Raw genomic sequence first — 57671 nt, 5'->3', positions numbered from 1 at the left:
CCGATCCGAGCCGGACCGAGCTGCGCCTCGCGCTGACCCGGTGGCTCGGCACCCCGGCGGAGGACCGAGCGCTTTGAGGAGAACCGAACGGCAGCCTTAACGCTGACCTAAACCGGTCCCGACTGCCCGCCATCCCTTCGGGGACGGTGGGCAGTTCGCGTTCGTCGCAGTCGCCGGAACGGCCTCCAACAGGCGTGGCCGGAGCGTACCCGGAGGAGGGTCGCCACCCCTCCTCCACCCGCCGCGAGGTGGTCCAGACCGATGCCATAAACTGTATGGTCGGGGCCTCTTGAGTTCAGACCCAACTCCTTAACAGTTTACTGTTATTGGGGAATCGATTACCTTTTCTTGGGTCAACTTCCAGCAAGTTTCTGGGATGTTCATCGGAGCGTTTTCGACCGGAACGCTTAGCCCCTTGCCGGCCATGCACGCCGGCCAGAGGAGGAGCCAGTGCGTCCCCGCCCCCTCGCGCTCGCAGCGGCCATCGCCCTGCTGCCGCTGTCCGCCGCCTCGCTGGGAGTCACCACCGCGCAGGCCGCCACCCCCAACGTGGCGGCACCGCGGATATCCCTGCCCGACACCGTGACCCCCGCGGTGGCCAACGCGCAGAAGCAGGGTGATGTTCCCGCCGCCCAGCAGATCTCGGTCGCGGTCAGCCTCAAGCTGCGCAACACCGCCGACCTCGACACGTTCCTGGCCAACGTCGCCAACCCCCACTCGGCGGGCTACGGCCACTACCTGACCCCGGCGCAGTTCACCGCGCGCTACGCGCCGGCCCAGGCCGACGTCGACCACGTGGTCAACTACCTCAAGTCGCAGGGCCTGACCGCGACCGTCAGCGCCAACCGCCAGGTGGTCGACGCGCACGGCACCGACGCGCAGATCGCCAAGGCCTTCGGCACGCACGAGAGCGCGTACTACGACTCGGGCGAGCACAAGCAGTTCTTCGCCAACGACGGCGCGGCCACCCTGCCGGCCGACGTGGCGGCGGTCGTCCAGGGCGTCTCCGGCCTGAACAACCACACCGTGCGCACCCCGCAGCTGGCCAAGCCCAACAACGCCAGCCCGCAGGCCACCCCGGGCGGCTACGGCCCGTCCCAGTACGACGGCGCCTACAACCTGAACAAGGTCGGCGCGGACGGCACCGGCGAGAAGGTCGCGCTCTGGGAGTTCGACGGCTACAGCGCCTCCAACCTGAGCACCTACAACAGCCAGTTCGGTCTGACCGGCCCGGCCGTCAGCACCGTCTCGGTCGACGGCGCCAACTACGACAGCAACCCGGGCCAGGGCCAGGGCGAGGTCGAGCTGGACAGCGAGATCGTCCGCGGGGTCGCCCCCAAGGCCACCCAGCTGATCTACGAGGCCCCCAACACCGACCAGGGCGAGATCGACATGGCCGCGAAGATCGTCGCGGACGACCAGGTCTCGGTCATCTCCATCTCCTGGGGCGGTTGCGAGCCCGACACCACGCAGTCCTCGATGACCGCGGTGGACAACTCGCTCAAGCAGGCCGCCGCCGAGGGCATCTCGGTCTTCTCCGCCTCCGGTGACGACGGCTCGCGCGACTGCACCCGCTCCACCAGCGGCTCCTCGGTCAAGTCGGTGGACTTCCCGGCCTCGGACCCGTACGTGACCGGCGTCGGTGGCACCAACCTCCAGCTGAGCGGCAGCAGCTACTCCTCGGAGAGCGCCTGGAGCACCGCGGGCGGCGGTGTCTCCACCGTCTTCGCCAAGCCCAGCTGGCAGACCGGCACCAACATCAGCGGCAACATGCGCACCGTCCCGGACGTGGCCTCCAACGCCGACCCGAACAGCGGCTTCGCCATCTACACCCAGGGCACCAACGGCCCGGCCTGGCAGGTCTACGGCGGCACCAGCGCGGCGGCCCCGCTCTGGTCCGGCTTCACCGCGCTGTTCAACCAGAAGGCCGCCGCGGCCACCAAGCCCAACCTGGGCCAGGCCAACCCGGCGCTCTACTCGGTCGCCAACAGCGCCGCGTACAAGAGCACCTTCCACGACGTGACCACCGGCTCCAACCAGGACTTCAACGCCGGCCCGGGCTACGACCAGGTCACCGGCTGGGGCTCCCCGGTCGCCGACGCGCTGACCAACGCCCTGCTCGGCAGCGGCTCGTCCGCGGGCGGCAACACCGTCACGGTGACCAACCCGGGCACCCAGACCAGCACCACCGCCAGCGCGGTCAACCTGCAGCTCGCCGGCTCGGACAGCACCTCCGGTCAGACCCTGAGCTACTCGGCCACCGGCCTGCCGGCCGGCCTGTCGATCAGCGGCAGCGGCCTGATCACCGGCACCCCGACCACCGCGGGCAGCTCCACCGTCACGGTCACTGCCAAGGACGCCACCGGCGCCACCGGCACCACCAGCTTCACCTGGACCGTCACCGCCTCCAGCTGCACCCCGGCCCAGTTGCTCGGCAACCCCGGCTTCGAGTCCGGCAGCGCCGCGCCGTGGACCTCGACCCCGGGCGTGATCAACAACGACATGTCCTCCGAGCCGGCCCACTCCGGCAACTGGGATGCCTGGCTGGACGGCTACGGCTCCGCGCACACCGACACGCTGAGCCAGACCGTCACCATCCCGGCCGGCTGCACCGCCACCTTCAGCTTCTGGCTGCACGTCGACACCACCGAGACCGGCAACACCGCGTACGACACGCTCACGGTGCAGGCCAACGGCACCACGCTGCACACCTTCTCGAACGTGGACGCCAACACCGGCTACGTCCAGAAGTCCTTCGACCTCTCGTCCTACGCGGGCCAGACGGTCACCCTGAAGTTCACCGGAACCGAGGGCGACTCGCTGTCGACCAGCTTCGTCATCGACGACACCGCGCTGAATGTCTCCTGAGTCCCGGGATCTCGCATTCTGAGAAATCCGACGACTCCGCGTGATTATCCGGTGCCCTAACGCCACCGGAGCGCGGGAAATACCAGCCGCTCACACATCCCGCCGGTACCGGGCCGTCCGCCCGATGCCGGCGGGATTGTTGCATTCCTGTTTCGCGGGTTTGCAGATCCCCGGCGGAAACGTGAAAGTAATTTGTCGTGACCACTGTCATACTTGCCGGTAGATGACGTAGCCTCGGCTCCGTGCGTAAGGTTCCTCAAGCTCGGTGACGCAACGCCCGACAACTCCGCGACCGGGCCGGGCCCGCCGAACTCGGTTGGTGGGGAAGGTATCCGCATGGGCTCGCATTACCCGCAGAACGCCGGACGCCTCCGGCTGGTCGAACAGCGACCGATCCTGCCGGGACCCGTCCTGCCGGCGTCCTGTCCGAACGCCGCCGCGCCACTGACCGCCCTCACCGGCCGTGCCGCCGCGTTCCCCGCCGCCGGCCCCGCGGCGGCCGCCGTCGCCGCGGCCGGCAACTTCGCCGAGGCCCTGCACGGCGCGATCGAGGCCAGCGGCCTCAGCCTGGACCGGATCAGGACCGCGCTGGCCGGACAGGGCGTCAGGATCAGTGTCACGACCCTCAGTTACTGGCGGCGCGGCCGCAGCCAGCCCGAACGCGCCTCGTCCGTCCGCGCGGTGGCCCTGCTGGAGGAGCTGCTCGGGTTGCCCACCGCCGCGCTCTCCGGCCTGCTCGGTCCGCCGCGCCCACGCGGCCGCTGGGCCGCCGGCGCGATGCCGGGCAGCCTGCCGGTCGCGGAGGTCTGGCCCGAGGAGCAGCGGGTCGCCCAGGTCTTCGAGGAGCTGGACGCCCCGCCGATCAGCGAGCTGGAGCGGCTCAGCATCCACGACGCGTACTACGTGGACGCCGGACGGCTCGGCCATCTGCTGCGGATGCGCCAGGTGGTCCGGGCCACCGTGCCCGGGGTCAGCCGCTGCCTGGTGGTGCACAAGGCGGACGAGGGGGCGACCGGCTGCCCGGAGATCAGCTCGGTGCGGCACGCCCGGCTCGGCCGGGTCCGGCGCTGCCCGGAGATCGGCCTGCTGGTCGCCGAACTGCTGCTGGACCGGCCGCTGGCGCTGGGCGACAGCACGGTCTTCGAGTACGAGGTGGAGATCCCGCGTGGCGAGCCGACCACCGGCTACGGACGGCGGTTCGCGGTGCCGGTCCGCGAGTACGTGCTGCAGGTGCACTTCGACCCGGCCGCGGTGCCGGCGCACTGCGAGCGCTACGAACGGAACCCGGGCGCCGAGTCGGACCGGCTGCGGCAGCGGCTCTGGATCGGGGCCTCGGCCAGCGCCCACGTGCTGGCCACCGAGCAGCCACCGGGCCAGACCGGCATCCGCTGGGAGTGGGAGTGACGGACCCCGGGCGGCGCGGCACGATCGACGTCGGAACACCACCAACACATCCCCGGGGGGACCGATGAGCACCGACCGCACCCTGGACGGCAACGCCGTGGAACTGCGGCCGGTCGGCCGGGTCACCGGCGGCCGCACCGAGCTGGTCGACGACGACTGGGGCGGCGTCCCCGCCGTGATCAGCCTGGACCCGGCGCAGTACGGCGCCGAGGCGCTGCGCGGCCTGGACGCCTTCTCGCACCTGGAGGTGGTCTTCCACTTCCACCGGGTGCCGGCCGAGAAGATCGAGACCACCGCCCGCCGGCCGCGCGGCAACCCGGACTGGCCGGAGGTCGGCATCTTCGCCCAGCGCGGCAAGAACCGTCCCAACCGGATCGGCGTCTCGCGCTGCCGGCTGGTGAAGGTCGACGGGCTCGACGTCCACGTCCTCGACCTGGACGCGGTGGACGGCACGCCCGTGCTCGACATCAAGCCGTGGATGGCCGAGTTCGCCCCGATCGGTCGGACCGGCCAACCCCGCTGGGCCACCGAGCTGATGCACCAGTACTACTGACCTCCCCGCCCCTCCTCCCACTCCCGCCCACCACGGTGCGAGAGTGGGGGCATGACAGCCCAGGAGCCCGCCGGCCAGCGCTGGCGCGACACCGCCGCCCGCCCGGACACCGTGCTGATCGACGGCTTCCACGCCCTCAAGCACACCCTGCGCTTCGGCGGCCAGGTCCACCAGGTGCTCACCACCGACCGCTCCGCCTTGGCCGCCCTCGCCGAGGGGCTGGCCGCCGACGTCGCCGCCCCCGTCCTGGCCGCCGCGGTCGAGGTGCCGGCCGCGGTGCTGCGTGAGCTGGTCCCGCGGCCACACCCGACCGGGGTCGCCGCGCTCGCCGTCCGGCCCGACCCGGCGCGGACCCTGGCCCGGCTCCGGGAGACCCCGCGCCGCGCCCCCGTCGTGCTCCTCGACAACCCGCGCAACCTCGGCAACATCGGCGCGGTGGTCCGGCTGGCGGCCGGTTTCGGGGCCACCGGCGTGGTCACCACGGGGGACGTCGACCCCTGGCACCCCAACGTGGTCCGGGCCGGCGCCGGCCTGCACTACGCCACCGCGGTGGCCCGGCTCGACCTGCCCGACCTTCCCCCCGGCCCGCTCTACGCGCTGGACCCGGAGGGCGCGGACATCCGCTCGGTGGTCTTCCCGGACGACGCCCTGCTGGTCTTCGGCTCCGAACGGCACGGCGTCTCGGCGGCGCTGCGCGAGCGGGCCACCCGACTGGTCGCGATCCCGATGCAACCGCAGGTCTCCAGCTTCAACCTGGCCACCTCGGTGGGCATGGGCCTGTTCCACTGGATGGCGCACACCACCTCCCCGGTCGTCCCCGCGATCACTCCGCCGCGCTAGCGGTCCGGGTCGCCCGTTCCAGCTCCTCCAGCGCCCGCAGCAGCAGCCACGCCCCGGAGCGCGCCACGTCCGCCTCCCCCGCCGGGGCCGGATCGGCCGCCAGCCGCGCCTCCCAGGCGGCGTGCGCGGCCCGGGCGTCCCGGAAGTCGACGGGCCGTCCGGTGAGCACGGCCGCCCCGGCCGCCGCCGTGGCGTCGGTCAGCACCGCGCCGAACTCCGCCGCGCCCGGCACCGGCGGTGCGTCCGGCCCCGGTAGGTGAGCCTCCATCAGCAGCCCGGCCCGCGAGAGCGCGCCGACCGCCTCGCGGACCAGGTCCAACTGCTCGCGGGAGAGCCCGGGCGACCACGCGGTGTGCCGCACCGGCTCGGCCTCGGCCCGCTGCCGCGCCGTCAGGAACGCCGACCGGCGCTCCCGCGAGTCCAGCAGCGCGGTCCGCACCTCGCGCGGATCCCGCCCGGCCGGGTCGCCGTGCGCCGCCAGCACCGCACCCGCGTACCGGCCGGCGGCGGCGATCCACTCGGCGGTCCGCTCCGGCAGTCGGGCGGTCTCCCAGGTCGGGAAGAGCGCGTAGGTCAGCAGCGCCAGCGCCCCGCCGAGCAGCGTCATCAGGATCCGCTCGTAGGCGGTCCGCAGCACGTCGCCCGGCACCATGTTGAGCAGGAGGACCACGTACGCCGAGACGCAGGCGGTGGTCGGCGCGTAGCCGGTGCGCAGCGTCAGGTAGGCGCAGCCGATGCAGCCCACCGCCAGCGCCGCCGAGGCCCACTGACCGGGGTCCAGCAGCTCGACCAGCCCGGTCGCCAGCAGCACGCCCGCCAGGGTCCCGACCACCCGGGCCACCCCGCGGCTGTAGGTCTGCGCGAAGTCCGGCCGGATCACCATCGCGGCGGTCAGCGCGGCCCAGTAGCCGTGCTGGAGGCCGGTCGCCCGGCTCAGCAGGTAGGCCGCGGTCACCACCGCGGAGAGCCGGACCGCGTGGTGCAGCACCGGCGAGTCCGCGGTCAGTTGACGCCGGACGGTACCCAGCGCGATCGGCAGCATCCGGGCCACCCCCGGCCGCAGCAGCGCGCCGGCCGGGCCGGCCACCGGGGTGTCGATGGTGTCCTCGCCGGCACGCTCGAGCGCCCCGGTGGCCTGGCCGAGCAGCGTGACCAGCCGCCGGGAGGCGCGCAGCGCGGCGCCGTGCAGCACCGGGCCGGCCGGCGCCACCAGCGCGGCCGGCGCCGACCTCGGGTAGCACAGCGGCTCGCCGGTCCGGATCGCCCGGGCCAGCGCGTCCAGCAACTCGGCGGTGCCGGCCAGCAGTTCACGGACCCGGTCGCGCTCCGGCCCCTGGGCGGCGGCGCCCAGTCGGGGATCGGCGACGGCCGCCAGGGTGGGCCGGATCCGCTCGGCGATGCCGCGCAGGCCGTGCAGTTCGGGCGGCCGGTGGCGCTCCTGCCAGGGCGTCAGTTCGGCGGCGTGCCGGGCGGTCATCAGCGGCTCGGGATCGACCGCGGCGTACGGATCGTGCCGCAGCCGCCGGGCGTGGTCGGCCAGCGAGGCGTACGCGTCGGCCAGCGCGTCCCGCTGGGCACCCCAGGGCCGGATCGGCCAGAGCGTGATCGCCAGCGCCTGCGCCCCGCCACCCAGCGCGCAGAGCAGCCCGTGCCCCAGCGCGGCCGGCACGCCCACCGGTAACCGGACGATCACCAGCAGCACGGTGACGGTGTTGGTGGCCACCACCCCGGCGGTCGGCCCGAGCGCCCAGGCCAGCCCGGCGCCGAACGACCAGACCGCCAGCAGCACCGGGAAGAGCCCCGGCACCGGGACCGCCAGGTAGCCGAGGAAGGTGCTGATCCCCAGCCCGGCCCCCGCCGCCACCGCCAGTGAGGGCCGCGGCCGGAAGCTCCGCTGGAAGGTGGCCGTCCCGGCGATGAAGGCGCCCAGCGCGCCGGCGGTGGCCGCCGCCGGCCCCGCCACCGCGAGTCCGGCGAAGAGCACCACCGCCACCGCCAGTGCCCCGCGCAGCGCGCGCCGGGGATCCGTCAGCTCCCGCTCCAGACGCAGCCCCGCCCGACCAGCAGCACGAATCGCGACACTCCAGGGCATACCGGACACTTTACCGCCGGCCGCCCGGCTGACGTCCGCTCATCGGAGCAACAGCGCACGCACCCGACGCACGTCCGTGCGCACCCGTTCCGCCAGCCACAGCAGGGCACCCGTCGGCAGGAAGACCGCGTCCGCCGCGATCATCGCGAGGGAGAAGACCGGCAGGCCGAGCAGGACCGCGATGCCCAGGTGCTCCAGCATCATCAGGGCCAGCAGGACGTTCTTCAGCCGCCGGTTGAGCAGGGTGAACGGGAACGCCACCTGGACCAGCACGGTGCCGTAGGTGATCGCGAAGACCAGCAGCGCGCTCGACCCCAGCCACCCGGCGAGTCCGGGCCAGGGGGTGAAGTAGTCCAGGTGCAGGGGGTAGTAGAGGGCGGTGCCGTCCTGCCAGCGGGCACCCTGCACCTTGTACCAGCCGGCCGTGGCGTACACCAGCACCACCTGCGCCCCGATCACCAGCAGCGCGCAGTTGTGCAGCATGTTCGCCAACGCGTCCAGCACGGCCCGGGGTTCGCCGTGCGGCCGGCGGCGGTTGACCACGTACCAGAGGCCGGCGACCCCCCAGAGGGTCCAGAAGAACACCTCCCAGCCGGGATCCGGCCCGCCGCCCGGCCCGTCCCAGCCGATCCGCCCGGCCAGTTGCGCGGCCGCCAGCAGCCCGCCCAGCACCGTCCAGACCAACACCCCGGGCCAGTCGTGCCCGGTGGCACGGACGTGACGACGGGCCCGGCGGGCGTCCAGCGACCAGACCTCGGCGCTGCGGGTGAAGACCAGGTAGACCGCCATCAGGTGGACGATGTTGTCCCCACCGTCACCGATCAGCACGCTGCGGTTCTGCAGGGAGAGCACGGTCACCAGGAAGAGCACCGAACTCGCCCGGGTCCGCCACCCGAGCACCATCAACACCCCCGCCAGGATGCCGAGGTGGTAGACCGCCTCGAACCACCACCGGTCGCCGGTCCACGCCAGCACGGTGAACGCGTGGTCCTCGCGCAGCAGTTGGCGGGCCAGGTCGAGGCTCCAGGCGGCGCGGTCGCCGTACAGCTCGCGGCGGTGCGGCCACTCCAGCAGCAGTTGCAGGGTGAAGACCAGCCCGAACCCGATCCGGACCACCGCCGCCTGGTACCGGCCGAGCGCGCGCCCGGTGAACGCGGTGAAGCCGTCCGCCAGCCCGTCACCCGACCGCGCCGCCAGGGAGGGCCGGGGTGCCGGGCGCGGCTCCGCGCCGGCCGCCGCGCCGCGCAGCTGCCGGGGGATCCCGGTCACCAGGTCCTCGGCCTCGGGCCGGCTCATCGCAACCCCCGGTAGTCCGCGTCGCCCACCGGCCACCAGGGCAGCTGCCGGTACACCGGCTGGGCGGACCAGCCCGTGCCGCCCGCACTCCACGGCGGCGGCACGATCTGCGTGCTGCCGGCCCGGAACTGGATCGCGGTGACCGGCGCGCCGCCCGCCGCCCGCCCGATCCGTTGCAGGGCGATCCGCTTCAGGTACTCCTCGGCGAGCGGTCCGCGCGGGCCGGTGGAGCTCTCGTCGGCGCTGCTGTGCGTGCTGTCGTAGAAGTCCCAGGCGCGCCGGAGCAGGTTCTGGTCGACGTGGCTCGGCGCCGGGTTGCCGCGGATCGCGGCGATGTCCTGGGCGGTCAGGCCGATCCACGGGCCGGTGCCCGTGGCGGTGCGGACCCGGGCGTCGACGCTGATGTTCTGCTGCAACGGGTCGGGGGCGAAGAGCTTCCAGTTCTGCTCGAACTCCGGGTAGACCAGACCGTCCAGCTGCCCCTGGTACCGCTGCGAGACCGTGTTGGCCGGCGCGTTCTGCAGGAACAGCGCCCCGAGGAACGCCACGGTGGCGGTCAGCAGCACCACCCCCGCGCCCGCCAGCACCAGCAGCGCGGGCAGCGACCAGACCCGTTCACCCGGACCGGACCCGCCGGTGCCGTCCTCCGTCATCGCGCGTGCTCCCCCACCCACTCGGCCCCGCCCACCCGGCGCGCGCGGCGCGTCAGAGCACGTACGCGGCGTCGCCCGAGCTGCTCACCATCGGTCGGCCGGCCGCCTCCCAGGCGTACATCCCGCCGTCCACGTTGAACGCCTCACGGCCCTGCTGGACCAGGTACTGGACGACCTGCGCCGAGCGCCCGCCGACCCGGCAGAGCACGTACAGCGGCGCGTCCGGCACCTCGGCGATCCGCGCCACGAACTCGCCGATCGGGATGTGCAGCGCACCGTCGACGTGCCCGGCGTCCCACTCGTCCTGCTCACGGACGTCGAGCAGCACGGCGTCCGCGGGGACGGCGGCGGCCTGGGCGGTGGGGATCTGCGCGAACATGCTCGGGCTCTCCTGGGTCGCGGTGTCGGGGGCCGGCTCGGGCCGGCACCCGCCCATTGTCCCCCGTCCCGGTACTGCCGGGGCAACCCCGGACACCCCCGAGCCGCCCCCGAACCGCTACGCCCCCAGCAGCCGGGTCAGCTCGTCCTGCCGGGCCGCGGCCCGGCCCAGCAGCTCCTCGGCCAGCTCCTCCAGCAGCCGGTCCGGGTCCTGCGGGCTCATCCGCAGCAGCGACCCCATCGCGGTGGCCTCCAGCCGCACCTGCTCGGCCGCCAGCTCGCCGATCCGCGCGGTCAGCCAGGCCAACCGCTGCCGCAGCCAGTCCCCGCGGTCGGCGGCCTCCGGGGCGGGTGCGGTCTCCGGCGCGGTGGACCACTCCTCGGCCAGCGCCTCCAGCGCCGGCGCGTCGCCGCGCGCGTAGGCCTCGTTGACCCGGGCAATGAAGGCCGAGCGGCGCTGCTGCTCGGCCGCGTCGGTGGACAGGTCGGGGTGGGCCCGCCGGGCCAGCTCGCGGTAGAGCCGCTGGGCGTCCCTGCCGGGCCGCACCCGCCGCGGCGGCTCGGCCGACTCGGCCCCCCCGGTGGGTTCGGCCCCCTCGGTCGCCCCCGCCTCGGCCGCCCGCACACTGTCGAAGAGGGCGTCCAGGTCGGGCAGTTCGTCGACCACCCGGCGCGCGTCCACGGCCCGCCGGACGTCCTCCGGATCGCCGGTCCGCGCCGCCCGGGCCTCCGCCACCAGCGCGTCCAGCTCGTCCAGCCGCGCGTACAGCGGCCCGAGCCGCTCGTGGTGGATCAGCGCGAAGTTGTCGATCTCCACCCGCAGCGTCTCGACGTCGACCTCCAGGGTCAGCCAGGCGATCTCGGTGGCGGCGACCTGCTCCTCCAGCCGCTGCCGCTCGGGGTCGGTCCAACGGACGGGGCTCTCCGCGGTCACCTGCTCGCCTCGCTCATCACTCGTCTCTCCGGGCTCCGCCACCCTACCCGGGCGCCCGGCCCCACCCACCCGCCGTCACGGCGCCGGGGGGTGGCGGCCGACAAGGACGAAAACCGGCCAACCAACTGATGGACACGGCGTGCCGGACGGCGCACGCTGGGTGACACGCAACTGATACTGACGAATCTCGTGGTTTCGGTACCGGTCAGCGGCCGAGCCGTGCTTCGCTAGGTGGCGGTACAGCACTGATACCTGACAGCCGCACAGGTGAGGCCGGCCAGCCGGGCGGCCAGGCGGGAGCAGAACGGATCCCATGGCGGACGACCCGAACTCCACAGCGGACATGCCCTTCGACCTGCCCCGGGCGCTGGGGCCGGTCCTCCCGGCCGCCGAGGCCGGCCCCGCCGACCAGCCGACGGGCGTGGTGGCCATGGTGCGGCTGGCCGCCGTGCTGGTCGACCCGGACGGCCGGATCGCCGGCTGGACCCGCGGTGCCGAGGAGCTTTTCGGCCACCGCAGCGAGACCGTCCGGGGCCGCCCGGCCACCGGACTGCTGCCCGCCATCGAGCCGCACGGGCCGGGCGCCCGGCCCGACCGGCCCGCCGTGCCCGACCTCCCCGGCGCCGCCCGTCCCGGTACCGCCCGCCGGGCGGTACCGCCGGTCCGCCGCGGCGGCGCGCTCGGCGACGCGCTGGAGGCGCTGGCCAACCTCACCGCCACCGGCACCGCCTGGGCCGGCCTGATGCCGGCCACCGACCGCGAGGAGCGGCTGCGCCCGGTGCTCTGGTGGGCCTACCCGCTGCTGGAGCCCGCCGGCCGCGGCCTGCTCGCGCTGGCCGCCGACGCCCGGGTGCTGCGCACCCACGGCCCGCGGATCGCGATCGGCCGCCGGCTGCTGCCGTACGCCGCCGCGGGCGAACCGCCGGGCGGCGCCCACCTGGTCGCCGCCGCGCTGGCGCCGGCCGGGCCGAGCGGCGCCGCGGCCTTCGCCCCGCTGCTGCCGGTCGGCCCGGCCCGGCAGCGGACGCTGCTGCGGCAGCTGACGGCGGCCGGGGTGCCGGCGCTGTGGATGGACGCCGCGACCAGGCTGCCGGTGGTCCCGTACGAGCCGGCCGCCGCCGGCATGGCCCAGCTGGCCGCGGGGATCGGTCGCCGCTACCCGACCGCGCAGCAGCGCTCCGCCGCGGCCGCCGGCGTCCGCGGGCTGCGGGTGGTCCCGGTCCCCAAGGCCGGCGGCCCCAAGCCCGGCCCGGACGGAACCGGCCCGGACGGCGGCACCGCCCCCGACGCCCCCGAGGCCCGCACCGACCCGCCGTCCGGTCCCGGCGCCGGCTCCGGTCCCACCGCCCTGCCGGGCCCGCGCGCCGCGGTCCCGGTCTCCCCGCCGACCCAGGGAGCAGCCCTGACGACCCATCACCCCGTCGCCGAGGCCCCGGGCGAGGGCCGCGCCGGCATCCCGCTGGACGACCAGCTGGTCCCGCTGCTGACCAACGGCCAGGCCGGCGACCAGCTGGCACTGCTGAACGAGGTCGGCGGCAAGGTCGGCACCACGCTCGACCTCGACACCACCGCCCGCGAGCTGTGCCAGGTGCTGGTCCCCCGAGTCGCCGACTTCGCCTGTGTGGACCTGCTCGACCGGCTGATCTCGGACGCCGAGCTGCCCGAGGAGCAGCCGGACGACGACACCATGCTGCGCCGGGTGGCCCGGACCTTCCACGACTCCTCCGGCAGCTGGGCCCACGTGCTGGACGAGGGCGCGCTGCTGGCGATGCCGCGCAGCACCCCACCGGGCATGGCCCTGCAGCGCAACCAGGCGGTGCTGGTGCCGACCGTGACCGAGGACCTGGCCACCGACTACGCGACCGCGCTGGGCGGGCCGGGCCTGGTCCCGGTGGTCTCCGGCCGGTCGATGCTGGTGCTGCCGCTCTCGGCGCGCGGCACCGTGCTCGGCATCCTCAAGCTGCTGCGGCTGTCCGACCGGGCGCCGTTCGACGAGGGCGACGCGGCCACCCTGCTGGAGCTGTCCGCCCGGGCCGCGCTCTCGCTGGACAACGCCCGGCTGCACCGGGCCGAGTCCAAGGTCGCCACCACCCTGCAGCGCTCGATGATCCCGACCCGCCCGCCGAAGATCCCCGGTGTGCAGATCGCGCACCGCTACATGCCGGGCGACCGCCGGGCCGAGGTGGGCGGCGACTGGTTCGACGCGATCCAGCTGCCGGGCAGCCGGGTGGCGCTGGTGGTCGGCGACGTGATGGGCCACGGCCTGCACTCGGCCGCCGCGATGGGCCGCTTCCGCACCGCGATGCAGACGCTGGCGGCGCTCGACCTGCCGGCCGGCCAGCTGCTGCGGCACCTGGACAACCTGGCCCAGAAGCTCGGCGACGACCACCTGGCCACCTGCCTGTACGCGGTCTACGACCCGATCAACCGGACCTGCGAGCTGGCCAGCGCCGGCCACGTGCCGCCGGTGCTGGTGCACCCGGACGGCTCCGGCGAGCTGCTGGAGATCCCGGCCGGCGCCCCGATCGGGGTCGGCGGGGTGCCGTTCGTCGCCAAGACGATCGACGTCAGCGACGGCTCGATGCTGGTGATGTGCACCGACGGCCTGGTCGAGGTGCGCGGTGGCGACATAGGAGCCGGCCTGGCGGCACTCTGCGGGAACCTGATCGACCCGCGGCGCACCCCCGACGAGGCCTGCGACACGGTGTTGGACCGGCTGCACACGGAGGACCGCAAGGACGACGTGGCGCTGCTGGTGGCCCGCTTCGACGGGGTGGCCGAGACCGAGGTGGCCACCTGGACGCTGGCGGTGGACCGGGCGGAGGTCCGCCGGGCCCGCACCCTGGTCCGCGAGCAGCTGGCCGCCTGGCAGCTGGCCGCGCTCAGCGACACCACCGAGCTGCTGGTCAGCGAGCTGGTCACGAACGCGGTCCGGGTGGCCCGGGACTACGTCCAGTTGCAGCTGATCCGGGTGGACAAACTGCTGGTCGAGGTCAGCGACGACAACCACATGCTGCCCTCGCTGGAGCCGGCCGAGTCGATGGACGAGAACGGCCGCGGGCTCAACCTGGTGAGCAAGCTCGCCGAGCGCTGGGGGACGGCCCGCAAGGCGGTCGGCAAGGTGGTCTGGTTCGAGCAGCCGCTGCCGCGACGTTGAACCGGGCGCCGGCCGAGCCGGCGCCCGGTTCAGAGCACGGCGTGTTGCCGGGCCTCGGCGGCGAGCAGCCGGGCGGCGCCCACGTCGCCCAGCACCCGCGGCCAGTAGCTGCCGAAGACCTCCAGCGAGGCGGCGATCAGCACCGCGGTGACGATCGCGACCACGTGCTCCAGACCGGCCAGGTTGGGCAGCACCGCGACCTCGCCCACCATGACGGCGATCACCGCGCCGCCGGTGACCCAGGCCCGGCACTTCCAGGCGACGCAGACCGAGAGCGCGACCACCGCGGCGGACGGCCCGGTGTCGCGGACGTGGGCGACCCAGGCCGGGAAGCCGAACAGGTGGTCCGGGCCGACCTCCACGCCGAACCGGGCGTAGAGCGTGCCGGCCAGCGTGCAGGCGTAGGCGACCACCAGGGTCATCTTCCGGCCGAGCACGATCTCGGCGATCCCGAAGACCACCAGCACCTGGGCCAGCGCCCCCCAGACCGGCAGGTCCAGCGCGGGCACGTAGAGCGACAACGGGGTGCGCAGCAGCGAGACGTCGAGCGGGAGCGCGGCCTTGACCACACCGAGCCGGGTGACCAGGACCTCCCCGCCGGGCATGTGCTGAACGATGCTGAACAGGAGGATCAGGAACGTCGCGGTGATCGCCAGTGGAATGGCGGCGAACCGCTTGAGCGCCAGCTGGTCACGGACGGTACCGAACAATGTTCCCCACTCTGCGACGGCCCCGCGCTTGATCAGCGCGACAACCCTCCGTCGCTCGCCCCCCGGGTGGGTCCTCTGCACCACGACTTCCTCTCCCATGCTGTTCCCCGAAGTATTTCCAGTTCCCCGTCGACGACTCGTCGCCGCCTTGGATGCCGGATCCAGCCTAGGTAGTGGCAAAAGGATTCGACTCACCCTTGGTGCCCATTCTCGGCTCATCCTTGAGGTTGATAAACCGATTTTCAGCCAAGGGTCGCATTGTCTTGACGAAGCGCCCTGACAACCCGCCGCAACAACGTCCCCCCGACGGGAATTCCACGGCTCCCCCTCCGCCCCCCGGCGGAGGGCTAGCCCTTCCCATCCCGTTCCGCCACCGGCAAGCCCGAGGTGGCCGCCAGGGCGGCCGACCGGGCGTGCCGGCGACGGAAGAGGGCGGGGAGACTCGGTGCGGTGATGAAGCCCTCGGCCCGCGCGCTGGCCAGGCCGATCCGCGGGATCTCGCTGCTCTTCTCGAACAGCAGGTAACGCGGCTCCCAGATCGGCCGGTACTTGGCGTTCGCCCGGTACAGCGACTCGATCTGCCACCAGCGGGAGAAGAACGCCAGCACCGCGCGCCAGAGCCGGAGCACCGGGCCGGCCCCGAGCCGCGAGCCGCGCTCGAAGACCGAGCGGAACATCGCGAAGTTCAGCGAGACCCGCTCCAGCTGGACCTCCTTGGCCCGCTCCAGCAGCTCGATGACCATGAACTCCATCAGGCCGTTCTCGGTCTCCCGGTCCCGGCGCATCAGGTCCAGCGAGAGGCCCTTCGGGCCCCAGGGCACGAAGCTGAGCAGGGCCCGCAGCTCGCCCTGGGCGTCGTGGCACTCCAGCATCACGCAGCGCCCGTCGTCCGGGTCGCCGAGCCGACCGAGCGCCATCGAGAAGCCGCGCTCGGTCTGGCCGTCCCGCCAACGGTCGGCCTTGCTCAGCAGCTCGGCCATCTCCGCCTCGGGAATGTCCTCGTGCCGGCGGATCCGGACCGTGTAGCCGGCCCGCTTGACCCGGTTGTAGGCCTGCCGGACCACCCGCATGGCCCGGCCCTCCAGGGAGAACTCGTCCAGCTCGACGATCGCCTCGTCGCCCAGCTCCAGCGCGTCCAGCCCGTGCCGGGCGTAGATCACCCCGGCCTCCTCGGAGGCGCCCATCACGGCCGGCGCCCAGGCGTGCTCGCGGGCCTCGGCCAGCCAGCGGTCGATCGCGCCCGGCCAGGCCTCCGGGTCGCCGATCGGGTCGCCGGAGGCCAGCGAGACCCCGCCGACCACCCGGTAGGCGATCGCCGCCTTGCCGGTCGGCGAGAAGATCACCGCCTTGTCCCGGCGCAGCGCGAAGTAGCCCAGCGAGTCCCGCTCGCCCTGCCGGTCCAGCAGCTCGCGCAGCTTCAGCTCGTCCTGCGGCGTGAGCAGCTCCTTGCCGCGCGGGCTGCGGAACGCGACGTACAGCACCAGCAGGAAGAGCACCGCGCCCATCGCGTTGATGAAGGCGTTGAGCCAGTTCGGGACGTTGATCACGTCCAGCACGTGCTCGGACGGCTCGACCGTGACCATCCGGGCGATCGCGTAGCCGAACCGGTCGCCGAGGTTCGCCCCGGGCAGCGTGTTGTAGAAACCGACCAGGATCGCCCCGACCGCGCCACCGACGATCAGCCCGCCGAAGAAGGTGGCGACCGCCGTCTTCGGGTTGGACCGGTCGCCCTTGGAGGTGAACTCCCGCCGGCTGACCAGCAGGGCCAGCACGAACAGGCCGGTCAGCACGGTGGAGAAGTAGTTGAAGCCGTGCCGGTTGTAGTGGTCCTCACCCGGGAAGCCGAGCGCCAGCAGGTAGAGGAGGAAGGTCAGCCCGCCGAGCCCCGTGTTGAAGATCCAGGCGGCCCGCTTGCGACGGCGCATCGAGACCGCGAGGAAGAGCGAGAGCACCATGGCGGCCAGGCCCGCGGTCATCAGGTACGGGGTGAAGAACTGCCCCTCGGAGTGGTGCCGCACGGTGGTCCGGAACGGCGTCAGCAGCACCGCCACCAGGTTGAGCAGCGCGATCAGCCGCAGGTACCAGACCGTCGCCCCGGCGGCCCACGGGCGCAGACGGGTGAGGAAACCGGACCGGGGCAGGGTCGGTGCCGCCGACGCCGGCTGCTTGGTGGTGGAGGACACAGCTCAATTCCAAACGATCAGGTATCTGGGCGCATCCGCATGTGCCAGGTGGAACGTCATCAATCGTGGCTCACACCGGATGAGAAACGCGTGAACCGGTCAGCGGATTCGGACCCCGCCGATCGGCGGGGGTTCGACCCTGAGGAACCCCTAGGCTCGTCCCCGAGAGAGTGAGGAGAGACCGTGACCGCAATCCGTGTGCTGATCGTGGATGACGAGCTGCTGGTCCGCTCGGGCCTCGGCCTGATCGTGGGGTCCGCCCCCGACCTGGAGCTGGTCGGCGGGTGTTCCGGGGGCGAGGCCGAGGAGGCCGCGATCCGGCTGAGGCCGCACGTCGTGCTCCTGGACATCCGGATGCCCGACCTGGACGGGATCTCGGTGCTGCGCCGGCTGCGCGCGCTGCCCGAGCCACCGGCCGTCTCCATGCTCACCACCTTCGACACCGACGAGTACATCGGCACCGCGCTGCGGGCCGGTGCGGCCGGCTTCCTGCTCAAGGACACCGCGCCGGACCAGCTGGTGCACGCGGTGCGGATCCTGGCCGCCGGCGGCAGCATGCTCTCCCCGGCGGTCACCCGCACGGTGATCGGCGGCTACGTGGACGGCGGCGGCCCGGACGCGGCGGCGCTGGCCCAGGTCCGCACCCTGACCGGCCGCGAGCTGGACGTGCTGGCGCTGCTCGGGCAGGGCCTGGCCAACGCCGAGATCGCCGAACGGCTCTTCCTCGGCACCGGCACGGTCAAGGACCACATCAGCGCGATCCTGGGCAAGCTCGGCGCCACCAACCGGGTCCAGGCCGCGGTGATCGCGCACCGGGCCGGTCTGGTCCAGGCCCCGAAGCAGTGAGAGCCACCGAGCCGCCGGGCGGCTCACACGCCGCGGCCCCCCGACCACGCCGTGCCCCCGCGCCGCACACCGCCGCCGCGCTGCGCGAACGGCTGACCCGGCCGTGGCTGATGCTGCTGCTGCCGGTGCTGCTGGCACTCCTGGAGTCGTTCCTGCTGGACCGGAACACCGCCTGGTGGAAGACCGGCCTCAACTGCGCGGCCGCGCTGGGCCTGCTGCTGCGCACCCGGTGGCCGCTCGGCTCGCTGCTGCTGGCGCTGCCCGGGACCTTCTTCACCGAGAGCTGGCTGGCCTCGATGACCGCGCTCTACACGGTCGCCTCCCGGCGCACCCGGCTGCCGCTGACCGTGGCGTGCGCGGTCGCCTTCGCGCTGTCCGACTACTTCACCTGGTCGGTCACCGAGAGCAACTCGCCGATAGACCCGCTGGCGGTCAACCAGGTCAACGGGCTGGCCATGATCCAGTCGTTGCTGCTCGGGGTCGCCCCGGTGGCGCTCGGCATGCTGACCCGGACCCGGCGCGAGCTGACCGTCCGGCTGGACCAGCTCACCCGCGGCCAGGAGCGCGAGGCCCGGCTGCTCGCCGAGCGGGTGCTGGCCACCGAGCGGGCCCGGTTGGCCCGCGAGATGCACGACGTGGTCTCCCACCAGGTCAGCCTGATCAGCGTGCAGGCGGGCGGCCTGCAGGTCTCCACCGCCGACCCGTTCACCGCGCAGACCGCGGGGACGATCCGCGAGCTCTCCGTGCGCACCCTGCAGGAGCTGCGGCAGATGGTCGGCGTGCTGCGGGCGGCCGGCGGTGCGGACCTGGCCGGTGACACCGACGCCGCCCTGGCGGCCGGGGGCCCGCTCGCCCCGCAGCCGCGGCTGGCCGACCTGCCGCGGTTGATCGAGGAGAGCGGCCTGCCGACCGAGTGCGAGCTGCACCCCGGCGACCGGGAGTGGCCGGAGGCCGTCCAGCGGGCCGCCTACCGGACGGTGCAGGAGGCACTGACCAACATCCGCAAGCACGCGCCGGGCGCGGAGGTGCGGATCCGGGTCGGCGTCCGGGGCAGCCGGCTGCTGGTGGACGTCAGCAACGGACCCGCCCCGGCCCGCACGCCCGGGTACCCGGCGCCGCTGCCGGGCGGTGGCCACGGGCTGGTCGGCCTGCGCGAACGGGCCCAACTGCTGGGCGGCTCGATGACCGCCGGGCCGACCGCGGAGCGCGGGTTCGCGATCCACACCGAGCTTCCGGCCGGCCGGGAGTAGCGGTCCGGCTCTCCTCCGGGTGGGTGAATGAAGGGTGGCGAAACGAGCGAATCCGGTGCCGACCCCGAAGAGTAAGCGAGGGAACGCGTTCGGCCAGCCCCGGTCGAAGGCATTCTTGCGTGACCCTGTTCGATCCCGCAAGGAATGGAGAACACCATGAAGGACTTCCGCAGGGCCCTCGTGCTGACCTGTGCCGCCGGTGCCCTCGTACTGGGTGGGGCGGGCGCGGCCAGCGCCTCGGCCGGCGCGGAGGGCACCGCTGTTGGCTCCCCGGGCATCCTGTCCGGCAACGTGGTCCAGATCCCGATCCACATCCCGGTCAACGCCTGCGGTAACAGCATCGGTGTGATCAGCCTGCTGAACCCCGCCTTCGGGAACACCTGCACCAACAACGGCTGACCGGCCCGGACGGCCGGTTCCGCTCCCTCTTCGGGCGGAACCGGCCGTCCGCGTTTTCCGGGCCGATATCCGGAACCGGGCGGCGATTCCCCGGACGCACCGGAGCCGCGGCGAAGGGGCCGGTATTTCCCGGCGGAAAACACCCGCATTCCGCCGCCCCGGCCGCGGTCCGCACCGTCACCCGGGTCCGCCCGGCAGAACGAATTCCGCTTTCCGCGCCGATCCCGTCAGCCGCGCGGCGGCAACGCCAGCCGCAGGCCCCCGGTCCCGTCCCGGTCCGACGCCAACGCCGCCCTCACCTCGGCCGGCAGCTCGCGCACCCCGAGCAGCCCGGCGGCCAGCTCCGCGGTGGCCCGGTGCCAGTCGGCCGACCGGCGCAGCATCGCGTGCCCGGCGCCGGCCACCTCGATCCCGGCCACCGCGGCCCCGGCCGCCCGGGCCCGCGCGGCGAACCGCCGGGTGTCGGCGGGGGAGGTGGTCCGGTCCCGGTCACCGTGCAGCGCCACCAGGGTGCGGCCGGCCAGCTGCCCGCACGGGTCCTCCGGCGGGCACCAGGGCGCCAGCGCCAGCACCGCGGTGACCCGCGGGTGCCCGGCGACCCGCAGCGCGGCCCGGCCGCCCATCGAGTGGCCGATCAGCAGCACCGGCTCCGGCCCCAGCCCGTCCAGCGCCGCCGCGGCGTCCCGGGCCGCGTCCGCCCGCTCGCCGTTCCAGCCGCGGTGCCGGTAGCGCAGCTGCCCGACCGCCACCGCCGAGCCGACCGTCTCCCGGGCCACCGCCCGGGCGAAGGGGTGCATCCGCACCGCCGCGAGCTGCCACGGCCGGGCCGCCGCCGTGCTGTGCTCCTGGCCGCCGTGCAGCAGCAGCACCGCCGCCCGCGCCCCCGCCGGCCGGACGAACCAACGCACCCCGCCGGTCAACCGAACCGCCCGTGGTCCGTCACGCCCGCACGCCCCCGGCCCGCCGACGCGCCTTCTCGCGCGCCTTCTCGGGCAGCTGCGGCACGTCCAGCAGCAGGTGCAGCAGCTCCGGCCGCGCGGTCAGCGCCCGGAACGTGGTGGCCACGTCCAGTCCGTGGGCCGGCCGGTGCACCACCGTCACCGGGTCGCCCGGGCGCACCGCCCCGGGTTCGATCACCCGCAGGTACGCGCCGGGCAGCGCCCGCTCGGTGAACCGCCGCACCCAGCCGCGCTCGCCCAGCCACTCGGCGAAGGTCCGGCAGGGGATCCGCGGCGCCGAGACCTCCAGCAGCAGCCGCTCGCCGACCCGCCAGCGCTCGCCGATCAGCGCGCCGTTCACGTCCAGGCCCTCGGTGGTGAGGTTCTCCCCGAAGACGCCCGGCACGAGGTCGCGGCCCAGCTCCCCGGACCAGCCGGTCAGGTCCTCCCAGGCGTAGGCGTAGACCGCCTGGTCCGGGCCGCCGTGGTGCCGGCCGTCGCAGATCGCGTCGCCCGTCAGCCCGCTGCCCGCGGCCGGCTCGGCCACCTCGACGGGCCCGGCGACGGGCCGCTTGTCGATGCCGGTGGCTCCGGTGTCGGCGTAGTCCACGGGCAGGGCGGAGCCGACGTTCACCGACCGGAGAAGCGCGTTCATGGCCCCAAAGCTACCGTTCGCCCGCGCGGGCACGGTTGAAGAATCCTCCGGGCCCGGTGATGCTGGTCGGGTGACCGGGATGTTCGACGAGGAGCTGCGCGATCAGCTCGACCAGGCCCGCGAGGCGCTGGCGCTGGCCCGCGCCGACGGCGATCTGGACGGCATCCAGGCCTACCAGGGCCGGATCTCCGGCCTGCTGCGGATGGCGGCCAAGCACGGGATCGAACTCCCGCACACCCCGGAGGAGGAGAGCGGCGACGGCTGACGACCGGCGCGCGCCCCACCGCCCGGAAACCCACAACGGCACAACGGCACAACGGCACAACGGCACAACGGCACAACGACGAGGCCGGTTGGCTCGACTTCCGTCGAGCCAACCGGCCTCGTTCGGTCTTGCGACCGTGGTGCGCGAGGGGGGAGTTGAACCCCCACGCCCTTTCGGGCACTGGAACCTGAATCCAGCGCGTCTGCCTATTCCGCCACCCGCGCATGGGTGTTGTCGTAGATGCTAACCGATCGTCCGACTGAATCCCAACCGGATCGAACCCGGTCCTTGATTCCGCCTTCCGGCTTCGGCTCCCTCTCGGGCGCCCCTTCCGACATGGAAAACATTAGCACGCCCGACGGGGCACCTACGAATCCGTTCTTCACCGCGGCCGGCACACCTCACCGGAAGCCACCACTCGAACGGTCTGGCGAACGGGTGAGCCCGGATGCCGCAGGGGTGAGCCGGGTACGACCTGGGTACAGGGGGACCCGTGCGGCGCACCGCCCGAAGGGGTGTGCGCAAGCCCACGCCCGGTGCCGAGGCGGACGGGGAACCGTACAGATGGCCTCTGCGTGGATACGATCAGTACGGAAGTACCGCAATCGCGGCCCACTCGGGCCCGAGCCAGAGCGCAGAGAGCCCTTGGAAGGGGGTGCCCCGTGGGAGTCCTGAAGAAGTTCGAGCAGCGACTCGAGGGTCTCGTGAACGGCACCTTCGCCAAGGTGTTCAAGTCCGAGGTCCAGCCCGTGGAGATCGCCGGAGCGCTGCAGCGCGAGTGCGACAACAACGCCACCATCTGGAACCGCGACCGCACCGTGGTGCCCAACGACTTCATCGTCGAGCTGAGCCCGCACGACTACGAGCGCCTCAGCCCGTACGCCGGCCAGCTCGGTCAGGAGCTCTCGGGCATGGTCCTGGAGTACGCGGAGGCGCAGCGTTACAGCTTCCTCGGCCCCCTCCAGGTCAACCTGGAGCGGGCCGAGGACCTGGACACCGGCCTGTACCGGGTGCGCAGCCGCACCCTGGCCAGCGAGACCCCCGAACCGCCGGCGGCCCCGCCGGCCGGCTACGGCCGCGGCCCGGCGCCCGAGGCGCCCGGCGCACCGTGGCAGCAGAGCAGCGCCCCGACGTACGCGGGGGCGCCGACCCCGCCCAGCGCGCCCCCCGCGATGCCCCCGGCGATGCCCAGCGCGCCGCCGAACGGCGCCGGCGGCAACGTCCGCCCGTTCCCGGGCTCCGGCACCGGCGCGGGCACCCGCCGTTGGATCGAGGTCAACGGCAACCGGCACCAGATCACCGGCAACGCCTGCGTACTGGGCCGCTCCACCGAGGCGGACGTCCGGATCGACGACCCCGGCGTCTCCCGCAAGCACGCCGAGATCCGCCCCGGCAACCCGGCCATGGTGCTCGACCTGGGGTCCACCAACGGCATCGTGGTGGACGGACAGCACACCCAGCGCGCTACGCTCCGCGACGGCTCGCGGATCGTCGTGGGCTCCACGACGATCATCTACCGACAGGTCGAAGGGTAGGGCGGGGCACCGGTGTCAGAGTTGACCCTGACGGTCATGCGGCTGGGATTCCTGGCCGTGCTGTGGCTGTTCGTCATCGTCGCGGTCCAGGTGATCCGCAGCGACCTGTTCGGGGCCAAGGGCACCGCACGCTCCGGCCGTCGGGCCGCCCGTGGCACGGCCAGCCCGGCCGCAGCGGCCGCGACGCCCGCGCCGCCGTCCCGGCCGCAGCAGTCCCCGCGCGACACCGGCACCCACCAGTTGGGCGGCCGGGCCGCCCGCCGCGGCGCGCCGAGCCAGCTGGTCGTGGTCGAGGGGTCGCTGGCCGGCACCACCGTCGCGCTGCAGGGTCAGACGATCACGCTCGGCCGGGCCCACGACTCCACCATCGTGCTCGATGACGACTACGCCTCCTCGCGTCATGCCAGGATCTACCCCGATCAGACTGGGCAGTGGACCGTGGAGGATCTAGGCTCCACCAACGGCACCTATCTGGACCGGCAGCGGCTCACCGCGCCGATGCCGCTTCAGCCAGGCATGCCGATCCGTATCGGCAGGACCGTCATCGAACTGCGGAAGTAGTAGCGCATGAGGGACAGCACCCCGTCCATGACCAGCCCGGAGGGCAGCGCCGGCGCTGCCGTTGCCGTGCGCGAGGCCCAGAGGGGGGCAGGCACCGTATGAGCCTCGTGCTGCGTTTCGCCGCCGGATCCCACAAGGGGCTGATCCGGGAGGGGAACGAGGACTCCGGGTACGCCGGTCCGCGCCTGCTCGCGGTGGCCGACGGCATGGGCGGCGCCGCCGCCGGCGAGGTCGCCTCCTCCGAGGTCCTCAGCTCGATCATGACGCTGGACGAGGCCGATCCCCGGGCCGACCTGCTGACCCTGCTGAACGACGCCGTGCAGACCGCCAACGACCGGCTGCGCCTGATGGTGGAGCAGGACCCGCAGCTCGAAGGCATGGGCTGCACGCTGACCGCGCTGCTGTGGACCGGCGAGCGGATGGGCCTGGTGCACGTCGGCGACTCCCGCGCCTACCTGCTCCGGGACGGCTCGCTCAGCCAGATCACCCAGGACCACACCTGGGTGCAGCGGCTGGTGGACGAGGGCCGGATCACTCCCGAGGAGGCCGAGACCCACCCGCAGCGCTCGCTGCTGATGCGGGCGCTGGACGGCCGCGGCCAGGTCGAGCCCGACCTGTCGATCCGTGAGGTCCGGGCCGGCGACCGCTACCTGATCTGCTCCGACGGCCTGTCCGGCCCGGTCAGCCACCAGACCCTGGAGGAGACGCTGGGGAGCTTCTACTCCCCCGAGCAGACCATCCAGGAACTGATCCAGCTCGCCCTGCGCGGCGGCGGCCCGGACAACATCACCTGCATCGTGGCCGACGTGATCGACGTCGGCCCGACCGACACCCAGTCGGGCCAGTACGGCGCCGTCCCGATGGTGGTCGGCGCGGTCGCCGAGGGCCCGCACGGCACGGCGCACGACAACCAGGTACTGGACACCCCGGCCGGCCGGGCCGCCGGCCTCGGCCGCCCCGCCGCCCCGCAGGGTGCCTTCGGCCCCGCCGACGGCTACCAGGACGGTTACGACCCCGGTTACGACCCGGCCCAGGGCGGCTTCGGTCCGGCCGAGGGCTACGGCGAGCCGTACGGCGGGGGCCACCACGCCGACGGGTACGCCGACGGCTACCCCGGCTACGCCCAGGAGGGCTACGGCACCGCCCAGCTGACCGCCGAGGAGCCCGAAGGCGCAGCCGAGCACGAGGCCGAGGGCCGCACCGAGGAACCGATCTCCCGGGCCAAGCCCAAGCGCCGCTGGTTCCGCCGCTCGGCGATCATGGTGGTCGCGCTCGGTCTGGTCGGCGGCGCGAGCTACGCCGGCTGGCACTGGACCCAGGACCAGTACTACATCGGCGAGAACGGCGACCACGTCGCCGTCTACCGCGGTCTCAACCAGAACCTGGCCGGCCTCAGCCTCTCCTCGGTCTACCAGCAGTACCCGAACGTCGAACTCAAGTTCCTGCCCGCCTACGAGCAGGACCAGCTCAAGAACACCATCAGCGCCGACAGCCTGGGCGCCGCCAACCAGCGGGTGCAGGACCTCACCACCCAGGCCAGCGCCTGCCAGAAGATCTCCGAGGGCGCCAAGCCGGACGGCAGCGGCACCGCGGCGAGCGCCACGTCCCCCGCCGCCGGGGCGACCAACGCCTCGTTCGAGACCACACCCAAATCCGAGCCGAGGGCGGCCGGCGCCCCGGTCGCCCCGACCGCCAGCCCGTCGGCCACCCCGCAACAGCAGCAGCCACCCGCCCAGAGCACCCCGGCTCCGACGCCCAGCAGCACCGCGCCGGCCCTGACCCAGGACGAGCAGAAGCTGGCCGGCAACTGCTCGACGACCTCCTAGGCCACCCGGTGGCCGCGCCCCAGCTCGCCCTCGGCACCCGCCGGGCCGGCGAGCCGGGCCCACGCGGCTCACCCGATCGGCGCAACACCGAGCTGGGCCTGCTGGCCTTCGCGGTGCTGGTGCCGGTGCTGGCGTACGCCAACGTCGGGCTGGCGCTCGACCACCGGCTGCCCGCCGGGATGCTGACGTACGGCCTGGGGCTGGGCGGCCTGGCCGGCGTCGCCCACCTGGCGGTCCGCCGCTGCGCGTCGTACGCCGACCCGCTGCTGCTGCCGCTGGCCACCCTGCTCAACGGCCTCGGCCTGGTGATGATCTGGCGGCTCGACAAGTTCGGCCCGGTGCTGCGCGACAACTATCCGGCCGCCGCCGACCAGCTGCTCTGGTCCGCGCTCGGCGTCGCCCTGCTGCTCGGCGTCATCGTGCTGCTTCCGGACCACCGGATGCTCCAGCGCTACACCTACGTCTCGATGGCGCTCGCCCTGGCGCTGCTCGCCGCCCCGGCCTTCTTCCCCGCCCGCCGGTCGGACTACGGCGCCCGGATCTGGATCCACCTGGGCGACTTCTCGATCCAGCCGGGCGAGCTCGCCAAGATCGTGCTGGCGGTCTTCTTCGCGGGCTACCTGATGGTCAAGCGGGACGCGCTGGCCCTGGCCAGTCACCGGGTGCTGGGCCTCTACCTCCCGCGCGGCCGCGACCTGGGCCCGATCCTGGTGGTCTGGCTGCTCAGCGTGCTGATCCTGGTCTTCGAGACCGACCTCGGGATGTCCTTCCTCTTCTTCGGCCTCTTCGTGGTGATGCTCTACATCGCCACCGAGCGGACCAGCTGGATCCTCTTCGGCGTGCTGCTCTCGCTCGGCGGTGGCGCGCTGGCGGCCAGCACCGAGGGCCACGTCCGGATCCGGGTCCGCGCCTGGCTGGACCCGCTGGCCGGGTTCCGCCCGCACCCGCCGGCCGGCACGACCGAGCAGATCGGCCAGGCGCTGTTCGCCCTCGGCTCCGGCGGGGTCACCGGCGCCGGCCTCGGCCAGGGCCGCTCCTGGCTGATCGGTTTCGCCGCCAAGAGCGACTTCGTCCTCGGCTCCTTCGGCGAGGAGCTGGGCGTGACCGGCCTGATGGCGCTCTTCCTGCTGTACGGGCTGCTGGTGCAGCGCGGTCTGCGCACCGCGCTGGCCGCCCGCGACCCGTTCGGCAAGCTGCTCGCCGGCGGGCTGGCCTCGGCCCTCGCCCTGCAGGTCTTCGTGGTCGCCGGCGGGGTCACCGGGCTGATCCCGCTGACCGGGATGACCATGCCCTTCCTCGCCCAGGGCGGCTCCTCCGTGGTGTCCAACTGGATCCTGGTGGCGCTCCTGCTCAGGATCAGTGACAGCGCCCGCCGGCCGGCCCTGCAACCGACCCGGGCGGACCGGGCATAAGTGATCGTGCGGTTGAATGGCTCCCACCGCATCACCTGCCACAGTCGGAACGAGGAGGGGGCCGTCCCGTGAACAAGCCCATCAGGCGGGTCTCCGTCTTCTGCATGGTGCTGATCCTGGCCCTGCTGCTGCGCGCGAACTGGGTGCAGGGCGTCGAGGCCGACTCGTACGCCGACAACGCGCACAACGAGCGGAACCTGTACGACCAGTACTCCTACCCGCGCGGCAGCATCGTGGTGGCCGGCCAGCCGATCACCGGCTCGACCCTCACCAACGGCTACCGGTTCAAGTACAAGGCCAGCTGGACCAACGGCCCGCTGTACGCCCCGATCACCGGCTACTCCTCGCAGGGCTTCGGCAGCAGCGGCCTGGAGTCGCTGGAGAACGGCATCCTGGCCGGCACCGACGACCGGCTGTTCTTCCACAACACCCTGGACATGCTGACCGGCAAGCAGAAGCAGGGCGGCAACGTCATCACCACGATCAACCCGAAGGCGCAGCAGGCCGCCTTCGACGGCCTCGGCAACCGCAAGGGCGCCGCGGTCGCCATCGACCCGGCCACCGGCGCGATCCTGGCCCTGGTCAGCACCCCCTCCTACGACCCGTCCAGCTTCGCCGGCAACTCCAACGCGGACGGCCAGGCCTGGAACAGCCTGCTCAAGGACCCGAACAACCCGATGCTCGACCGGGCGCTGCGGGAGACCTACCCGCCCGGCTCGACCTTCAAGATCGTCACGGCGGCGACCGCGTTCGAGACCGGCAAGTACCAGACCCCGCAGGACCAGACCGACACGCCGCAGACGTACACCCTGCCCGGCACCAACACCCAGCTGAACAACGACAGCCCCGACGAGCCGTGCGCCAACGCCACCCTCATCGACGCCTTCGCGATCTCCTGCAACACCGTCTACGGCAAGATCGGCGCCGAGCTCGGTGAGCAGAAGCTGCTGGCGCAGGCCGACAAGTTCGGCTTCAACAGCACGGTGGACACCCCGATCCGCGCGGTGGCCAGCACCTTCCCGAACAACTCCTCGCCGGACGGCACCGCGATGGACGCGATCGGCCAGCACAACACCGCCGCCACCCCGCTGCAGATGGCCATGGTCGCCGCCGCCGTCGCCAACAACGGCAAGCTGATGCAGCCCTACCTGGTGGACGAGGAGGACTCCGGCACCGGCACCACCGTCTCCAAGACCAGCCCCAAGGAGATGGACCAGGCGATCAGCCCGGCCACCGCGCAGAAGCTGCAGCAGATGATGGTCGCCGTGGTGCAGAGCGGCACCGGCACCAAGGCGCAGATCGACGGTGCGGAGGTCGGCGGCAAGACCGGCACCGCCCAGCACGGCCAGGACAACAGCGGCCTGCCGTTCGCCTGGTTCGTCTCCTACGCCAAGGTCGGCAACAACTACCCGGTCGCGGTCGCCGTGGTGGTCGAGGACGGCGCGGCCCAGAAGGACGAGATCAGCGGCGGTTCCATCGCCGCGCCGATCGCCAAGTCGATCATGCAGGCGGTGATCAACAAGTAAGTCCCCCGGCGGCCGGTGGTGTGGCCGGGATCCCAGCGGATCCCGTTCGATCACGCCGGACCGCCGCGTAGGCTCGGATACCGGTCTGGTCTCGGCTGGCGGGCGTGTCGAGTTGTCCGGCACGCGACCGGTAGCGTATCCGCCAGCAGCGGGTGTGCCCGCTGCTTCGTTCTGCGGTCCTCCCGGGCCCGGAGAACCAGAGTGACGAGGGCAGCGTCACACAAGAGCGTGCGGGGACACCTACGTCATATCCTCACCGCCCGGTGAGGGAGAGGGTCGGAACTATGGAAGAGCCTCGTCGCCTCGGCGGCAGGTACGAGCTCGGCGGCGTCCTCGGACGCGGCGGCATGGCCGAGGTGTACCTCGCCCATGACACCCGGCTCGGCCGTTCCGTCGCCGTGAAGACGCTCCGGTCCGACATGGCCCGGGACCCGTCGTTCCAGGCCCGGTTCCGTCGCGAGGCACAGTCGGCGGCGTCGCTGAACCACCCCGCCATCGTCGCCGTGTACGACACCGGCGAGGACTACATCGACGGCATCTCCATCCCCTACATCGTGATGGAGTACGTCGAGGGCTCCACCCTGCGCGAGCTGCTGCACTCCGGGCGCCGGCTGCTGCCCGAGCGCGCGCTGGAGATGACCATCGGCATCCTGCAGGCGCTGGAGTACTCGCACCGGGCCGGCATCGTGCACCGCGACATCAAGCCCGCCAACGTGATGCTCACCCGGCAGGGCAACGTCAAGGTGATGGACTTCGGCATCGCCCGCGCCATGGGCGACGCCGGCATGACGATGACCCAGACCTCGGCCGTCATCGGCACCGCCCAGTACCTCTCCCCGGAGCAGGCCAAGGGCGAGACCGTGGACGCCCGCTCCGACCTCTACTCCACCGGCTGCCTGCTGTACGAGCTGCTCACCGTGCGCCCGCCGTTCGTCGGCGACTCGCCGGTCGCGGTGGCCTACCAGCACGTCCGCGAGGAGGCCCAGCCACCGTCCGTCTACGACCCCGAGGTGCGCCCCGAGGTCGACGCGATCGTGCTGAAGGCGCTCGCCAAGGAGCGCGACTACCGCTACCAGTCCGCCGACGAGATGCGCGACGACATCGAGCGCTTCCTCGACGGGCTGCCGGTCGCCGCCGCCCAGCAGGCCGCCGCGTACGGCATGGGCGGCTACGGCTACGACCAGAACGGCTACCCGAGCGACCCGTACGGCCAGACCAGCGTGATGCCGCAGCAGGGCGGCTCCGCGCCGACCACCATGCTCGGCACGGTCGGCGGCCCGAACCAGGGCTACCACCAGGGCGGCTACCAGCCTGACGACGGCTACGGCGGCCAGGACGGCGGCCGCAGCGGGCGGCGGCGCGAGGAGCAGTCGAAGAAGAGCAACACCTCGTGGATCCTGCTCGCGATCGCCGCGGTGCTGATCCTGGTCGGCTCGTTCTTCGTGGCCTCGGTGATGTTCAAGGGCCACAGCGGCGGCAGCGGCAGCGCCAGCAGCCAGGTCACCGCGCCGAACCTGGTCGGCAAGAGCCTGACCGACGCGACCACCGCCGCCCAGGCGGTCAGCTCCTCGCTCAAGGTCGTCCAGGGCCCCGGGACCACCTGCACCAACGCGGGCCAGAACCAGGTCTGCCAGCAGAACCCGGCGGCCGGCGCCCAGCTGCCGGGCAACGGCACGATCACCGTGCAGCTCAACAGCGGCCCGTCGCAGGCCGCCGTGCCGGACGTCACCGGCAAGTCCCGGGACGCCGCGACCCAGGCGCTGACCGCGGCCGGCTTCCAGCTCGGCACGGTCACCTACCAGAACAGCGACACCGTCCCGCAGGACTCGGTGATCTCGCAGACCCCGGCCGGCGGCACCCAGGCCGACCCGACCCAGCCGGTCACCCTGGTGCTCTCGCAGGGCTCGGGCCAGATCGCCGTGCAGAACGTGGTCGGCCAGACCACCGCCGCGGCGACCCAGACCCTGCAGGGCCAGGGCTTCACGGTGAACTCCACGGCCACCACCCCGGCCACCGACCCGACCACGGTCGGCCAGGTCGCCACCCAGAACCCGGCGGCCGGCGCCAAGGCCGCCAAGGGTGCCACCATCACGCTGACCATCTACGCGGCCCCGGCCAACGTCAACGTGCCGATCGTGGTGGGCAAGACCTACAAGGACGCCTTCGCCGCGCTCAGCGCGCTGCACCTGACGCCCAGTGTGACCAGCGGTCCGCAGGACGACAACGCGATCGTGACGGCAAGCAACCCGCCCTCCGGCACCCCGGAGCCGCCCGGCACGGTCATCCAGCTCACCACCCAGCCCGGCGCGGGGGCGACGCCGTCCGGCAAAGGGCCCATCGGTGGCGCCATCGGCGGGCCCTGGAACGGGTCGACGTCATCATGGGGCGGCGGCAACTAGCTGAGCCTTCGAAGGGGCCGTGGACCACCGGAAACCTGAGCCGGGTCCACGGCCCCTCGGCGTTCCCGGCCGCTCAGGAGGTGCGCAGCTCCGGTGGCGGGGTGCGCCGGGCGTCCACCGGGTCGACCCGGACCAGGCTGCCCCAGACCGCCATCCGGAAGCGCGAGCTGTAGACCGGTGTGCAGGTCGTCAGGGTGATGTAGCGGCCCGGCCCGGGGTAGCCGGAGCCCTCCGGGACCGGCGCGATGATCCCGGTGTCGAACTTCGAGGCCCGCGGCAGCGTGCCGTCCACCCGGTAGACGTACCAGTGGTCCCGGGTCTCCACCACCACGGCGGCGCCCCTGCCGACCTCGTCCAGGTCGTGGAACTTCGCGCCGTGCCCGTCCCGGTGCGCGGCCAGTGCGAAGTTGCCGCTGGCGTCCCAGGGCATCGCCGCGCGGTACGGCTCCCGGTAGACGCCGGCCACTCCCCCGTCGAGCACCTCGGAGCCGGTGCCCAGCCGGATCAGCACCGAGTAGTCCCGGCCCATCGCGGGGACGTGCAGGAACCCGATCCCGTCCGCGCCCGGCCGGTACGTCGGCGCCGGGGCGGCCTGGCCGGGTGGAGCGGCGGCCGGGGCCGCCCAGGCCCGCCGCAGCCGGTCGCCGGCCCGCTCGGCCCGGGCGTCGGCCACCAGGTCGGTCCACCAGAGCGAGTAGCCGACGAAGAGCGCCAGCACCAGCCCGGCGGTGATCAGCAGCTCGCCGAGCACGCCGAGCGCCAGGGCGCCCGGGTGCGGACGGGCCACGCTCGACTCCGGCTGCTTCGTCACAGTGCCCCGCCTCGTGCTGTGGCCGGGGCACCGCCCTCCGGCGCTACGAGGAGGAGGTCAGCGCCGGAGGCTGCCCCTGGCTCCTCGGTTGCTGAGCGATCATCTTGCCAAAGACGATGAGCCTTCCCCGGGAACTGAACTCCGGCGTACAGGTGGTCATGGTGATGTACTGACCGGGCTGGGTGAACGGCGACCCCTTGGGGATCGGCTGCAGCACCGAGACGTTGGTCGGCGGCGTCTCCGGGATCCCGCCCTCCACCTGGTAGGTGTAGTAGGTGGTGGCGGTCTCCACCACGATCAGGTCCCCCGGCCCCAGCTCGGCGAGTTTGCGGAAGGGCTGGCCGTGCGTGGTCCGGTGCCCGGCGACCGCGAAGTTGCCGGTCGGGTCGGAGGGCAGCGCGGTGCCGACGTAGTGTCCCACCAGGCCCTTGTTGAGGACCTTCGTGGTGTCGGTGCCCTCGGCGATCGGGTCGGTCAGGCCGATCTTGGGGATGTGGATGATCGCGAAGCCCTGGCCCGGCGCGAACGCCGTGGGGGCGTTGGTGGGCTGACCGGGCGTCGGCGGCGCGTTGAACTGCTGCTCCAGCTTGGAGCGGGCGCTGTTCGACGCGGCGTCGGCCTGCACGTTGGTCCACCAGAGCTGGTAGGAGACGAAGAGCAGCATCACCAGGCCGAGGGTGATGAACAGCTCGCCGAGCACCCGGGCCGCGATGGTGCCCTTGGACTCCTTGGGCCGCGGCGGCGCGGGCAGCCGCCCGGCGGCCCGCCGCCGGCCGTTGCCGGAGCGCAGCGAGGTCCGGCCCTGGGCGGCCCGGCGGCGCTCGGCGCGGCCACCGTCGACCGGGCCGGCCCCCGCCGGCGCGTCCTTGATGGCCCGCAGCTGCAGGGTCTGGTCGGCCAGCCACGGGTACTCGCCCTGCCCGGGCCGGTCGCCGGCGGCGTCGTACACGCCCCAGCCGTCCGGCTCGGCCGGCCGCTGCCCGTAGCCGGGAGCGGGCTGGTACGGAGTGGGCTCGGCGTACTCTCCGGAGCCGTAGGCGTCCTGGCGCCCCTCCGGGCGCACCGCGGTCACGACCTCAGCCCCGGCCGATCACCGGGGCGAGTCCGGCCGAGCGGCCGACCGCCCCTGGATCGCCGCACTCCGCCAGCCAGTTGGCGAGCATCCGGTGCCCGCCCTCGGTGAGCACCGACTCGGGGTGGAACTGCACACCCTCGACCGGCAGGTCCCGGTGCCGCAGGCCCATGATGACGCCGCTCCCGGTGCGCGCGGTGACCACCAGCTCGGCCGGCACGGTGGCCGGCTCGACGGCCAGCGAGTGGTAGCGGGTGGCGGTCATCGGCGAGGGCAGGCCGGCGAAGACGCCGCCGTCCTCGTGGTCGACCAGCGAGGTCTTGCCGTGCAGCAGCTCGGGCGCCCGGTCGACCACCGCCCCGTAGGCGACCGCGATGGACTGCAGGCCCAGGCAGACCCCGAACAGCGGCAGCCCGGTGGCCGCGCAGTGGCGGACCATCTCGATGCAGACCCCGGCCTCCTCGGGCGCACCCGGGCCGGGGGAGAGCAGCACTCCGTCGAATCCGGTGTCGCCGGAACGGCGCACCGCCTCCTCCACCGTCACCTCGTCGTTGCGAACGACCTGGCAGGTCGCACCCAGCTGGTAGAGGTACTGGACCAGGTTGAAGACGAAGCTGTCGTAGTTGTCCACCACGAGGATCCGCGGAGCGGTGACAGGCGGGGTCATGCGCGCTAACTCCGGTCAGGTACGGGTGCGGGAACGGTCGGGCGCGGTCGGGCTCAGCCGGGTCCGCTGTTGTCCACAGTGACGTTGTTGAAGGGGAGCAACGGTTCCACCCAGGGGAACACGTACTGGAACAGCAGGTAGACCGCCCCGAGGATCAACAGCAGCGAGATGATCGCGCGCACCGGGGTGGTCCCCGGCAGGTGGCGCCAGATCCAGCTGTACATGAGGCTCCCTGAGAGATGGGCAGTGGGGACCAGACTAGACCTCGTTCCTGTGCTCGACGGCTGCTGCGGCCGATCTCCCGTCAACCGGGGCCGGGTCGTGCTAGCGGGCTCACCGGCCCGCCGCCTCGCGCAGGTCGGTGCTGCCGGTGTAGCCGGGGAGGACCATCCCGGCGCTCTCCTGCACCTTCCAGCCCAGGCCGTACGCGGTGACGTACTCCAGGTAGTTCCGGATCGCCCGGTCGGCGTCGATCGAGGACCTGAGGTCGCCGGTCCGGCCGACCGCGCGGATCACGTAGGGAGGGGAGTAGACCCGGCCCTGCAGCAGCAGGGTGTTGCCGACGCAGCGGACCGCGCTGGTGGCGATCAGCCGCTGGTCCATCACCTGTACGCCGATCGCGCCGCCCCGCCACAGCGCGTTGACCACGGCCTGGACGTCCTGCTGGTGGATCACCAGGTCGTTGACGCCGGGCTCGGGGACGCCGGGGATCCGGGCGGTGGCGTCGGGTGGGGCGTCGTCGAGGGTGACGCTCAGCCCGGGGCCCCGCAGCGGGTCCAGGCCGGCCGCCCGCTGCAACGCGGCGAGCTTGGCGGTGTCGGCCGGGTCGCCGTCCCGCCGCCCGGCCAGCCGGCCGGCGCGCTGCCGTAACGCGGCGAGCTCCGCCTGGGTCTGCTGGTTCTGGTCGCTGCGCTGCCGCATCACGTCACTGAGTTGCAGCAGCGCGTTGTCGGTGCGCAGATCGGTGCCGTGCGCCGCGTGGGCGCTCAGGTAGAACAGCAGGCCCGCCAGCCCGAAAACCCCGTATGTTAGGGCACGTCCGGCAAATCGGGCGGCGGGTCGGCGCTCAGGGCCCCGGTTCGGGGGAGTCTCCCCGGAAATCGAGGAATTCCGCACCGTACCCTTATCTCCTTCCGACCCGGCGAGCCACTACGCTAACGGACGCCGGTGGCATGTGCGGAGCACGATTCGTACGAACCGGTTTCCACAGCCGCCCCGCCCCGCTGCACCCCTGCGCGGTCTCACAGCGCATCGACAGGAGAGCCCCTCGTGCCGAAGTCTCGACTCCGCAAGAAGTCCGACTACACCCCGCCGCCCACGGCGGCGACCTCCGTCAAGATCAGTACGGGTCGCACCTGGGTGGCGCCGGTGATGCTCGCGCTCTTCCTGATCGGGCTGGTCTGGATCGTCACCTATTACGTGACCAGCGGCAGCTGGCCGGTCCAGTCCTGGGGCAACTGGAACATCCTGGTCGGCTTCGGCTTCATCGCGGCCGGGTTCGGCGTCTCCACCCAGTGGAAGTAGCCGCTCACTGAACGCCTGACCGGCACCGCCCCGCCGGGGATCGGCGGGGCGGTGCGTCGTGCTGTCCACCCACAGGCGGTCCGCAAGGTACGACAGTGTGCTTATCCACACAGTTATCCACAGTGGGGAAAAGTCAACTCGACCTGTGGATAACTATCGGGTAGCAGTGGATACCACACCGTGAGGACAGCTGGGTCTACGCGCGTCCCGCTGGCGGTTCGTCAACTCGGACGGATTGTGGACAACTGGGCGCGGACGGCCCGGCGCGCGCGGCTCAACTGCCGAGCCGCGCCCACTCCACCAGCACCATCCCCAGCACCACGGCCAGCATCAGCGCCACCGTGCCGGCCTGCACCAGGGTCCGCCGCTCCCGCGGGGCGTGCACCATCCCCAACGCGGTCAGGTAGCCGGCCACCAGCCCGCCGACGTGCGCCCGCCAGTCGATCCCGGGCACCGAGAAGGTGATCACCAGGTTGAAGACGATCAGCGCGACCACCGGCCCGAGCGGCTGCCGGGCCGCCCGGAACAGCACCACGGTCGCACCGAAGATGCCGAAGATCGCCCCCGAGGCGCCCAGCGAGTTCATGAAGTCGCCGGCCACCAGGAAGGCCAGTGCGCTGCCGGCCAGCCCGGAGACCAGGTACAGCGCCAGGTAGCGCAGCCGCCCGAGCACCCGCTCGACGGTCGGACCCATCCACCAGAGCGCCAGCATGTTGGAGCCGATGTGCCAGGGCGCCACGTGCAGGAAGGTCGCGGTGAGCAGCCGGTACCACTGGTCCGGGCCGGCCGCGACGCCGTACGCGTGGCCGTTGAGCTGCGGGCCGACGCTGTACAGCGAGAGGCTCTGCTGCAGGGACTTGTCCAGGTAGGCGGCCAACACGAAGACCGCCAGGTTGATCCCGATCAGGACCTTGGTGACCAGCGCGCCGTCCCGCACCGGCCGCCCGCCGAACCGGGTGGTGGCCGGCCGGGCCGGGCCGCCCGACTCCCCCCGCACGCACGAGGGGCAGTGGAACCCGACCGAGGCGTTGACCATGCACTGCGGGCAGATCGGCCGCCCGCAGCGGGAGCAGGAGATCCCGGTCTCCCGCTCCGGGTGCCGGTAGCAGCCCGGCAGCGCGGTCGGCTGCGCCGGCACGCCGCCGGCCGGCCGGGCGGCGGCGATCGCCGGCTCCACCGGCGGCGCGCCGGTGTCGGGCCGGCCGGGCTCGTCCTGGACCATCCGGGGTCTCCTCCTCATGACGGATCCCGGTGGCGGCTCCGCGTACGGAGTACCACCGGGACCGACCAGGCTACTGCCGCCGGACTGGCGTCGGCAGCGTCAGCCGCGGGTGATCTCGACCGACTCGATCACGACGTCCTGGGCCGGACGGTCGTTGCGACCGGTCTTCACGCCGGCGATCTCGTCCACGACCTTCTTGCCGGCCTCGTCCACGACCTTGCCGAAGATGGTGTGCTTGCCGGTCAGCCAGGTGGTCGGGGCGACCGTGACGAAGAACTGCGAGCCGTTGGTGCCCGGGCCGGCGTTGGCCATGGCGAGCAGGTAGGGCTCGGTGAAGGCCAGCTCCGGGTGGAACTCGTCGGCGAACTTGTAGCCCGGGCCGCCGGTGCCGTTGCCCAGCGGGTCGCCGCCCTGGATCATGAAGCCGCTGATCACGCGGTGGAAGACGGTGCCGTCGTACAGGCGCGCGGTGGTCTTCTGACCGGTGTTCGGGTCGACCCACTCACGCTCGCCCTGAGCCAGCTCCACGAAGTTCGCCACCGTCTTCGGGGCGTGGTTCGGGAAGAGCTCGATCACGATGTCGCCGTGGTTGGTCTTCAGGGTCGCGAGAAGCTTCTCGGCCACGAGAGGTGCCTTCCTGTCTGGATCACTGACCCAGGCATCATCCCACGTCGCCCCCGCCGTTGCCGGGGAGCACCCGGGCGCGGACGGCTCAGCCCGTCATGCGACCGGACAAATCAGGATGCATGATCTCTAACCAGGTGGATATGTGCCTAAAAGATGCCCACCCAGGAGGAGGACCTCGTGACTCGCTTGGACACCGCACGTCAGACGGCCGGCCGGACCATGGCCACCCTGGCCCCGTACGCCGCGCAGGCCAAGGGCACCGCCGTGCACTACGCGGGTGAGGCACGCCAGCGGCTCGGCCCGGCGCTCGACGCGCTCGGCCCCGGCCTGCAGGCCGCCGGGGGCCAGGCGCGGGCCGGCACCCTGCAGGCCGCCCAGTCCGCCCGGACCGGCTACACCAGGCACGTCGCGCCGCACGTCGGGCAGGCCTTCGCCGCCCTGCCGCCCAAGGCCCAGCAGAACACCCTGCGGGCGGTCCACCGGGCCCAGGAGGCCGCCCTGGCCGCCAAGCACTCCGCCGACCGGGCCACCGCCGCCACCGTCCCGCGGATCAGCGGCGCGGTGGACGACGCCCGGGCCGCCGCCGGCCCGGTGCTCCAGGAGGCCCAGCTGCGCGGCGCCGCCGCGCTCAGCGCCCTGCACGGCCACGTCACCGCGGCCGAGATCGACAAGCTGGCCGCCAAGAACGCCAGGAAGAGCCGCCGCAACGGCCTGGCCACCGGGCTGGCGATCGCCGGCACGGTCGCGGTCGGCGGCGGCGTGCTCATGTGGCAGTGGTGGCGCCGGCAGGCCGAGCCGGAGTGGCTGGTGGAGCCGCCGGAGGTGCAGGGCCCGCCGAACCGGGTCCACCCGGCGAGCGACGAGTTCGGCGGCGCGACCGCCAGCGGCACCACCAGCCTCAACGGGTCCGCCCCGCCCACCGGTGAGGAGAACTCCCCCGGCCCGGACAGCCAGGACCGTCCCAAGCCGCAGTGAGCCTGGTCACGGGAGGCGCAACGCCGTCGAAGACGGCAAGGGCCGCTGTGGCGGAAAGAGCCACCGGTGACGGAGAAGGCCGCCGGCCGGCCCGGTGATCCGGGCCGGCCGACGGCCTTGCCATGTGGAGCTTAGGAGACTCGAACTCCTGACATCTGCCTTGCAAAGGCAGCGCTCTACCAACTGAGCTAAAGCCCCGTGACGGCACCTCGGGTGACGCCAGAGAACAGCGTACCGGGTCCGTCGGAGTGTCCGACGCGAGGAGTCGGAACTCCCCGCGCGAAGCGAGCGGACGGGGAGGCCCGACGGGCCTCCCGCCGTCGCACTCGAACGTCAGCGGCCGGCCGGGATCGGGTCGGTGGCCTCGGTCCACAGGTCCTGCTCGGCACGGTCGGCCTGCACCTGACGGTAGACAAAGAAGCCGCCGAGGGCGACCAGGGCGACCAGGAGGAGCTTCTTCACCGCGGGACCTCGTCCTTCTCAGCAATGGCGGGCTCAACAGCGGGACTGCGAGTCCTGGAATGTACAAGTACGAACCGGCGGTCGAACGGGCAAACCACCATGCGGCCGATGATACACACCCGTGTCCTGTTCGAGACCGGCACTCGGTCCCCCAACCGGCCGACTCCGCCGACGGATTGACGGCCCGGCTCCGGTCCCCCGTCCGGCACGCCTCACGGACGCCCGAAGGCCACCGTGGCGTCGTCGTGCCGCTTGCCGCGGTACCGACCCGGTGGATCGGCCCGTTCCTCGGCCCGGACCGCCCGGACGACCCGCTCCGGGCCCTCGGCGTCCAGTGTGTCGAGCAGCCGCCACCAGGACCAGCCGTACCGTTCGACCAGCCGCGACACGCCGTCGGTGAGCACCGCGAAGCGTTCGACCCGCTCCACCGAGTGCGAGCCGGTCAGTGCCCGGTCGGCGGCCTCCGGGCGGGTGCCGGCCACCCAGAACCCGCCGGGGGCGTTGCGGAGCCGGCGCACCGAGGCCAGGTCGTAGGCCGGCAGCCGCTCCACCCGGTCGTCCAGGGTGACCTCCGGCTCGCCGTCCCGGCCCTGCACCAGCACCGGCGAGTCGGCCAGCACCAGGTGGTCCAGCCGCCCGTCGTGCAGCCGCACCATCGCCACCGTGGCCGACGGACTGTCCGGGTTCGCCAGGTCGCAGCTGCCCTCGTGCAGGGCGCACAGCCGCTCGATCCCGGTCCGCAGCACCTCCCGCAGCTCCAGCCCCGGCCGCTCGGTCAGCACCGCCGCCAGCCGCTCCCCGAGCCGCCCGGCCAGCCACGCCACGTCGTGCACGCACCCGGTCGGCACCCCGGCCGGGGCCGTCGCCCCGTCCAGCACCACCACGAAGCCCGCGCCCACCAGCACGACGTCCTCGTTGGCGGGCCCGCCCGGCGCCGGTTCGCTGGCCGAACTGATCAGCACCCGTGCTCCTCTCCCGGAAAGTCCCGGAAAGACGAGACGCCCCGGATGGTGAACCATCCGGGGCGTCTCCGCAGGTGGGCCTAACAGGACTTGAACCTGTGGCCTCTTCCTTATCAGGGAAGCGCTCTAACCGTCTGAGCTATAGGCCCTTGCCGCACTGAAAGATTAGCGGACCGACGGCCGATCTCCCAAATCCGTATCCCGAGGCGCTCAGCTCCCCTGGATCGCGACCCGCAGCTCAGGCGACTTCAGCGGGGCCGGAGCGCTCGCGCGGCGGGCCAGCCACTGCTCTCGGGTGGCCGGCAGACCGCTGACACCGCGGGGGCCGGTGCGCACCGCCAGCACCTGGTTGATGCCGATCCGGTTCTCCTCGAAGGCCAGCGCCGAGGCCGCCATGTACAGCCGCCAGACCCGGGCCCGACCCAGGCCCACCAGCCGGACCGCCTCCGTCCAGGACGCCTCCAGGTTGGCCACCCAGGCCCGCAGGGTCAGCGCGTAGTGCTCCCGCAGCGACTCGACGTCCCGCACCTCGAAGCCCGCCTCCTCCAGCAGCGAGACCGTGCTGCCGACCGGGGCCAGCTCGCCGTCCGGGAAGACGTACCGGGAGATGAAGGGGCTGGTCACGTAGGGCTCGCCGGGCCGGCCGGGGCGACGGGCGATCTGGTGGTTGAGCAGCCGCCCGCCCGGGGCCAGCAGGCCGTACAGGCCGGTGGCGTAGACGCGGTACTGCTCGCTGCCGACGTGCTCGGCCATCCCCACGCTGGAGATCGCGTCGTACGGGCCGTCGGCGACCTCCCGGTAGTCCTGCAGCCGGATCTCCACCCGGTCGGTCAGGCCCGCCTCCGCCACCCGCGCCCTGGCCAGCGCCACCTGCTCCTCGGAAATGCTCACCCCAACCGCCGTCACGCCGTAGTGCTCGGCCGCGTGCAGCACCAGCGAGCCCCAGCCGCAGCCGACGTCCAGCAGCCGCATCCCCGGCCGCAGGCCGAGCTTGCGGCAGATCAGGTCCAGCTTGGCCCGCTGGGCGTCCTCCAGGTTCGTGCCCTCCGGCGTCCAGTACCCGCAGCTGTAGACCATCGTGGGGCCCAGCACCAGGCGGTAGAAGTCGTTGCCGACGTCGTAGTGGTGGCTGATCGCGGCCCGGTCGCGGCTGCGGCTGTGCACCCGGCCGGTCGGCCGGGCCTCCTCCGGCGGCAGCGCGGGCTGCGGGCCCAACGCGCCGGCCCGCAGCAGGGCTGCCAGCGCCCGGCGCCCCGCGGGGCCGCTCAGGTCCGACAGGCCCAGGTGCAGGCCGCGCAGCTCCGGACGCTCCACGAAGTGCGCCACCTCGGCCAGCACCTGGTAGAGGTCCTCGCCCGGGCCCGGCTCCAGATCGCCCGCGACGTACGCCCGGGCCAGCCCCAGCTCCCCGGGCGCCCAGAGCAGCCGGCGCAGCGCCCGCCGGTTGCGCAGCACGAGCAGCGGTTGGCCGGGCCGGCCGGCCGTGCTGCCGTCCCAGGCGCGGAGCCGGAACGGCAGGTGCGTACCGAGCAGCCCCTCCAGCGATCCGACCAGCTGCTGAGCGATCTGAGCCATGGCGCGAAACCTCCAAGCGACCGAGCGGACAGCCCTCCCCACGGATGCTGCCCCGAGTGTCCTACCGGTAGCCGTTCAAACCCGCCCAGCCAATCCGCAACCACCGCGTGGCGCCCGGCGGCACGCCGTCGCCCCACGCCGGTCACCCGAATGCCGACGGGCCCCACCGATCAAACACTCGGTGGGGCCCGTCGATTCCACGAACGACCCGGAACGGCACTACTACGTGAGGTTCCGTCAGTGCACGGCCGGTCCGGCAGCCGGACCGGCGTGGCTCACTCCTCCTCGGCCAGGGTCAGCTCGATGCCGCCGCTGAAGCCGGCGGCCGCGTTGTAGATGAACGAGGCCAGGGTGCACAGCGCGGTCATCAGCACCACGTCGATCACCGCGAGCAGCGAGGTGTAGCCGAGCACCTGACCGAACCCGATGTAGTCCATCAGGTTGACGCCACCGCTGGTGTCGGAGCCGGTGATCTCCTTCAGCGTCTTGCCGAGCGAGGCGAAGACGCCGAGCGCGTCCAGCGTCATCCACAGCACCGCGGCCGCCACGATGATGATCACACCGATGGCCACCGACAGCAGGAAGCTGACCTTCATCACCGACCACGGGTCGGCCCGCAGCAGCCGCAGCCGGGCCTTGCGGGTCCGGCCCGCCAGCCCGGTGCCGCCGGCCGCCGGGGCGGGGACCGCCGGGCCCGCCCCGGGCCGCCGGGCCGCGCCGCCCTGGCCCGCGCCCGTCCGGGTGCCCCGGGCGGGCGTCGGCGCCGGCTGGCCCTTGGTGTACGTGGTCGGCGTCGAGTAGCCGCTGCCACCCGCCGGCTGTCCCGGCGCCGGGGTGCCGCCGAAGCCGCCGCCCGAACCCACCGCGGACATCAGCGAGGTGGACGCCGCGGGCTTCTCGGCCGGCGGCTGGGGCGCACCCCCGTACGGCACACCGCCCGGTGCGGCACCTCCCGCGGCACCCGTGGTCCCACTCACCCTGGTCCTCCCAGTTCCCCGCCAGGGCCGCGCTCTGCGCCCTGGTCGTCACTCCAGTGTCCAGCATCGGGCCGAAATCCCCGGGACCGGGCCGACCCAGGCCCCGCCCGAGGGCGGGGCACCCGCTACCGGACGCCTCGTCAGACCTGACCGGCGTCGTCCGACGGCGCCTGGCCGCCCTCGTCCACCGGACCGACCCCGCCCGGACCGTCCTGGTCCGGTGAAGCGTCCTGCGCGACATCCTCCGTGGTCTCCTCGTCCTCCGCCTCCGCGTTGCGGGCCATGCCCACCACCGCGTCGCGCTTTCCGAGGTTGATCAGTTGGACGCCCATCGTGTCACGTCCGGTTTCACGGACACCGGAAACCCTGGTCCGGATCACCCCACCCGACAGGGTGATCGCCATGATCTCGTCGGTCTCCTCGACCACCAGCGCCCCGACCAGAGAGCCACGGCCCTCGACGATCTTCGCCGCCTTGGTGCCGAAACCACCACGACCCTGGACACGGTACTCGTCCACCGACGTGCGCTTGGCATACCCGCCGTCGGTCGCGGTGAAGACGAACGTGCCCGGACGGACCACGTTCATCGACAACAACTCGTCGTCTTCACGGAACGCCATGCCCTTGACCCCGGAGGTGGCCCGGCTCATCGGCCGCAGCGCCTCGTCCGTCGCGGTGAAGCGAATCGACTGCGCCTTACGGGAAACCAGCAGCAGATCGTCCTCCGCCGAGACCAGCTCGGCACCGATCAGCTCGTCGTCCCGACCGTTCTCGTCGGTCCGCAGGTTGATCGCGATCAGGCCGCCGGAGCGCGGCGAGTCGTAGTCCTTGAGGGGGGACTTTTTAACCAAACCCTCACGAGTGGCGAGCACCAGGTAGGGCTTGTCCTCGTAGGTGCGGATCGCCATCACCTGGGTGATGTGCTCCTCCGGCTGGAACGCGAGCAGGTTGGCCACGTGCTGGCCGCGGGCGTCCCGACCGGCGTCCGGCAGCTCGTAGCCCTTGGCCCGGTAGACCCGGCCCTTGTTGGTGAAGAACAGGATCCAGTTGTGGGTGGTGGTCACGAAGAAGTGGTCGACGATGTCGTCCTGCTTCAGCTGCGCACCGCGCACGCCCTTGCCGCCGCGCTTCTGCGAGCGGTAGAGGTCGGACCGGGTCCGCTTGACGTAGCCGCCACGGGTGATCGTGACGACGATGTCCTCCTCCGCGATCAGGTCCTCGATCGACAGGTCGCCGTCCGAGGGGATCAGCGTGGAGCGCCGCTCGTCGCCGTACTTCTCGACGATCGCGGTCAGCTCCTCGGAGATGATCTGCCGCTGGCGGCCCGGCGAGGCCAGGATCGCGTTGTACTCGTCGATCTTGCGCTGCAGCTCGTCGTGCTCGTCCGTGATCCGCTGCCGTTCCAGGGCGGCCAGGCGACGCAGCTGCATCTCCAGGATCGCGTTGGCCTGCAGCTCGTCGATGGTGAGCAGGTTCATCAGGCCGGTGCGGGCGGCGTCCGCCGACTCCGAGGCCCGGATCAGCGCGATGACCTCGTCGATCATGTCCAGCGCCTTGAGCAGCGCGCGCAGGATGTGCGCCCGCTCCTCGGCCTTGCGCAGCCGGAACCGGGTGCGCCGGACGATCACGTCGACCTGGTGGTTGACCCAGTGCCGGATGAACGCGTCGAGCGAGAGCGTCCGCGGCACGCCGTCCACCAGCGCCAGCATGTTGGCGCCGAAGTTGGTCTGCAGGTCGGTGTGCTTGTAGAGGTTGTTCAGCACCACCTTGGCGACCGCGTCGCGCTTGAGCACGATCACCAGGCGCTGGCCGGTCCGCGAGGAGGACTCGTCCCGGACGTCCGCGATGCCGGCGATCCGGCCGTCCTTCACCAGGTCGGCGATCTTCAGCGCCAGGTTGTCCGGGTTCACCTGGTACGGCAGCTCGGTGATCACCAGGCACTGCCGGCCCTGGATCTCCTCGACCTCCACCACCGCGCGCATGGTGATCGAGCCGCGGCCGGTCCGGTAGGCGTCCTCGATGCCGCGGCGGCCGACGATCAGCGCGCCGGTCGGGAAGTCCGGGCCCTTGATCCGCTCGACCAGGGCCTCCAGCAGCTCCTCGTTGGAGGCGTCCGGGTGCTCCAGCGCCCACAGCGCGCCCGAGGCGACCTCGCGCAGGTTGTGCGGCGGGATGTTGGTGGCCATCCCGACCGCGATGCCGGTGGCGCCGTTGATCAGCAGGTTGGGGATGCGCGACGGCAGCACCGTCGGCTCCTGCGAGCGGCCGTCGTAGTTGGCGGCGAAATCGACGGTCTCCTCGTCGATGTCCCGCATCATCTCCATGGCCAGCGGCATCATCTTGCACTCGGTGTAGCGCATGGCCGCGGCCGGGTCGTTGCCCGGCGAGCCGAAGTTGCCGTTGCCGTCGACCAGCGGCATCCGCAGCGACCACGGCTGGGCCAGCCGGACCACGGTGTCGTAGATCGAGGTGTCGCCGTGCGGGTGGTAGTTGCCCATCACGTCGCCGACCACGCGGGCGCACTTGTAGTAGCCCTTCTCGGGCCGGTACCCGCCGTCGTACATCGCGTACAGCACCCGGCGGTGCACCGGCTTGAGGCCGTCGCGGACCTCCGGCAGGGCCCGGCTGACGATCACGCTCATCGCGTAGTCGAGGTAGGAGCGCTGCATCTCGGTCTCGAGCTCGATCGGCTCGATCCGCATCGCGGTCTGTCCTTCGAGGAGGACGGGGCTGCTCTCCGGCTGCTCGTCGCCGTCGGGACGGTTGTCGTCGACCACTGGTGGTCAGTTTCCTTTCACGCGTGACTGGACCGATGAGTGACTCTGCGTCACACGTCCAGGAAGCGGACGTCCTTGGCGTTGCGCTGGATGAACGAGCGGCGGGCCTCGACGTCCTCGCCCATCAGGACCGAGAAGAGGTCGTCCGCCCGGGCGGCGTCCTCCAGGGTGACCTGGAGCAGCAGTCGGTGCGCCTGGTCCATGGTGGTGACCCGGAGCTCCTCGGCGTTCATCTCGCCCAGACCCTTGAAGCGCTGGATCGCGTCGTCCTTCGGCAGCCGGCGCCCGGCCGCCACGCCCGCCTCGATCACGGCGTCGCGCTCGCGGTCGGAGTAGACGTACTCGAAGTCGTCCTTGCCCCACTTGATCTTGTACAGCGGCGGCATCGCCAGGTAGACGTAGCCGGCCTCGACCAGCGGGCGCATGAAGCGGAACAGCAGGGTCAGCAGCAGGGTCCGGATGTGCTGCCCGTCGACGTCGGCGTCCGCCATCAGTACGATCTTGTGATAGCGCAGCTTGGCCTCGTCGTAGTCCTCCTGGATGCCGCAGCCGAAGGCCGAGATCAGCGCCTGGACCTCGGTGTTCTGCAGCACCTTGTCGATCCGGGCCTTCTCGACGTTCAGGATCTTGCCGCGGATCGGCAGGATGGCCTGGGTGCGCGGGTCACGGCCCTGCTTGGCCGAGCCACCGGCGGAGTCACCCTCGACGATGAAGATCTCGCACTCGGCCGGGTCCTTGGACTGGCAGTCGCTCAGCTTGCCGGGCAGCGAGGCGCTCTCCAGCAGGCCCTTGCGCCGGGTCAGGTCGCGCGCCTTGCGGGCCGCCATCCGGGCCGTGGCGGCCGTGATGGACTTGCGGATGATGTCCGCGGCCTCGTTCGGGTTGCGGTCCAGCCAGTCGTTCAGGTGCTCGTGGACGACCTTCTGGACGAAGGTCTTCGCCTCGGTGTTGCCCAGCTTGTCCTTGGTCTGGCCCTCGAACTGCGGCTCACCGAGCTTGACCGAGATGATCGCGGTCAGGCCCTCGCGGATGTCCTCGCCGGAGAGGTTCTCGTCCTTCTCGCGGAGCAGCTTCTTCTCCCGCGCGTAGCGGTTCACCAGGCCGGTCAGCGCCGCCCGGAACCCCTCCTCGTGGGTACCGCCGCCGTGCGTGTGGATGGTGTTCGCGAAGCTGTAGACCCCCTCGGTGTACGAGGCGTTCCACTGCATCGCGATCTCCACCGAGATCGTCTTGTCCTTGTCCTCGGCCTCGAAGTCGATCACCGAGGGGTGCACCGGCTCGCCCTTGCGGGAGTTGAGGTGCTTCACGAAGTCGGCGATGCCGCCCTCGTAGTGGTAGGTCACCGACAGCGGCTTGCCCTCGTCGTCGGTGTGCTCGGGGCGCTCGTCGATCAGCGAGATGGTCAGGCCCTTGTTGAGGAAGGCCATCTCCTGGAAGCGCCGGGAGAGCGTCTCGAACGAGTAGACGGTGGTCTCGAAGATGTCCGGGTCGGCCCAGAAGGTGACGCTGGTGCCGGTGCGGTCGGTGGCCTCGTGCTTGGCCAGCGGCGCGGTCGGCGCGCCCAGCTTGTAGTCCTGGGTCCAGCGGTGGCCGTCGGTGTGGATCTCGATGGCGAGCTTGGTGGAGAGCGCGTTGACGACCGAGACGCCGACGCCGTGCAGACCGCCGGAGACCGCGTAGCCGCCGCCGCCGAACTTGCCGCCCGCGTGCAGCACGGTCAGCACGACCTCGACGGCCGGCTTCTCCTGGCCCGGGACGATGCCCACCGGGATGCCGCGGCCGTTGTCGACCACCCGCACCCCGCCGTCGGCCAGGATCCTCACCTCGATGGTGTCGGCGTGCCCGGCCATGGCCTCGTCGACGGAGTTGTCCACCACCTCCTGGACCAGGTGGTGCAGGCCGCGCTCCCCGGTGGAACCGATGTACATGCCGGGGCGCTTGCGGACCGCGTCGAGGCCCTCCAGCACCTGGATCGCGCTGGCGTCGTACGCCGTGCGGTCCGTGGCGGAGGACCCGGTGGCCGGGTCGGTGGGGACTGGGGACTGGCTGGATTCGCCGGAATCGGCCACGAAGCGCCCTCTCTGGCACAGCACGGGCCGCATCCCCACCCGGGATCCGGGCAGGCGTGCGACCACAGTGTTTCGACTCAGTTACCGCAAGCGGCAGTGTTTGACCCCTAGTCTACCGGTACCACCGACAGAGATGGGCGTTTGGCAGGCCCTGAGGGCGGATGTGCCGCTCTGAATCCCCTCTGCACATGTCCCGATACTCGCCCAGGGGGCTCAGCGGCCCTGAAAGGGCCGTCAGCGGTTCCGGAGTCGGGCCATCCGTCAGGAGCTCCCGCCCGTCGTGCGACACCCGGCGGTCCCCCGGCCTCAGCCCCAGGTGTCCTGCGGCCCGCGACTGCCCGGCACCCGCAGCCGGCCGTACCGCCGCTCCGGTGCCGCCGGCCCCAGCACCTTGATCACCCGGACCGTGCCGTGCCCCAGCTCGTGGTTCAGGCGTGCCACCAACTGCCTTGCCAACAGGCGCAGTTGGGTGGCCCATGCGGTGGAGTCGCAGCGCACGGTCAGCACCGCCTCGGCCTCCGCGAAGTGCTCCGGCGCGCAGTGCGCCGCGATGTCCGGGCCGACGATCTGCGCCCAGCGCCCCATCACCCCGCCGACCGCGGCCGGCGCCTCCCAGCCCCGCTCGGTGATCAGACGGTTCAGCGCCGCCCCCAGCGGCACCGGATCCCGGCCGTCCGCCCGCGCCCCGCTGCGCAGCCCGTGCCGCTTCGCCTCGCGCTTCTCCCGGACCTGCTCACCGCGCTGCCGGGCCTGCTCCTTCGCCGCCCGCAACGCCACCCGGGCCAGGTCCACCCCGGACAGCTCGGACTCCTTGCTCATCCCGGCGCGCACCTTTCCCCAGGCTCTGTACACATGCTGTGGACAGACCAGCGTACGAGGTTCCGGCGGCGGGTGGAGACTCACGAGCCGATCCGGGTCACCGCCCCCTCGGCGACCGAGTACCGTGCCCCCCGCAACTCCTTCGGCACGTCCTCCGGCACCGCGGCCGTCACCAGCACCTGTTCGCCGCCCGCCACCAGCCCGGCCAGCTGGTCCCGCCGCTTGGCGTCCAGCTCGGCGAAGACGTCGTCGAGGATCAGCACCGGCTCGCCGCCGTCCGCGCGCAGCAGCTCGTACGAGGCCAGCCGCAGCGCCAGCGCGAACGACCAGGACTCCCCGTGGCTCGCGTACCCCTTGGCCGGCAGCGGTCCGAGCAACAGCTGCAGCTCGTCCCGGTGCGGACCGACCAGGGTCAGCCCGCGCTCGGTCTCCTGTTTGCGGGCGGCCCGCAGCGCCGCCAGCAGCTGCTCGTGGGCCTGCTCCCGGCTGGTCGGCAGCTCACCCTCGAAGGAGGACCGGTACTCCAGCCGGGTCGGTCCGCCGCCCGGCGCCAGCCGCTCGTACGCCTGGGCCACCAACGGCTGCAGCGCGGCCACCAGCTGCAGCCGGAAGGCCGTCAACTCGGCCCCGGCCCGGGCCAGATGGCCGTCCCAGACCTCCAGGGTGGAGAGGTCGGCGCCCTTGCCGCCGCCCGCCCGGCGGGCCATCGCGGCGGTCTTCAGCAGCGCGTTGCGCTGCTTGAGCACCCGCTCGTAGTCCTGCCGGACCCCGGCCAGCCGCGGCGCGCGGGCGGTCAGCAGCTCGTCCAGGAACCGCCGGCGCTCACCGGGGTCGCCCTTCACCAGGGCCAGGTCCTCGGGCGCGAACAGCACCGTGCGCAGCAGGCCCAGCACGTCCCGCGGCCGGACGTTGTCCGAGCGGTTGATCCGGGCCCGGTTGGCCTTGCCCGGGGTGATCTCCAGTTCGACCAGGGTGGTCCGGGACCGGTCCACGATCGAGGAGCGGATCACCGCCCGCTGCGCGCCCATCCTGATCAGCGGGGCGTCGGTGGCCACCCGGTGGCTGCCCAGGGTGGCGACGTAGCCGATCGCCTCGACCAGGTTGGTCTTGCCCTGACCGTTCGGGCCCACGAACGCGGTCACGCCCGGGTCGAGGGGCACCTCGACCCGGGCGTAGGAGCGGAAGTCGGCGAGCGACAGATGCGCGACATGCATGGGTGTGGACTGCGCCCGCCTTCTGACCTCGGAACTACTTCGACTCGACCGCGTGGCCGCCGAACTGGTTGCGCAGCGCGGCGATCATCTTCATCTGCGGGGAGTCGTCCTGCCGGGAGGAGAACCGGGCGAAGAGCGAGGCGGTGATCGCCGGCAGCGGCACGGCGTGGTCGATCGCGGCCTCGACCGTCCAGCGACCCTCGCCGGAGTCGGCGGCCCAGCCCTTGAGCTTCTCCAGGTGCTCGTCGTCGTCCAGCGCGCGGACGGCCAGGTCGAGCAGCCAGGAGCGGATCACGGTGCCCTCCTGCCAGCTGCGGAAGACCTCGCGCACGTCGGTGACCTCGGGGACGGCCTCCAGCAGCTCCCAGCCCTCGGCGAAGGCCTGCATCATCGCGTACTCGATGCCGTTGTGGACCATCTTGGCGAAGTGGCCGGCGCCGACCTTGCCCGCGTGCACCGCGCCGGACTCGCCCTCGGGCTTGAGCGCCTCGAAGATCGGCTGGACCTTGGCGACGTGCTCGGCGTCGCCGCCGTACATCAGCGCGTAGCCGTTCTCCAGGCCCCAGACACCGCCGGAGACGCCGCAGTCGACGAAGCCGATGCCCTTGGCGGCCAGCAGCTCGGCGTGCGCCACGTCGTCGGTCCAGCGCGAGTTGCCGCCGTCGACCACCACGTCGCCGGGGGAGAGCAGCTCGGCCAGCTCCTCGACGGTCGCCTGGGTCGGGGCGCCGGCCGGGACCATCACCCAGACCACGCGCGGGCCCTGGAGCTTGGTCACCAGCTCCTGGAGGCTCGCGACATCGGCGAGGTCGGGGTTGCGGTCGTAGCCGATGACGGTGTGGCCGGCGCGGCGGATGCGCTCACGCATGTTGCCGCCCATCTTGCCGAGACCGATGAGGCCGAGCTCCATGACAAGTCCTTACCTGGGGTGTCGTACTTGAGGACGGCGCCGTTGCCGCGACTCAAGAGCCTACGCCGCGGTGGTGTCCACAGGTCCGGGAAGGCCTGTGGACACCACGGGCGTCGTCAGGTCGGGGTGGAGCGGGCTCAGCCGGAGAGCCGGACCGGCATGATCAGGTACTGGTACGAGGCGTCCGCCTCGGCCTCGACCGAGGGCTTGCCGCTCAGCAGGGCGGGCTTGGTCGAGGTGGTGAAGGCCAGCTGGGCGTAGGCGGCGTCGATCGCCTTCAGGCCCTCCTCCAGGTAGCCCGGGTTGAAGGCGATCGAGATGTCGTCGCCCTCGAGGTCGGCGTCGATCCGCTCGGTGGCCTGCGCGTCGTCGCCCGAGCCGGCCTCCAGGGTCAGTACGCCCTGCTCGAAGTTGAGCCGGACCGGGGTGTTCCGCTCGGCCACCAGCGAGACGCGCTTGAGCGCCTCCAGGAACGGCTGGGTCTGGATCGCCGCGATCGCGCTGAACTCGGTCGGGAAGAGGGTGCGGAACTTGGGGAACTCGCCCTCCAGCAGCCGGGTGGTGGTCCGCCGGCCGGCGCCCTCGAAGCCGATCAGGCCCTCGCCGGCGCCGCCGGAGGAGAGCGCGATCGAGACCTGGTCGCCGCTGCCCAGCGACTTGGCGATGTCCTGCAGGGTCCGGGCCGGGACCAGGGCGACCGCGGAGATGTCCGGCTGCTCGGGCTTCCAGAGCAGGTCACGGACGGCGAACCGGTAGCGGTCGGTGGCGGCGAGGGTGATCCGGTCGCCCTCGATCTCCACCCGGACACCGGTCAGCACCGGGAGGGTGTCGTCCCGGCCGGCGGCGACCGCGGCCTGGCTGACGGCGGAGGCGAAGACCTCGCCGGAGACCGTGCCGGTCGCGGTCGGCATCACCGGGAGGGCCGGGTACTCGTCCACCGGCAGGGTCGGCAGGGTGAACCGCGAGCTGCCGCAGACCACGCTGACCCGCTGGCCGTCGGTGGAGATCTCCACCGGGCGGTTCGGCAGGTTGCGCGAGATGTCGTTGAGCAGCCGGCCGGAGACCAGCACGGTGCCCTGCTCCTCGACGTCGGCCTCCAGCTCGACCCGGGCGGAGACCTCGTAGTCGAAGCCGGAGAGCGCGAGGGTGCCCTCCTGTGCCGTCAACAGGAGGCCGGCCAGCACCGGCACCGGCGGCCGCGCCGGGAGGCTGCGGGCAGCCCAGGCCACCGCCTCCGCGAGGACGTCACGCTCCACCCGGAACTTCACCGGTAACCGCCTCCTGGATCCTGCTGTCGCTTCTGCTCTTGATCGTCTGCCGGCACCGTGCCTCGGCCGAGCGGGCCCGGCTCCTGGTGCCGAGGACAGTCTGACGTACTCCACGGACAGACGGGGCAGACGGGCCGGAGCAACCCCGAACAGGTGTCGGGGGCGGCTTGTCCACAGATTTCGGGCCACCCCGCTGTTGAACGAGTCGAGGGGTCTATAGGTGTAGCCGTAGTAGTAGGTCCTGTGGATACCGTGGATAACCGCGTTTCCGCAGGTCAAGGCTGGTTTTTTGTCCACACTCGGTGTGGACCGCGGCGGTGGATAACCAGCCGCCGCTGTGGACGGCGAAGCGTTACCCACAAGCCACGCTCAGTATCCACAGCTTTTCCCCAGGGCCGTCCCCAGATCGTAGGGCAGTTATCCACGCCCGCCGGTCAACATCGCGTGACGCCTTTCACACCAGGCGATGAACAGCTGCCGTCCGTTGTCGAACAGTGGATATCTCTGTGGAGAAGCTGGGGACAACCGGCCCGAGCCTGGGGACGGGCGGTGGACAACCTTCGGGGCGGGATGACGGGCCGCCAACTGTCCACACCCTGTGGATAACGGTTGTGCACAAGTCCACAGGCCGTTGACCTGCGCCGAAGAGCGTAGCGGCGGACCGCCTGTGGAGGAATTCTGGATAACTCGGCGCTCCCCACGCTGTGGACGGGGAAAACCACCCGATCCTGTGGACTACTCGCCCCGTGGTCGATGCTGTTCGAATCGCTGCTCAGATGTGCGACGGCGGACCAGGGGTGGTGGAGTGTCAGTCGCTCCGAGCCTTCCCCGGCCCACCGGGTTTCACACCGTCGGATCCGCCTGTTTCCGAGGCCCGGGAGCCGCCCGCGGCCGGGAACGACACAGGGGCACCGGGAGGGTCTCCCGGTGCCCCTGTGGGCCGGCAACTGGCCGGCCGTGGCTAGCTCTTGATGCGGTTGGTCAGCTCGGTGACCTGGTTGTAGAGCGAGCGCCGCTCGGCCATCAGCGAGCGGATCTTGCGATCCGCGTGCATCACGGTGGTGTGGTCGCGCCCGCCGAACTGCGCGCCGATCTTCGGTAGCGAGAGGTCGGTCAACTCCCGGCAGAGGTACATGGCGATCTGACGCGCCGTCGCCAACACCCGGCTGCGCGAGGAGCCGCAGAGGTCCTCCACGCTCAACCCGAAGTAGGCGGCGGTCTGTTGCATGATGACCTGCGCGGTGATCTCCGGTCCGGCGTCCTCGTCCCCGCCCGGGATCAGGTCCTTGAGCACGATGCCCGCCAACTCCAGGTCCACCGGCGCCCGGTTGAGGTTGGCGAAGGCGGTGACCCGGATCAGCGCGCCCTCCAACTCCCGGATGTTGCGGGTGATTCGGGAGGCGATGAACTCCAGCACGTCGGCCGGCGCGTTCAGCCGTTCCTGGATCGCCTTCTTGCGCAGGATCGCGATCCGGGTCTCCAGCTCGGGCGGGGTGACGTCGGTGATCAGACCCCACTCGAAGCGGTTGCGCAGCCGGTCCTCCAGGGTGATCAGCTGCTTGGGCGGCCGGTCGGAGGAGAGCACGATCTGCTTGTTGGCGTTGTGCAGGGTGTTGAAGGTGTGGAAGAACTCCTCCTGGGTCGACTCCTTGCTCGCGAGGAACTGGATGTCGTCGACCAGCAGGATGTCCATGTCCCGGTAGCGCTTGCGGAACGCGTCCGCCTTGCCGTCCCGGATCGAGTTGATGAACTCGTTGGTGAACTCCTCCGAGCTCACGTACCGGACCCGGGTGCCGGGGAAGAGGCTGCGCGAGTAGTGCCCGATGGCGTGCAACAGGTGGGTCTTGCCGAGGCCGGACTCGCCGTAGATGAACAGCGGGTTGTACGCCTTGGCCGGGGCCTCGGCGACCGCCACCGCTGCCGCGTGCGCGAAGCGGTTGCTGGCGCCGATCACGAAGGTGTCGAACAGGTACTTGGGGTTCAGCCGGGCGGCCGGCTCGTCCTTGCGCGACCCGCTGTCCGAGGAACCGCCGGGCGGCGCGGGCACGCCGGGGACCGGGGTCCGCTCGGCGGCCCCGGGGACGCCGGCACGCTCCGGTGGCTCGGCGGGGCCCGGGCGGTCGGACTCGGCGCCGGGTCGGGCGACCGGCAGCCCACCGGGGCGCGGCGGCTCGGGCAGCGGCCGGCGCTCCTGGCCGGGGGCGCCGGGGCGGCCCCCGGTGGGACCCTCCCGCCGCGGCCCGGACGGGCGGCCGGCCCGGCGGCGCTCCTCGCCGGAGGAGTCGTAGGCGCCGCCGAACAGGTCGCCCTGCGCCGGGTCGCCGACGCGCTGACCGGCGGACGGCTGACCGGCGGGCGGTCCGGACGGACCGGGCTGCCGCGGGCCCTCGGCCACCTGGCCGGGCCACTCGCGGTAGCCCTGCTCGGGGTAGCCGCCGCGCTCGGGGTAGGGGTACTCGCCGTACGGGGGCTGCTCGGGGTAGCCGGCCGGCGGGTAGCCGCCGCCGGGGCCCTCCCAGCCCTCGCCCTGCGCACCCCAGTCGGCCGGCTCGGCCTCGGCGGCCCGCTCGGGCTGCTCCGGTCGCTCGGCGTAGGGGGCTGGGCGCTGCTCGTAGCCGGCCGTGTCGTAGCGGCTGCGGCCGTACTCCGGGGGTTGCGCCGGGTAGCCGGGCTGCTGGGGGGCGCTGGGCCAGGGGGAGGGCTCCTCCAGGGCCGGCGGCACGGGTTCCGGCGCGGCGGGCTGCGGGGCGGCCGGGATGGTCGGGGCCGGCGTCGGCGGGACGGCGTTGGCGTCCACCATCACGGCGATCCGGACCGGGCGGCCGAACTGCTGGCTCAGCCCGTCGGTCAGCTGCGGCAGCAGCCGGCCCTCCAGCACCTGCTTGGCCCACTCGTTGGGGGCCGCCAGCAGGGCGGTGTCGTGCATCATCCACATCGGCTGGGTGCGCTGCACCCACAGTTTGTCCTTGTCACCGACCGAGGTGTCGTTGACCAGCCGCTCGACGACCTTCGCCCAGGCGGGAGCGAGATCGCTGTTGACATCAGCCACTGGTGCACGCTTTCTCGGTTCCCCCGAACGGGGTGGTGGTCCTGGCCAGGATCATGGGCTGGTCTGTGTGGATGAACAAAACCAGACAAGTCCTGCAACGGTAGTCAGCTGACAGAGCTGATTCAAGTTGTTGTCCACAGGCTGTGCATGATTGGGCGATCAAGGTCGGAATCGACCGCGTCGCCAGGCCGGTTTGACCCTCGCCCCTCGTCCCGCGTACCGTAACCAGGTCGAGTTGTCGATGGCCGCTGCCGCATGTCCGCGGGTCCTTCCCGCTTCCAAAAGGCGCGCAGCACGGGCGCCGTGGATTGCCTCAACCCCAGCAGACCTGGGACGTTGGGCCGGATTTCCCAGTACCGAAGGGGAGATCACGCGGACGCACGGTGACGGCCAAGCTGCGATTCGTCACCCTACGATTCACCCCAGGAGCCCCCGAGTGAGCAAGCGCACCTTCCAGCCGAACAACCGTCGTCGCGCCAAGACCCACGGCTTCCGGCTGCGTATGCGTACCCGCGCCGGCCGCGCCATCCTGGCGGCCCGCCGTGGCAAGGGCCGCGCCAGCATCTCCGCCTGATCCGCGCCCAGGGTCTGCAGTGCTGCCCTCCGAGAATCGGCTGCGGCGGCGCCAGGACTTCGCGACCGCGGTGAAACGCGGTCGCCGAGCCGGTCGGCCCCTGCTGGTGGTCCACCTCAGAGTGGCCGACCAGGTCGGGCAGACCAGCGGGAACAGCGACTCCCACCCGCACGTCGCCGAGGGGACCCCCTCGGCGCGTGCGGGTTTCGTCGTGAGCAAGGCGGTCGGCCCGGCCGTCGTGCGCAACCTGGTCAAGCGTCGCCTACGTCACCTGGTCCGGGATCGGCTGGCCCGACTTCCCGCAGGTAGCCTGATAGTGGTACGGGCGCTGCCCCCGGCGGGGACGGCCGCGTACTCGGATCTTGCGCAAGACCTGGATGCGGCGCTCAGGCGCCTGCTCCGGACGGAGCAGGCCGCCTCGGCGACAGGATCAGGGCGATGAAGTACCTGCTGATGGGACTGATCAGGGTTTACCAGTGGACTATCAGTCCGCTGCTCGGCCCGGTGTGCCGCTACTACCCCTCGTGTTCGCACTACGGGTACGAGGCGGTTCGCCTGCACGGAGCGGTGAAGGGCAGCGCCCTGACCGCCTGGCGGATCCTCCGCTGCAACCCCTGGTCCCCCGGCGGTGTGGATCACGTACCGCCGCGCAAGCGTCCCGTTTGGCACCAGCGGCTCCGCGCCCTGGTGCAGTCCAGGACCGGTGGCTCCGCGAGCCCGGAGCCCGCCGGCTCCCCGGCGGACGGCCCGGTCACCCCAGGCTCGACGGCTGCTGGTCAGACGTCGGTAGGCCCGATGTCCGCAAGCCTGACGACCAAGCCCAACGCCCAAGGAGTCTGACCGGTGACCTGGTCCTTCCTGAGTCCTCTCTACACCGCGGTGTCCTGGATCATCGTCCAGTTCCACTCGCTCTACAGCAACGTCTTCGGCCCCAACAGCGGTTGGGCCTGGGGCCTGGCCATCGCCTCGATGGTGGTCGTGATCCGGATCTGCCTGATCCCGCTCTTCGTGAAGCAGATCAAGGCGACCCGGGCCATGCAGGTCATCCAGCCGAAGATGAAGGCCATCCAGGAGCGCTACAAGAACGACAAGCAGCGCCAGTCCGAAGAGATGATGAAGCTCTACAAGGAGGCGGGCACCAACCCCTTCTCGAGCTGCCTTCCCATCCTGGTGCAGATGCCGTTCTTCACCGCCCTGTACGGGGTGCTGAGCTCGGTCGCCCACAACAAGCAGATCGGCGTCATCCACGGCGCCCTGCTGGCCAGCGCGCAGAAGGCGCACATCTTCGGCGCGCCGCTGTCGGCCACCTTCGTGCACAGCGGTGACACCACCGTCAAGATCGTCACGGCCGTGATGATCGTGATGATGTCGGCCTCGCAGTTCATCACGCAGCGCCAGCTGATGACCAAGAACATGGACCTCACGGTCAAGACGCCGTTCATGCAGCAGCAGAAGATGCTGATGTACGTCTTCCCGCTGATGTTCGCCGTGATGGGCATCAACTTCCCGGTCGGTGTGCTGGTCTACTGGCTCACCACCAACGTCTGGTCGATGGGCCAGCAGCTGGTCGTCATCCGCAACAACCCGACTCCGGGCAGCAAGGCCTGGCAGGAGCGGCAGGCCCGGCTGAAGGCGGCCGGCCGACTGAACCCGGACGGCACGGTGATCAAGGGTGCCAGTCTGTTCGGCCTCTTCGGTGCCAAGCCGGCGCAGCAGCAGGCCGCAGCGGTGGTCGAGGAGTCCGCGCAGGCCCGTCGGCAGCAGCCGCGCAAGCAGACCAAGGCGCAGCGGCAGCAGGTGAGCGCCGGCACGACCAAGGCGAGCCTGACCAAGGAGGCCGAGCCGGAGGCGTCCGAGGACGCGCCGGTGCAGGACGTGGTGCCCACCGCGCAGAGCGCCGCCAAGCCGGCGGCGGGGAGCAAGCGCCCGGCGACCAAGCAGGGTGGCGGCACCGCCAAGCGCGGTCCGCAGCAGAGCGGCCAGCGGCCGAAGAAGAAGTAGTCCTGAGCCGGATCTCTTCCCGATCTTCGTTCTCGGCCCGGTCCCCCGGGCCCCATCCTCGAAGGAGTCTCTCTCGTGACGGAAGGCACCACCTCTGCCGTCGACGCCGGACAGACCGCTCAGGCCACTGATTCCGATGCGCTGATCGCCCGCCTGGAGCAGGAGGGCGAGATCGCCGCCGACTACCTGGAAGGCCTGCTGGACATCGCCGACCTCGATGGCGACATCGACATGGACGTCGAGGGCGATCGGGCCCTGGTCTCCATCGTCGGCGACGGCGACGACCGGACCCTGCAGCGGCTGGTCGGACAGGACGGTGAGGTGCTGGAGGCGCTCCAGGAGCTGACCCGACTGGCGGTGCACCGCGAGACCGGTGAGCGCAGCCGCCTGATGCTGGACATCGCGGGCTTCCGGGCGCGCAAGCGGGCCGAGCTGGCGGCGCTGGGCGCCGAGGCGGCGGAGCAGGCGCAGCGCACCGGGGAGTCGGTGAAACTGCGGCCGATGACGCCGTTCGAGCGCAAGGTGGTGCACGACGCGGTGGCCGCGGCGGGTCTGCGCAGCGAGTCGGAGGGCGAGGAGCCCCAGCGCTGCGTCGTGGTCCTGGCGGGCTGACGCCCGCGGCACGAGTCCCTCCTCCGACCCCGTCCGCCCGGTGCGGACGGGGTCGTCGTGCCTGAGTTGGCGAGTGGTGTTTCACGTGAAACGGTGCTGGAGTGCGGTCGGTGGAATCGGTGAGCGGAGAAGCTGAGATGGCGACGGAGAGTGCGGCGGCCGATGGTGGCCCGGGTGAGCTCGGCGCGACGCCCGAGGCGGCGCGGGAGGTCTTCGGGGAGCGGTTCGCGGCCGCGGAGCGCTATGCCCAGCTGCTGGCGACGGCGGGGGTGCAGCGCGGGCTGATCGGGCCACGGGAGGTGCCGCGGCTCTGGGATCGGCACGTGCTGAACTGCGCGGTGCTGTCCGAGCTGCTGCCGGTGGACGCCACGCTCTGCGACGTCGGCTCGGGGGCCGGGCTGCCCGGGATTCCGGTGGCGCTGGCTCGCCCGGACGTCTCGGTGACGCTGCTGGAGCCGCTGCTGCGGCGGACCACCTTCCTGGAGGAGGTGGTCCGGGAGCTGGAGCTGTCGAACGTCACCGTGCTGCGCGGGCGCGCGGAGGAGATGGTCGGCAAGGTCTCGGTGGACATCGTCACCGCGCGGGCGGTGGCCCCGCTGGACCGGCTGGCCGGCTGGGGGATGCCGCTGCTTCGCCCGTACGGGCAGATGTTGGCGCTCAAGGGTGACACCGCCGAGCAGGAGCTGGCCGACTCGCGGGCGGCGCTGACCCGGCTGGGCGCGGTGGAGTGGGCGGTGATCCCGGTGGGGGCGAACCTGCTCGGTGCCGCGACCCGGGTGGTGCAGGTGAAGGCGGGGGAGAGCCCGGGTGGGGTGAGGGCGGCG

51 protein-coding genes and 3 tRNA genes (2 of these 54 running past the window's edge) are annotated in these 57671 nt (G+C 72.2%); 24 read left to right on the top strand and 30 right to left on the bottom strand.

Translation table 11 applies throughout. The features are described 5' to 3' along the window. From ACIGXM_RS05060 to ACIGXM_RS05040, 5 genes are all read left to right on the top strand, one after another. On the top strand, nt 1-77 hold the final stretch of the coding sequence (locus tag ACIGXM_RS05060) for an FAD-dependent monooxygenase (RefSeq protein WP_396556878.1). The gene continues 1450 nt to the left of window position 1, outside the view; 77 of the gene's 1527 nt are visible here — the last part of the coding sequence; its start codon lies beyond the left edge, outside the window; its stop codon occupies nt 75-77. 373 nt (nt 78-450) lie between these two features. Next, on the top strand, nt 451-2868 hold the full coding sequence (locus tag ACIGXM_RS05055) for a protease pro-enzyme activation domain-containing protein (protein WP_396556877.1): 2418 nt from the start codon (nt 451-453) through the stop codon (nt 2866-2868). Nucleotides 2869-3204: 336 nt separating this feature from the next. Further along, nucleotides 3205-4272: an XRE family transcriptional regulator gene (locus ACIGXM_RS05050; RefSeq protein WP_396556875.1), complete on the top strand. Its 1068-nt coding sequence runs from the start codon at nt 3205-3207 to the stop codon at nt 4270-4272. 64 nt (nt 4273-4336) lie between these two features. Then, nucleotides 4337-4825 (top strand): SAM-dependent methyltransferase, encoded by a 489-nt coding sequence (locus ACIGXM_RS05045; protein WP_396556873.1) that lies wholly within the window; start codon nt 4337-4339, stop codon nt 4823-4825. 51 nt (nt 4826-4876) lie between these two features. Then, entirely contained in the window at nt 4877-5665 is a 789-nt protein-coding gene (locus ACIGXM_RS05040; RefSeq protein WP_396556871.1) for a TrmH family RNA methyltransferase, read from the top strand. Here ACIGXM_RS05040 and ACIGXM_RS05035 read toward each other — a convergent pair. The 5 genes from ACIGXM_RS05035 to ACIGXM_RS05015 form a co-directional block, all read right to left on the bottom strand. Then, nucleotides 5649-7757, bottom strand: a complete 2109-nt coding sequence (locus tag ACIGXM_RS05035; RefSeq protein WP_396556869.1) for an FUSC family protein — start codon at nt 7755-7757, stop codon at nt 5649-5651. The two genes, ACIGXM_RS05040 and ACIGXM_RS05035, sit on opposite strands and share 17 nt — an antisense overlap. 39 nt (nt 7758-7796) lie before the next feature. After that, nucleotides 7797-9053, bottom strand: coding sequence for an HTTM domain-containing protein (locus ACIGXM_RS05030; RefSeq protein WP_396556867.1), 1257 nt, complete (start codon nt 9051-9053; stop codon nt 7797-7799). Then, nucleotides 9050-9706, bottom strand: a complete 657-nt coding sequence (locus ACIGXM_RS05025) for a DUF5819 family protein (RefSeq protein WP_396556865.1) — start codon at nt 9704-9706, stop codon at nt 9050-9052. The genes ACIGXM_RS05030 and ACIGXM_RS05025 overlap by 4 nt, the downstream gene beginning before the upstream one ends. 52 nt (nt 9707-9758) lie before the next feature. Further along, on the bottom strand, nt 9759-10085 hold the full coding sequence (locus ACIGXM_RS05020; protein ID WP_396556863.1) for a rhodanese-like domain-containing protein: 327 nt from the start codon (nt 10083-10085) through the stop codon (nt 9759-9761). Between the two features lie 117 nt (nt 10086-10202). Continuing rightward, on the bottom strand, nt 10203-11018 hold the full coding sequence (locus ACIGXM_RS05015) for a hypothetical protein (protein WP_396556861.1): 816 nt from the start codon (nt 11016-11018) through the stop codon (nt 10203-10205). Nucleotides 11019-11331: 313 nt separating this feature from the next. Between ACIGXM_RS05015 and ACIGXM_RS05010 the strand changes: the two genes are divergently transcribed. Continuing rightward, nucleotides 11332-14175, top strand: a complete 2844-nt coding sequence (locus tag ACIGXM_RS05010) for a SpoIIE family protein phosphatase (RefSeq protein ID WP_396556859.1) — start codon at nt 11332-11334, stop codon at nt 14173-14175. Between the two features lie 29 nt (nt 14176-14204). Here ACIGXM_RS05010 and ACIGXM_RS05005 read toward each other — a convergent pair whose 3' ends face one another. Together ACIGXM_RS05005 and ACIGXM_RS05000 are read right to left on the bottom strand one after the other, a co-directional pair. Beyond that, nucleotides 14205-14885: a hypothetical protein gene (locus ACIGXM_RS05005; RefSeq protein ID WP_396556857.1), complete on the bottom strand. Its 681-nt coding sequence runs from the start codon at nt 14883-14885 to the stop codon at nt 14205-14207. Between the two features lie 347 nt (nt 14886-15232). Then, the gene (locus ACIGXM_RS05000; RefSeq protein ID WP_396556855.1) at nt 15233-17068 is read right to left on the bottom strand and encodes a phosphatidylglycerol lysyltransferase domain-containing protein; all 1836 of its coding nucleotides are present in this window, start codon (nt 17066-17068) and stop codon (nt 15233-15235) included. Nucleotides 17069-17251: 183 nt separating this feature from the next. Here ACIGXM_RS05000 and ACIGXM_RS04995 point away from each other — a divergent pair, with 183 nt between their 5' ends. The 3 genes from ACIGXM_RS04995 to ACIGXM_RS04985 all read left to right on the top strand — a co-directional run bounded on the left by ACIGXM_RS04995 (nt 17252) and on the right by ACIGXM_RS04985 (nt 19563). Then, on the top strand, nt 17252-17914 hold the full coding sequence (locus tag ACIGXM_RS04995) for a response regulator (protein WP_396556853.1): 663 nt from the start codon (nt 17252-17254) through the stop codon (nt 17912-17914). After that, a complete protein-coding gene (locus ACIGXM_RS04990; RefSeq protein ID WP_396556851.1) occupies nt 17911-19164 on the top strand; it encodes a sensor histidine kinase in 1254 nt (417 codons plus the stop codon). The genes ACIGXM_RS04995 and ACIGXM_RS04990 overlap by 4 nt, the downstream gene beginning before the upstream one ends. A gap of 144 nt (nt 19165-19308) precedes the next feature. After that, a complete protein-coding gene (locus tag ACIGXM_RS04985) occupies nt 19309-19563 on the top strand; it encodes a chaplin (RefSeq protein ID WP_396556849.1) in 255 nt (84 codons plus the stop codon). 227 nt (nt 19564-19790) lie between these two features. Here the strand turns inward: ACIGXM_RS04985 and ACIGXM_RS04980 are convergent, their stop codons facing one another. After that, complete coding sequence (locus ACIGXM_RS04980; RefSeq protein ID WP_396556847.1) at nt 19791-20471, bottom strand: alpha/beta fold hydrolase; 681 nt, start codon at nt 20469-20471, stop codon at nt 19791-19793. A 31-nt stretch (nt 20472-20502) separates the two neighbouring features. Beyond that, nucleotides 20503-21156, bottom strand: coding sequence for an MOSC domain-containing protein (locus ACIGXM_RS04975; protein WP_396556845.1), 654 nt, complete (start codon nt 21154-21156; stop codon nt 20503-20505). A gap of 70 nt (nt 21157-21226) precedes the next feature. Between ACIGXM_RS04975 and ACIGXM_RS04970 the strand changes: the two genes are divergently transcribed. Further along, the gene (locus tag ACIGXM_RS04970) at nt 21227-21421 is read left to right on the top strand and encodes a hypothetical protein (RefSeq protein WP_396556843.1); all 195 of its coding nucleotides are present in this window, start codon (nt 21227-21229) and stop codon (nt 21419-21421) included. A 137-nt stretch (nt 21422-21558) separates the two neighbouring features. Here the strand turns inward: ACIGXM_RS04970 and ACIGXM_RS04965 are convergent. Then, nucleotides 21559-21645 (bottom strand) — tRNA-Leu (locus ACIGXM_RS04965). A gap of 438 nt (nt 21646-22083) precedes the next feature. Here ACIGXM_RS04965 and ACIGXM_RS04960 point away from each other — a divergent pair. From ACIGXM_RS04960 to pknB, 6 genes are all read left to right on the top strand, one after another. Beyond that, nucleotides 22084-22956 carry an FhaA domain-containing protein gene (locus ACIGXM_RS04960; protein ID WP_396556842.1) on the top strand — a complete coding sequence of 291 codons (873 nt, stop codon included), beginning with the start codon at nt 22084-22086 and terminating at the stop codon, nt 22954-22956. Nucleotides 22957-22968: 12 nt separating this feature from the next. Then, the gene (locus tag ACIGXM_RS04955) at nt 22969-23517 is read left to right on the top strand and encodes an FHA domain-containing protein (RefSeq protein WP_396556841.1); all 549 of its coding nucleotides are present in this window, start codon (nt 22969-22971) and stop codon (nt 23515-23517) included. A gap of 98 nt (nt 23518-23615) precedes the next feature. Continuing rightward, the gene (locus ACIGXM_RS04950) at nt 23616-25343 is read left to right on the top strand and encodes a PP2C family protein-serine/threonine phosphatase (protein ID WP_396556840.1); all 1728 of its coding nucleotides are present in this window, start codon (nt 23616-23618) and stop codon (nt 25341-25343) included. Between the two features lie 8 nt (nt 25344-25351). Beyond that, complete coding sequence (locus ACIGXM_RS04945; RefSeq protein WP_396556838.1) at nt 25352-26755, top strand: FtsW/RodA/SpoVE family cell cycle protein; 1404 nt, start codon at nt 25352-25354, stop codon at nt 26753-26755. Between the two features lie 68 nt (nt 26756-26823). Beyond that, nucleotides 26824-28281 (top strand): peptidoglycan D,D-transpeptidase FtsI family protein, encoded by a 1458-nt coding sequence (locus tag ACIGXM_RS04940; RefSeq protein ID WP_396556837.1) that lies wholly within the window; start codon nt 26824-26826, stop codon nt 28279-28281. A 284-nt stretch (nt 28282-28565) separates the two neighbouring features. Continuing rightward, complete coding sequence (pknB, locus tag ACIGXM_RS04935) at nt 28566-30680, top strand: Stk1 family PASTA domain-containing Ser/Thr kinase (protein ID WP_396556836.1); 2115 nt, start codon at nt 28566-28568, stop codon at nt 30678-30680. A gap of 73 nt (nt 30681-30753) precedes the next feature. Here pknB and ACIGXM_RS04930 read toward each other — a convergent pair whose 3' ends face one another. The 5 genes from ACIGXM_RS04930 to ACIGXM_RS04910 all read right to left on the bottom strand — a co-directional run bounded on the left by ACIGXM_RS04930 (nt 30754) and on the right by ACIGXM_RS04910 (nt 34346). Continuing rightward, nucleotides 30754-31491, bottom strand: a complete 738-nt coding sequence (locus ACIGXM_RS04930) for a class E sortase (RefSeq protein ID WP_396556835.1) — start codon at nt 31489-31491, stop codon at nt 30754-30756. A 43-nt stretch (nt 31492-31534) separates the two neighbouring features. After that, entirely contained in the window at nt 31535-32563 is a 1029-nt protein-coding gene (locus ACIGXM_RS04925; protein WP_396556834.1) for a class E sortase, read from the bottom strand. Nucleotides 32564-32567: 4 nt separating this feature from the next. Further along, nucleotides 32568-33230, bottom strand: coding sequence for an aminodeoxychorismate/anthranilate synthase component II (locus ACIGXM_RS04920; protein ID WP_396556833.1), 663 nt, complete (start codon nt 33228-33230; stop codon nt 32568-32570). Nucleotides 33231-33283: 53 nt separating this feature from the next. Further along, entirely contained in the window at nt 33284-33454 is a 171-nt protein-coding gene (locus ACIGXM_RS04915) for a hypothetical protein (RefSeq protein ID WP_396556832.1), read from the bottom strand. A 109-nt stretch (nt 33455-33563) separates the two neighbouring features. Then, nucleotides 33564-34346, bottom strand: a complete 783-nt coding sequence (locus ACIGXM_RS04910; RefSeq protein WP_396556831.1) for a DUF881 domain-containing protein — start codon at nt 34344-34346, stop codon at nt 33564-33566. Nucleotides 34347-34499: 153 nt separating this feature from the next. On the opposite strand from ACIGXM_RS04910, the gene crgA reads away from it, so the two are divergent. Continuing rightward, nucleotides 34500-34754 carry a cell division protein CrgA gene (gene crgA / locus ACIGXM_RS04905; protein ID WP_396556829.1) on the top strand — a complete coding sequence of 85 codons (255 nt, stop codon included), beginning with the start codon at nt 34500-34502 and terminating at the stop codon, nt 34752-34754. A 274-nt stretch (nt 34755-35028) separates the two neighbouring features. On the opposite strand, the gene ACIGXM_RS04900 is transcribed toward crgA, so the two are convergent. Both ACIGXM_RS04900 and ACIGXM_RS04895 read right to left on the bottom strand, forming a co-directional pair. Then, nucleotides 35029-35976, bottom strand: a complete 948-nt coding sequence (locus ACIGXM_RS04900) for a rhomboid family intramembrane serine protease (protein ID WP_396556827.1) — start codon at nt 35974-35976, stop codon at nt 35029-35031. A 99-nt stretch (nt 35977-36075) separates the two neighbouring features. Continuing rightward, nucleotides 36076-36600, bottom strand: coding sequence for a peptidylprolyl isomerase (locus tag ACIGXM_RS04895; protein ID WP_396556825.1), 525 nt, complete (start codon nt 36598-36600; stop codon nt 36076-36078). A gap of 180 nt (nt 36601-36780) precedes the next feature. Between ACIGXM_RS04895 and ACIGXM_RS04890 the strand changes: the two genes are divergently transcribed. Further along, nucleotides 36781-37578, top strand: a complete 798-nt coding sequence (locus ACIGXM_RS04890; protein ID WP_396556823.1) for a DUF5324 family protein — start codon at nt 36781-36783, stop codon at nt 37576-37578. Between the two features lie 125 nt (nt 37579-37703). On the opposite strand, the gene ACIGXM_RS04885 is transcribed toward ACIGXM_RS04890, so the two are convergent. The 13 genes from ACIGXM_RS04885 to dnaA all read right to left on the bottom strand — a co-directional run bounded on the left by ACIGXM_RS04885 (nt 37704) and on the right by dnaA (nt 53660). Continuing rightward, nucleotides 37704-37776, bottom strand: a tRNA-Ala gene (locus ACIGXM_RS04885). Between the two features lie 135 nt (nt 37777-37911). Beyond that, on the bottom strand, nt 37912-38040 hold the full coding sequence (locus tag ACIGXM_RS04880; RefSeq protein ID WP_211786189.1) for a DLW-39 family protein: 129 nt from the start codon (nt 38038-38040) through the stop codon (nt 37912-37914). A 212-nt stretch (nt 38041-38252) separates the two neighbouring features. Then, a complete protein-coding gene (locus ACIGXM_RS04875; protein ID WP_396556821.1) occupies nt 38253-39002 on the bottom strand; it encodes a protein phosphatase 2C domain-containing protein in 750 nt (249 codons plus the stop codon). A 75-nt stretch (nt 39003-39077) separates the two neighbouring features. Next, nucleotides 39078-39151 (bottom strand) — tRNA-Ile (locus ACIGXM_RS04870). Between the two features lie 61 nt (nt 39152-39212). Further along, the gene (locus tag ACIGXM_RS04865) at nt 39213-40577 is read right to left on the bottom strand and encodes a class I SAM-dependent methyltransferase (protein WP_396556820.1); all 1365 of its coding nucleotides are present in this window, start codon (nt 40575-40577) and stop codon (nt 39213-39215) included. 275 nt (nt 40578-40852) lie between these two features. Further along, nucleotides 40853-41554, bottom strand: a complete 702-nt coding sequence (locus ACIGXM_RS04860; RefSeq protein ID WP_396556819.1) for a DUF3566 domain-containing protein — start codon at nt 41552-41554, stop codon at nt 40853-40855. Nucleotides 41555-41694: 140 nt separating this feature from the next. Beyond that, entirely contained in the window at nt 41695-44256 is a 2562-nt protein-coding gene (gene gyrA, locus ACIGXM_RS04855) for a DNA gyrase subunit A (protein WP_396557390.1), read from the bottom strand. Nucleotides 44257-44381: 125 nt separating this feature from the next. After that, the gene (gene gyrB, locus ACIGXM_RS04850; RefSeq protein WP_396556818.1) at nt 44382-46424 is read right to left on the bottom strand and encodes a DNA topoisomerase (ATP-hydrolyzing) subunit B; all 2043 of its coding nucleotides are present in this window, start codon (nt 46422-46424) and stop codon (nt 44382-44384) included. Nucleotides 46425-46706: 282 nt separating this feature from the next. Continuing rightward, a complete protein-coding gene (locus ACIGXM_RS04845) occupies nt 46707-47219 on the bottom strand; it encodes a DUF721 domain-containing protein (protein ID WP_396556816.1) in 513 nt (170 codons plus the stop codon). A gap of 80 nt (nt 47220-47299) precedes the next feature. Continuing rightward, nucleotides 47300-48433 carry a DNA replication/repair protein RecF gene (gene recF / locus ACIGXM_RS04840; RefSeq protein WP_396556814.1) on the bottom strand — a complete coding sequence of 378 codons (1134 nt, stop codon included), beginning with the start codon at nt 48431-48433 and terminating at the stop codon, nt 47300-47302. A 34-nt stretch (nt 48434-48467) separates the two neighbouring features. Further along, the gene (gene gnd / locus ACIGXM_RS04835) at nt 48468-49343 is read right to left on the bottom strand and encodes a phosphogluconate dehydrogenase (NAD(+)-dependent, decarboxylating) (RefSeq protein ID WP_396556812.1); all 876 of its coding nucleotides are present in this window, start codon (nt 49341-49343) and stop codon (nt 48468-48470) included. A gap of 137 nt (nt 49344-49480) precedes the next feature. Beyond that, complete coding sequence (gene dnaN, locus ACIGXM_RS04830) at nt 49481-50611, bottom strand: DNA polymerase III subunit beta (protein ID WP_396556810.1); 1131 nt, start codon at nt 50609-50611, stop codon at nt 49481-49483. A 961-nt stretch (nt 50612-51572) separates the two neighbouring features. Beyond that, nucleotides 51573-53660 carry a chromosomal replication initiator protein DnaA gene (gene dnaA, locus ACIGXM_RS04825; protein ID WP_396556808.1) on the bottom strand — a complete coding sequence of 696 codons (2088 nt, stop codon included), beginning with the start codon at nt 53658-53660 and terminating at the stop codon, nt 51573-51575. 436 nt (nt 53661-54096) lie between these two features. Between dnaA and rpmH the strand changes: the two genes are divergently transcribed. The 6 genes from rpmH to rsmG all read left to right on the top strand — a co-directional run. Then, on the top strand, nt 54097-54234 hold the full coding sequence (rpmH, locus tag ACIGXM_RS04820) for a 50S ribosomal protein L34 (protein WP_035847219.1): 138 nt from the start codon (nt 54097-54099) through the stop codon (nt 54232-54234). Nucleotides 54235-54253: 19 nt separating this feature from the next. Further along, nucleotides 54254-54676 (top strand): ribonuclease P protein component, encoded by a 423-nt coding sequence (gene rnpA, locus ACIGXM_RS04815; RefSeq protein ID WP_396556806.1) that lies wholly within the window; start codon nt 54254-54256, stop codon nt 54674-54676. Then, nucleotides 54673-55074 carry a membrane protein insertion efficiency factor YidD gene (yidD, locus tag ACIGXM_RS04810; protein ID WP_396556804.1) on the top strand — a complete coding sequence of 134 codons (402 nt, stop codon included), beginning with the start codon at nt 54673-54675 and terminating at the stop codon, nt 55072-55074. Before rnpA ends, yidD begins: the two co-directional genes overlap by 4 nt. Before the next feature lie 3 nt (nt 55075-55077). Next, the gene (gene yidC / locus ACIGXM_RS04805; RefSeq protein WP_396556802.1) at nt 55078-56235 is read left to right on the top strand and encodes a membrane protein insertase YidC; all 1158 of its coding nucleotides are present in this window, start codon (nt 55078-55080) and stop codon (nt 56233-56235) included. A 75-nt stretch (nt 56236-56310) separates the two neighbouring features. Beyond that, complete coding sequence (locus ACIGXM_RS04800; protein ID WP_396556800.1) at nt 56311-56847, top strand: protein jag; 537 nt, start codon at nt 56311-56313, stop codon at nt 56845-56847. 137 nt (nt 56848-56984) lie between these two features. Further along, nucleotides 56985-57671, top strand: partial view of a 16S rRNA (guanine(527)-N(7))-methyltransferase RsmG gene (gene rsmG / locus ACIGXM_RS04795; RefSeq protein ID WP_396556798.1) — the 5' portion only. Its footprint extends 84 nt past the window's final position; only the first 687 of its 771 coding nucleotides appear in the window; it begins with the start codon at nt 56985-56987; its stop codon lies beyond the right edge, outside the window.

The organism is Kitasatospora sp. NPDC052896 (genome assembly GCF_044547075.1).
Lineage (GTDB): Bacteria > Actinomycetota > Actinomycetes > Streptomycetales > Streptomycetaceae > Kitasatospora.
Note: the sequence above shows the minus strand (reverse complement) of the source record. Positions and strands in the feature narration are given on the sequence as shown.

Bases quoted from the DNA above. Each gene is read 5' to 3' on its own strand.
- yidD (WP_396556804.1), top strand. From the start codon at position 54,673: ATGAAGTACCTGCTGATGGGACTGATCAGGGTTTACCAGTGGACTATC.
- ACIGXM_RS04845 (WP_396556816.1), bottom strand. From the start codon at position 47,219: ATGAGCAAGGAGTCCGAGCTGTCCGGGGTGGACCTGGCCCGGGTGGCG.
- pknB (WP_396556836.1), top strand. From the start codon at position 28,566: ATGGAAGAGCCTCGTCGCCTCGGCGGCAGGTACGAGCTCGGCGGCGTC.
- ACIGXM_RS05045 (WP_396556873.1), top strand. From the start codon at position 4,337: ATGAGCACCGACCGCACCCTGGACGGCAACGCCGTGGAACTGCGGCCG.
- ACIGXM_RS05030 (WP_396556867.1), bottom strand. From the start codon at position 9,053: ATGAGCCGGCCCGAGGCCGAGGACCTGGTGACCGGGATCCCCCGGCAG.
- ACIGXM_RS04985 (WP_396556849.1), top strand. From the start codon at position 19,309: ATGGAGAACACCATGAAGGACTTCCGCAGGGCCCTCGTGCTGACCTGT.
- gnd (WP_396556812.1), bottom strand. From the start codon at position 49,343: ATGGAGCTCGGCCTCATCGGTCTCGGCAAGATGGGCGGCAACATGCGT.
- recF (WP_396556814.1), bottom strand. From the start codon at position 48,433: ATGCATGTCGCGCATCTGTCGCTCGCCGACTTCCGCTCCTACGCCCGG.
- ACIGXM_RS05025 (WP_396556865.1), bottom strand. From the start codon at position 9,706: ATGACGGAGGACGGCACCGGCGGGTCCGGTCCGGGTGAACGGGTCTGG.
- ACIGXM_RS05050 (WP_396556875.1), top strand. From the start codon at position 3,205: ATGGGCTCGCATTACCCGCAGAACGCCGGACGCCTCCGGCTGGTCGAA.
- gyrA (WP_396557390.1), bottom strand. From the start codon at position 44,256: ATGCGGATCGAGCCGATCGAGCTCGAGACCGAGATGCAGCGCTCCTAC.
- ACIGXM_RS05010 (WP_396556859.1), top strand. From the start codon at position 11,332: ATGGCGGACGACCCGAACTCCACAGCGGACATGCCCTTCGACCTGCCC.
- ACIGXM_RS04950 (WP_396556840.1), top strand. From the start codon at position 23,616: ATGAGCCTCGTGCTGCGTTTCGCCGCCGGATCCCACAAGGGGCTGATC.
- ACIGXM_RS04865 (WP_396556820.1), bottom strand. From the start codon at position 40,577: ATGGCTCAGATCGCTCAGCAGCTGGTCGGATCGCTGGAGGGGCTGCTC.
- ACIGXM_RS04915 (WP_396556832.1), bottom strand. From the start codon at position 33,454: ATGTACAGCTGGATCTGGCGCCACCTGCCGGGGACCACCCCGGTGCGC.
- ACIGXM_RS05020 (WP_396556863.1), bottom strand. From the start codon at position 10,085: ATGTTCGCGCAGATCCCCACCGCCCAGGCCGCCGCCGTCCCCGCGGAC.
- ACIGXM_RS05035 (WP_396556869.1), bottom strand. From the start codon at position 7,757: ATGCCCTGGAGTGTCGCGATTCGTGCTGCTGGTCGGGCGGGGCTGCGT.
- ACIGXM_RS05040 (WP_396556871.1), top strand. From the start codon at position 4,877: ATGACAGCCCAGGAGCCCGCCGGCCAGCGCTGGCGCGACACCGCCGCC.
- ACIGXM_RS04900 (WP_396556827.1), bottom strand. From the start codon at position 35,976: ATGGTCCAGGACGAGCCCGGCCGGCCCGACACCGGCGCGCCGCCGGTG.
- ACIGXM_RS04975 (WP_396556845.1), bottom strand. From the start codon at position 21,156: ATGAACGCGCTTCTCCGGTCGGTGAACGTCGGCTCCGCCCTGCCCGTG.
- ACIGXM_RS04920 (WP_396556833.1), bottom strand. From the start codon at position 33,230: ATGACCCCGCCTGTCACCGCTCCGCGGATCCTCGTGGTGGACAACTAC.